Here is a 56,805-nt window from a genome sequence, read left to right as displayed (position 1 = left end):
CCGCCCGGCTGCATGCCGCCCGCGTCCGGCCCTACCTGGCGACCGCCCTGTTCGCCCTGCACACCGTGGAGTCACGGTCGGTGCCGACGATGGCGGTCGACCGGTACTGGCGATGTTATGTCTCACCGGCGTTCGTGGACCGCACTCCGGTGGAGGAACTCGCCGGGGTGTGGGTGCACGAGGTGTCGCATCTGCTGCGCGACCATCACGGGCGTAGTGACCGGTTCGCCGGGGAGCACGGGCTCACCGGCCCCGGAGAACGGCTGCGGATGAACATCGCCGCGGACTGCGAGATCAACGACGACGTCTACGGCGACGGGCTCGCCCGGCCCAAGGGCGCGGTAGTGCCCGGGACGTTGGGGCTGACCGAGGGCCGGCTCATGGAGGAGTACCTGCGCCGGTTCCGGCTCGGGCCGCACACACAGAGCATGGCCTGGCTGGACTGCGGCAGTGGCGCCGACGGACTGGAACGGGAATGGGATCTGGGACCGGACGGCGCGGAAGGACTCAGCGACCAGGAACGGGACCTGGTCAGGTTCCGGGTGGCGCAGGGCATCACCGCCCGGCCGGGCAACACCCCCAAGGGATGGCGGCGTTGGGCGGAGGAAGCCTTCCACCCACCGCAGCCTTGGCGCGAGCTGCTGGGCGCGGCGATCCGTTCGGCGACCTCCGGCGCGGGTGCGGGCGAGGACTACTCGTACGGCCGGCCGTCGCGCCGCTCGCCGGCTGTGGCCGGCGCGGTTCTGCCGAGCCTGCGCCGCAGGCCGCCCCGGGTCTGCGTGGTCATCGACACCTCCGGGTCGGTCAGTGACACCGAGCTGGGCAGCGCGCTCCTGGAGGTGGCCGCCATCTCCCGTGCCGTGGGCGGCCGTCGGGACCTGGTCACCGTGGTGTCGTGCGATGCGGCGGCGCGTGTCGCGCACCCACTGTGCAGTGCCGAGGGGATACCGCTGGTGGGGGGTGGAGGCACGGACCTTCGCTCGGGCTTCACCAAGGCGCTCCGGGCACAGCCCCCACCGGATGTCGTCGTGGTCCTCACCGACGGCCAGACGCCTTGGCCGGACACCAGGCCGCCGTGCCGTACGGTCGTCGGCCTCTTCGCCGGGCGGCAGGTGTCCTCCTGGAACGAGGACGATCCCGACTACGTGCCGGACACACCACCCGACTGGGCCCGGGTGGTGGTCATCGGCTCGGCCGGCGGTTCTTGGTGACCCGGCTCGGGACTTCAACCCGACTCGGGGCTTCACCGGGGAAGTGGCACGGATCCCCCGTCAGCCGGGGGACGGCCGGCCTACGACGGTGTGAATGCCGCGAACCAGCCGCCGAGGGCGGCAGCCACCGGCCATTCGAGGGTCCGAGCCGCGCGTCCCATGTGCCGGGGCGGTCTCAGGGGTACCGGAGCGGTGCACGCACACGAAAGGGCAGTGACGAGATGCAGATCGATCTGACGGGCCGTACGGCGTTGGTCACCGGCTCCACACAGGGAATCGGCGCGGCGATCGCCGTGGAACTGGCCCGTGCCGGGGCCCGCGTGGGAGTCAACGGACGTGACGCGGGGCGCGTGGAGGACAGCGTCGCCCGCATGGCGCGGGAGGTGCCCCGTGCCGATGTGGTGCCGGTCGCCGCGGACGTGAGCACCGAAGAGGGCGCGCGGCGAGTCGTCGAACTCCTGCCGCGAGTGGACGTTCTCGTCAACAACCTCGGTGTCTTCGAAGCGAGGGCTCCCCTGGAGATCACCGATGCCGAATGGCGGCGCTATTTCGAGGTGAACGTCCTGGCCGCGGTGCGGCTGACCCGGTTGTATCTGCCGGGCATGACGGAACGCGGCTGGGGGCGCGTCCAGTACATCGCCAGCGACTCCGCCGTCGTCATCCCCGCCGAGATGATTCACTACGGCATGTCCAAGACGGCCCTGTTGGCCGTGAGCCGGGGGTTCGCGAAGCAGGCGGCGGGCACCGGCGTCACCGTGAACTCGGTCATCGCGGGTCCGACGCACACGGGAGGCGTCGAGGACTTCGTCTACGAACTGGTCGACCGTGAGCTGCCCTGGGACGAGGCCCAGCGAGCCTTCATGCGCGAGCACCGGCCCCAGTCCCTGCTCCAGCGGCTGATCGAGCCGGAGGAGATCGCCCATATGGTCGTCTACCTCAGCTCCGAGCAGGCCTCGGCCACCACCGGGGGCGCACTGCGTGTCGACGGAGGTTATGTGGACTCCATCCTGCCGTGACGGCTCCCCCCGTCCGCGGCGCGTCCGCCCGCGAGGGCCGACGCGCCGCCGGGTGTGGGCCGATGCGACGCCGCGGCGGTCTCCGACATGCCGTCGCTAGCGGACCTGGTGGTGGAGGTGGTGACCGCCTTCGCGGTGGCGCTCACCGTTCCAGGTGACGGCGTCGATGTACCGGCCGTGGTCGTTGCGCAGAACGGCGATGCCGGAGCGGCCCGCCCACACCGCGCGCCGGCGGTCCTGGTAGAGGTCGGTCCGGCTGTCCCGGCCGAAGCCTGTGTGGACACGGACGGCCGCGTGGCTCCTCAGGCGGTAGTGGTGGAAGGTGTAGGTGCGTCCGTCCTCGTCGGACAGCGTCCAGCCGTCCAGGTTCGCCGACCGGCTGCCGGTGTTGGTGATCTCGACCCACTCCCTGTTCAGGGAGCGGCCGAAGCGGTCTCCCCGGCCGCGGGCGTCGAACTGCACATCACTGATCTCGACGCGCGGTGCGTACGAACGCGGGCCGTGGTCGGCCGCGGATGCCGGCGGCACGACCGCCCCGGCGACGGCCACCGCCGCGACAGCGGCAGCGGCCAGATGACGAGCGGTCACAGTGGAAACGGACACGGGCTCTCCTGTGGGATGCGAGCACGCCCGTTGCACGGCCCTCGGGCCGCGCAACGGAGTCGTGCAAGGTGTTGAGGTGCGACCGGTCGGCCGCACAACGCACACCTTGATCGCATATGCAGGGGATGCGGTGAACCCATAAGCTGTGTTACGAATCATGCATATTTCTGTGACTCTCGGATGCATGGTTCACATACACGGCAGAAGTTCCGACTTGACGGCATTTCACCGGCAACCACTCCCGGCCACACAGCATCCTGCGGCGCCTGGGTGCCGCAGGACACCGCCCCTGTACCGTCGCGGCCATCACCCGAAAGTGAGTAACAGCCTGGGTCTCGGACTCTTCGTGGAGTACCTCACTCGGGAGCCGACTGTTCAGGGACAGTGGCATCCGGTGAGCGTGGCTCGGGCGGTGGGAACAAGGCGTTCTCCAGTGCATCCAGCCCGAACATCATCAACAGAAGCACCACCGGGACGAGCAGGGCTATCACGATCATGGTGCCTCCCGACGGAGCAGCGCTCACAGCTGCGGTGCATCGGCTACGGCTTCACACTCAGCGTGCGTCCGAACGGGGGACATCGCACGCCAGGGCCGAAGAGCGTGTAGGCCGAACGGGTGGCCCCCCTTTGGCCACAAGCCCGTCCGGGCAGGTGGTGCCGTGATGACGACGACCTCCCGCGCTGAACAGGGCCGGACCAGGGACGGCGCGTACTACGGAGCGTCCATCACAACGGCTCGATCGTCACTGAGCGCAACCCTCGACGTCGGCATTCCGCCGAGCACAGGCAAGCCGGGACCGCACTACGGATGTTGCGAACGCCGCTACACGGATCTTCCCGAACCGCGTCCGGAGAAGTTTGGTGTGACCCGTCTTCGACTACGGGTCCGTGGTCCGGCGGCGGCTGTGGCGGACCTGCCGGCGCCTCGGTTTCCCGGCCCTGCAATTCCCGGTTGCCGACCCTGACGCCTTACAGCAGGATGCGGGGATGCGCTTCTCGGTCAACATGCCCAACTTCGGTGACTTCGCCGATCCCAGAACCGTGGCGAAGGTGGCCGTGGCGGCTGAACAGGCAGGGTGGGACGGGCTGTTCGTGTGGGACCACGTGGTGCATCGCAGGCACGGGGGCAGGCCCTTCGGGGATCCGTGGATGCTGCTGACCGCCGCGGCGCTGGCCACCTCCCGGATCAAACTGGGAACACTGGTCACCCCGGTGGCCCGCCGACACCCACAGGAACTCGCCCGCCAGGTGGCGACACTGGACGCCGTGAGCGGCGGCCGGGTCGTCTTCGCCGCGGGGCTGGGCGGGCCCATCGAGGACGAGTACGCGAGTTTCGGCGGCACCACGGACCCGAAGGTGCTGGCGGAGCGGCTGGACGAGGGCCTGGGCCTGCTGGAGCGCTACTGGTCGGGCGAGACGGTGAACCACGACGGACGTCATTACCGGGTCCGGGATGTGACACTGCTGCCCGCCGCGGTACAGCGGCCCCGGCCGCCGGTGTGGATCGCGGGCTTCTGGCCGAACCGCGCGCCGATGCGCCGGGCCGCTCGCTGGGACGGCGCGGTCCCACTGTTCACCGACGCCAGGCACGGCCAGATCCCACCTCTCGATCAGGTCCGCGAGCTGGTCGCGTACGTCCACAAGGAGCGTGAGAGCCGGCCCGGCGCTCCTTTCGACATCGTGCTCGGAGGCGCCACGCCCGGCGGGGACGCCGCCAGGACCCGCGATGTCGTCGGCCCGTTGGCCGAGGCGGGGGCCACTTGGTGGGACGAACGGCAGATCCAGACCAGCGACGCCCTCGACCGGCTCACACCCGTGCTGCGCCGGGTCGAGCAGGGCCCACCCGTCCTGTGATGCAGGCGGGTCGCACAAACGAGGACCCTCCACGGCCAGGCGTCTCGCCACAGCTCGATGTGCACTTCATTTTTACAAGCTGGATGGCGGATCGGACGCATGGACCATATTCACAAGCTCGCTACAATCAAGACATGAAACGTCGGTACTTCGGGCAATACTGTGGCCTCGCTCGTGCTCTGGAGCTCGTGGGCGAACGGTGGGGGCTGTTGATCATCCGCGATCTCACGGTTCGACCGCAGCGGTACACCGACCTGTTCGACGGGTTGCCGGGCATTCCCACGAACGTCCTCTCCACACGCCTCAAGGAGCTCGAGGAGGCGGGCATCGTCGAGCGCCGCATCGCGCCCGCGCCGCAGCGTGGCGTCCTCTACGCCCTGACACCCGCGGGACACGATCTCGAACCGGCCGTCAGCGCCCTCGGGCGCTGGGGGACCGCCCAGCTCGGCGAGCCCCGGCCCGGTGAGATCGTGACGCCCTCGGCCGTGGTCATGGCGCTGCGAGCCGCCTTCGACCCGCACGCGGCGGCCGGGCTGACCGCGTCCTGGGAGATCCACGCCGGCGACATCGAGGTGCACGCCGCCGTCACCGAAGGGCGGCTCACCGCCGGCATCGGACCGGCCGTGGGCAAGCCGGACCTCGTCATCGACTTCGAGCCGGACGATCTGCCCTCCTTCCTGGCGCTGATGCAGGCCGCCGAGTGCGGGCTGGTCAAGCTGGACGGGCCGCGTGAACTCCTGGACACGTTCATCCGGGTGTTCGGTCCCTCGAAGGCAACGCCGCCCGACGCGCCCGCCGATCGATCGGCCGCCCTCGACGAGTGAGACCGCGCGAACGGGCCGGAAAGCAGCACCCCGCCGACGCGGCGTCGGCGGGGTGCCGCGTCGTCGCCCGGTCGCGCGTCGAAACGGACCGTGAGTGAGTCGACCGGCCACGGCCGGCCGATGGGTGCCTGTCGAAGAACGGGCGGCTTCTCCCCCGTCCGACCCGCGCACGGTGAACGCAATCCGGCTGCGGAGGACCCCTCTCAGGGGCAGACGCCGTTGAGAAGGCCGACGTGCGCGCGGGCGAGCTCACGGACGTGCATGGACCGTCGGCCGGTCAGCTTTTGATGGTCCGTCCACACCTGCCGGACGGCCCTTCTGGTAGTGGCGTCGGACCGTGGCCCGATGAGGTCGCCCGCGAGCTGCGACCCCATCGGACGACGGCCGACATATGGGCTATTCCGAGGCGAGCGCCGGGTAGAGGGCGGTGACGGGCTGGGACAGGGCCCCGTGCACACGCCTGGTGATCTCGTCCGGGAGCAGTTCGAACTCGCCCGTTTCGAGCGCGTCGAACGTGGCGGCGGCGATGTCGGACGGCTTGCTCATGCCCGCACGATCGTCACCCGGCTGCATGGGCGTGTCGATCGGCCCGGGATACACCCCGAGGACGTGCACACCCTGCGGCGCGAGTTCGAGCCGGAAGGCGTTCGTCGCCATCCACAGTCCCGCCTTGAAAACGCTGTGGGCCTTGCCCACCGCCAACCAGCTGGGCACCGAACCGACGTTGACGACGGCCCCTTTGACCGAGCGCAGCACGGGTGCGAAGGCGCGTGTGGTGAGGATCGGGCCCAGCAGATTGGCGTCGATGGTCGCCCGAACGTCGTCGATCGGAGCGTCCAGCAGATCGCCGCGCGGGAAGAGGGCGGCGTTGTTCACCAGGATCGTGGTGTCACAGGCCCGAGCGGGGGCCCTCGACGGAGGCCGGATCGGCCGCATCCAACTCCAGGGGCTCGACCTTCCATTCATCTTATGCAGCACACACCTCTCAGTAGAGCGGGGTTCCGGCCAGAAACTGCCGTCCTCGGCGTATCGCTCATGAGTGCGACCGTGCCGCACCAGCGGCACGGGAAAGCGCAGGAACGGTGGGCAACGTGACGATCGGGCCGGGCTTGCGGCCAGTCGGGCGTAGGAGAGCCCGATGGTCGCCATACTTCTCTTATGGAGACGCAAGCCGTCGAAAGGGCGCGGCGATGGCTCGGCGAGCGGGGCATCGTCGAGACGGGTCAGGGATGGATCGACGCCGAGGAACCGGACCGACCGCGCACCGCCGGCGAGATCGCACACACCTGGGCCGGCCAGGCGTTCACGGACGGACCCCTGGACGTGGCCGAGCAGGTGCGGCTGGCCTTCGGACTGCTGGATCTCCTCGACGACTACTGGGTGACGTGCGAGATCAGGTTCGCGGACCGGGGCACGGAGGGGCCCCTCCCCGCCGACGTCCTGTGGGACGGCTATCGCCGCAGGCTCGAAGCCGAGCGCGACGCCGAGGCCGTCACCTACTCGCTCTGGGTCGACTGGTTCGAGGACCACGACACCGCGGCGACGGCTTTCGCCGCGGTGCTCGGGGACGACATCGACGACGTCGTCGTAGAGGGGTCGGCCGACCTGCTCCGACGGGCCGGCCGTGTTCTGACCTGCTCAGGCCCCGTGCCCTGGGCCGCGAAGGAGCGGACGTACGAAACCGCCGCCCGACTCCCCCAGTTGCACACGCCGCTGTACATGGGCCTGCTCGCCGGCTACCACGACGTCTACGGCCAACTGGAGCCCGAGGCGGCACTCCAACTCCTGGCACGGCTGCGACTCCCGGCGGACACCCCGTATCTCGCCGGGCTCAAGACCGTGCTCGCCGCAGGCCACAGGAACCACGGCCGCAGTCCGCACGCCTGGGACGAGGCGGTACGAGCCTCGACAGGGTGAGCGGCGGCACGGGGCCGCGCCTGCAGGCCCGCCGGCCCCGGCAGACCGCGTCTCCGGCTCAGGCCGGGCTGCCGGCGCTGCGCAGCCGCGCGAAGGACGCGTTCAGCCCCTTCTTCATCAGGCGGGCCAGTGGCCGCTCCACAAAGCGGTGGACCAGATAGCTGAGCACCAGGAAGCCGGAGAGGACGACGACGATCAGAAGCCGGGCGTCCATGGTGTCGTGCAGGCGGTTGATCACCGTCGTGCCGGCCGCGTAGTGCATCAGATAGAGCGGATACGTCATCGTTCCGGCCGTGACCAGCCACCGCCAACGAACGCGATCCGTCAGACCAAGCGCGACGGCAACCATGACCAGCAGGAACACGGTGAAGACCAGCACACTGCCCCGCCAACTGGACACGTGCTCGACCTCGTCGATCCGCTGGCCCAACTCCAGTTGCCCCATCAGCCAGGCCATGCCGAGGATGCCCCACAGCAGCAGGTCCGGACCGAACCGGTGCATGAGGTAGAGCGCGAGTCCGGCGATGAAGTACCAGGCCCCGTCCGGGTTCGCGACCAGTTCCAGCAGCGGGAATCCGGACACCGGTGCCAGCATCGCGACCGCGCCCCACGCACAGCAGAACAGGACGACCTTCCGATACGTCAGCCCGGTGGCGACGACGGCCAGGAAGAGCAGGTAGAAACGAAGCTCCGACCAGAGTGTCCAGTACACGCCGTCGACGTTGGCCACGCCCGAACCCGACTGCAGCATCGTGAAGTTGAGCAGGATCTCGCGAGGCCGCAGACGGTCCCAGACACCCGGCAGCGCGATCAGCACACCAGTGGTGAACAGGATGGCAAACCAGTACGCGGGGTAGAGCCGGATCACCCGGGAGACGAAGAACTGCCGCGAACTGCGCCCCCAGCAGGACATGCAGATCACGAACCCGCTGATGACGAAGAAGATCTCGACACCGATCCACCCATAGGAGGCGAACCGGAAGACGGTGGGCATGATCTCCGACACCGGCCGGCCCCAGTACCGGTTGCCCTCGTGGTTCATCCGGTTCGTGCCCGCGTAGTGGTGCACTGCCACCATCAGCGCCGCGACCAGACGGATCCCGTCGATGGCGTAAAGGCGGCTGCCGGCGCCCGAGGAACGGGCGGTGCGCTTGGGCTCCGATGTCGTCAGCCGCTGCGGTGCGGCTTCGGTTGCGGAGAGCGGAGGCAATGGCTGCTGCAACCCGCTCCCGGTCCTTGGCCTGGGTATGAACGAGCCCCCACGAGCCGTCGACATCTTCTCGTCCCCATCCCGCATCGACACCTACTCATCCTCACAAGCCAGTCTTGGCCGGTCGGCAAGCATGCGGTTTACGGACGACTGCCTGACGGTGAACAGACTTGAACATTCCTCAGGAGGTCGACATGCATTCACCGTGCCCACCGCGGCCCGTCGCATGCCGTTTCCCCTGCGACGCGGCCTGCCGCGCGGCAGGCGAACCCGGACCGACCGCCCTCCGCCACCGCGCCGACCGGGGCCGCGCCAGTCGAACATCCGGCGGACCGAACCTATCGACGATCAACCACCGGTGACAACATTCAACGTTCAAGGGGCCGGGTGGCAGCCGACGGGTCGAACAAACCGGGCCCCGGCGATCCCGTTGACCCCGATCCGCACCCGCGAGCGGGCGACACCGCGTAAAGCAATCGCAAAAACAACACGACTGGGCACAAATGGGCATGAAACGGTTAATAATGGACACCACCCGCTGCAGGTGCCCACCCCGGGCACCGCTTCACCACCAGGAGAGTCACATGATCCACGGAGCGACCCCCGCTCCCGATCCAACCCCCCGCGCCGACGCGGCACTGGCCGCCGAGTGCGCCATGTGCAACGGCTGGGGCAGCGTGGTCACCTCTCAGGGGCTGCATGAACTGTGCCCGATCTGCCAGCACACGACCGACGCCGTACACCATGAAGGAGACCGCACGCCCCGGGCGGACTGAGCAGGTCAGGCCCGACCCTTGCGGCGCAGCTCTTCCAGCCGGCCGGCCGCACTGTGGAGCAGCATGTCCAGCGCCGTGGGATAGGCGCTGGTGACCATGCGGGTGGCGAGGAGCGGGGCGGCCTCGGCGATGCGCGGGTGGGTCGCCGCCGGCAGTCGGGCGTATGTGGAACCCCACATCTCCTCGTCCGCGCGCAGTGCCGCGCTGGGCAGGGCCAGTGAGGCCGCGTCGAGCGCCGCGAAGGCGAGCGTCTGGTCGATGAAGGCGTGGTAGATCCGTACCGTGTCGGGAACCGGGAAGCCCGCCGTGCGCAATATCTCCAGGACGGCCTCGTCCGCCGCCAGTTCGTGTGCACGGCCGGTGACACGGCCCGCGGTCAGCTGGGCCGCTTGCGGATGGGCGACGTAGGCGGTGTGGATGCGCAGACCGACCGCCCGTAGATCGGCCTGCCACTCCCCCGTCGGCTCCCAGCCCTCCAGCGCCTGGCCGATCAGGGCGTCACCGATCGCAAGGGTGAGGTCGTCCATGCCGCGGAAGTAGCGGTACAGCGTGCTCGGATCGCAGTCGAGCGCCGTACCCAGGCGTCGCGCGGTCAGCCCGGTGCTGCCGTGCTCCCGCAGCATCCGTAGCGCGGTGTGCACGATCAGACTCTCGGACAGCACGGTGCCGCTCTTAGTGGGACGGCGCCGTCGCCGCCGTTCCTCGGACACCACCTGTTTCGCCATCACGACCTCCCCGGCCCGCCTTACGCCAACACCATTGACCTTACGACGGCACCCGACGTTGTATCTGCGGTCAAGGGCGCGCCTCGTCTTGTTCCGACAGACCGAGAGACCGACAGGGAGTTCTTGCCATGCGTGTACTGCTCGTGGGTGCCGGCGGAGTGGGTACAGCGATCACCAGGATCGCGGCCCGGCGTGCGTTCTTCGAAGCGATGGTGGTGGCCGACTACGACCCGGCCCGGGCCCGGACCGCGGTGGCGGCCCTCGGCGACGACGACCGCTTCGCCGCCGAGGCTGTGGACGCGGGCGACGAGGCGGCGGTGACCACTCTGCTGGAACGACATCGCTGCGACGTGCTGCTGAACGCCACCGATCCGCGGTTCGTCATGCCCTTGTTCCGGGCGGCCCGCGCCGCAGGGGCCACCTACCTCGACATGGCGATGTCGTTGTCCCGCCCGCACCGGGACCGGCCGCACGAGGAATGCGGGGTCAAACTCGGCGACGAGCAGTTCGCCCAGGCCGGCGAATGGCAGAGCGAGGGCATGCTGGCGCTCGTCGGCATGGGCGTGGAGCCGGGTCTGTCCGATGTGTTCGCCCGGTACGCGGCGGACGAACTCTTCGACGAGATCGAGGAGATCGGTGTACGCGACGGGGCGAACCTCACCGTGGACGGCTACGACTTCGCACCGTCCTTCAGCATCTGGACGACCATCGAGGAATGCCTCAACCCGCCCGTCGTCTACGAGGCCGGGCGCGGCTGGTTCACCACGGCTCCCTTCAGCGAACCCGAGGTGTTCGACTTCCCGGAGGGCATCGGGGAGGTCGAGTGCGTGAACGTGGAGCACGAGGAGGTGCTGCTCGTTCCGCGCTGGATCGACGCCCGCCGCGTCACTTTCAAGTACGGTCTCGGGCGGGAGTTCGTCGAGACACTGAAGACGCTCCACCTCCTGGGACTGGACCGCACGGAGCCGGTGACCGTGCCGAGTGCCGGCGGTCCGGTCGCCGTCTCGCCCCGCGACGTCCTCGCCGCCTGCCTGCCGGATCCCGCGACGCTGGGTGAGCGCATGCACGGCAAGACCTGTGCGGGTACATGGGTACGGGGAAGCAAGAACGGGGCGCCGCGCGAGGTGTACCTCTACCACGTGGTGGACAACCAGTGGTCCATGACGGAGTACGGCTGCCAGGCCGTGGTGTGGCAGACGGCCGTCAATCCTGTTGTGGCCCTCGAACTCCTGGCCGCGGGCACCTGGTCCGGAGCGGGCGTCGTCGGCCCGGAGGCCTTCCCGGCACAGCCCTTCCTGGATCTGCTGACCGCCTACGGCTCCCCCTGGGGCATGCGCGAGCAGTGACCCATGTGCCGTCCCGGCCAAGGGTGCAGGCCGGGATGCGATCCTCCGGTACGGGGGCCGAGCGGATCACCGCCTCGGGGAACGGCGTACGGGACGGGTGTGTTCGGTCGCGCGGCGACGTCGTGCCGCTCGGGGCCGGCCCTGACACGCGGTTTGCCGGGCCCCACCGGGGTCGGCGTCCTCGGCCCTCGGGCATGAGGGCGCCGATCCCGTCCCGGCGCGCCCCTCACCCATCGCTGGTCTGGAAGTAGTGCCCCTTCTCCAGGTCCTCGATCAGCGCGGGGTGGGTGGGTCGCCATCCCATGAGCTCGCGGGTCAGGGCACTCGAGGCCGGGATGTCGGCTCCGATGAAGCCGGCCAGCCAGCCGAAGTGTCCGGCCGCGTCCTCGGGTTCCACCGCGGCGACGGGGAGATCAAGATGGCGGCCGATCACCTCTGCGACGGTGCGGATGGGGACACCTTCGTCGGCGACGGCGTGCAGGACCGATCCGGCCGGAGCCTTCTCGACCGCCAGGCGGAACAGGTGCGCCGCATCGAGTCGGTGCGCTGCGGGCCAGCGGTTGGCCCCGTCACCGACATGGCCGGAGACACCGTGGGCGCGCGCCATGCCGACCAGCGCCGCCATGAAGCCGGGGTCCCCCTCTCCGTGCACGGTCGGGGGAAGTCGGACCACCGAGGACCGGACGTTGTCCGTGGCGAAAGAGAGCGCCAGCTGCGCGGTGGCCGACCGAGTCCGCTCTGCGCCGTCCGGACGCGGCCCGGCCGGGTCCGGACGGCCGTCCTCCTCGGTGGCGACCTGCCCCGATGCGATTCCGAGCGTCCCGGAGGCGATGACGAAGGGACGGCCGGAACCGGCGAGTGCCTCGCCCATCGTCTCCACCGCGCGGCGGTCCGCGTCGGTGGCGCCCTGGAAATCCCCCGAGAAGGCGATGTCGTGCTTGAACGCAAGGTGGATCACGCCATCCGCCTCGGCAGCCGCACTGCGCAGGATGTCGAGATCGTCGAGGGTGCCGCGATGCGCCTCGGCGCCCGCAGCGGTGAGGGCGGCGGCCGAGACCTCGGAGCGGGCGAGCCCGACGACCTGGTGGCCGGCGCCGATGAGTTCGGGAACGACGGCGGAGCCGATCCAGCCGGATGCGCCGGTGACGAAGACACGCACTGAAAGACCTCCGGATACAAATCGACCGCCCTCAGGCCGAGCACGACAGAGGGGCAGATCGATGTCAGTCACTGTCATCGAAAGTAGCACCAATGTCAGGGACTGTCATCACGTAGGATCACGGCCATGGGTCGATGGGAGCCGAACGCGCGCGAGCGACTCCAGCAGGCAGCACTGGAGCTCTACAGCGAGCGCGGGTTCGAGCAGACGACGGTGGCCGAGATCGCCAAGCGGGCGGGGCTCACCGAGCGCACGTTCTTCAGGCACTTCGCCGACAAGCGGGAGGTGCTGTTCGCGGGCTCCGAGACGTTGCAGGCGCTCTTCGTGAGCACCGCCGCGGCCGCACCGGAGTCGGCGGCGCCGATCGAGGCGATCGCCGCGGCCCTCGATGCCGTGGCTTCGGTGTTCCAGGACCGGCACGCCCACTCCCGCCGGCGCCAGACGGTCATCGTCGCCAACGCGGAACTGCGGGAGCGCGAACTGATCAAGCTTGCGTCGCTGTCCGCGGCGCTCGCCGACACCCTGCGTCAGCGCGGCGTTCCGGAACCGGCAGCGAGCCTGACCGCCGAGGCGGGGATCGCCGTCTTCAAGGTCGCGTTCGAGCGCTGGGTCGGCGAAACCGATGGACGCGGCCTGGGGTTCTTCATTCGGGAGTCGCTCGACGAACTCAAGGTCGTGACCTCCGGCAACTGATCACCGGCTGTGGGCCGCAGGGATCACGCGAGGTTCACGCGGAGTCCCGCCGGCAGTGCAGGAACAGATGGGGCTCGGGGACGGCCTCGGGGTGGGCGGGGGTGAACATCAGTGCCTGCCGAGTGACGACACCGAGTCCCGCCCCGGTGACCATGTCGGCGAACTGCTGGGCGGCGAAACTGGTCACGCGCACGGCCTGTCCCATGAAGACGCCTTCGACGCCCTCCAGATCGAGCGGCACCGTGGCCAGGACCACACTCCCACCCAGCTTCACCGCCCCCGCGAGCCGCCGTACGACGGCGGTCTGCTCGGCGCGGGACATCTGCAGCAGGGCGAAGTAGACACACACCGCATCGAACGAGGCTTCCTCGAGCCGCATTTCACGGATGTCCGCGCACCGAAAGGTCGCGTCCGGCACCTGGCGGGTCGCCAGGTCGACCATCACCGGGGAGACATCAACACCGAGCACGTCGTGGCCCGCCGCGGCGAGGACGGCTGCGGTGGGTCGGCCCGTGCCACTACCCACGTCCAACACCCGGCTGCGCGGCTTGAGTTGCCGCAGCAACCAGGTCAGCGACGCCCGGTGGGCCTCGGAGTCGGCGAACGCCTTTTCGTACTCGGCACCCAAGGCGTCGAAGACCGCGGCCGCCGCCGGCTCGTCGTACCGGTCACCCACAGCGTCTCTCCCCCTTCGTCGCGGCGAAGTCGTGGAGGCATCGTCGCATCGCTCGCGGCGGCTCACAACGGGGCCGCAGAGTCGCGCACCCGGGTGCCATGGACTCGTCGCGGCGAGCCGTGAGCCCGGACCGGCAGGGAACCCGGATGCCGGTCGGCGAAGTGGACATCACTCCAGCGGAACACCGCCGGACCTTCCTCCGGCGCACCCCACCGGACCAGTGCCGCACATGAACGAACTCACATCGAGGATAATAGGTAAAAGGCGTATGGTTCTGTTGGAAGCTGTGCCATTACGTCGACCAGGGGAAGTGATCCGGATGAGCCGGTCGGCCACGGTTCGCTATGCCATCGACCCGGGCCCGGACGGGCTTGCCTTCGTACAGGACCTCATGAACACGGTCTCCGCCGGCAAGCCGCGCACACGCGACCTCCTCACGGACCCGGGTGAGGCCCGGACCTGGGTCGATCAGGCGCCGGCACAGTGGAGCAAGGCCACAGGGGAACGCATGGCGCATGTCGAACTCGGCCCCAGGACCTGGAGGAGCTGCGTTCCTTCCGCGACGATCTGCGCCGGACGGCGCATCACGGCCGCGACGACACACTCCCCCCGCGACGCTCCGTCGCCGTCGCGATGCGTCTCGACGGCAGCGGAGAGGTCCGGCCGGAACCGCGCGGCACCGGATGGCGGCGTGTGGCGGCGCCGGCCCTGGTCGAGGTCCTCCAGGCCCAGCGGGCGGGGACCTGGCAGCGGCTGAAGCCGTGCCGCAACGACCGGTGCGGGACGGCGTTCTTCGACCGGTCCCGCAACAACAGCGGGGTCTGGCACGACGTCAGGGTCTGCGGCAACGCGGCGAACCTGCGGGCCTGTCGGGCGAGACGGCGCGCCGAGAACGCGTCGTAGACACCGCGATCCTCCGACGGCGCGGACGGCGGCGATACATTCGACCTGTATTCGCGAAATGTGAGATACGCCCTGCCGGTTTTGTTGTTCGACGTACGCAAAATACATACGCTTATTTCGTTCGCCGGGCGGCGAACACCCGGATGTCACGGTGCTCCACCACCGCGGCCCTCATCGACGAGCCGGGACGTGACTCGCGCCCGGCATCCCCCCACCGCATGCACGCAAGGAACCCACGTGGACGAGTTGCTCACGCAGGCTGTCGAAGCCCACGGCGGTATCGCCCGCTGGCAGGAGCTGACCGAGGGTCGGGCCACGCTCGTCAGCGGCGGCGACCTCTTCTCCGTCAAAGGGCTGCCTCAGGATCCCGCACCCCGCGAGATGAGCGTCCGGCTGCACGAGGAGCACGCTTCGGTCACGCCCTTCGGCGCACCCGACCAGAGGACCGACTTCACGCCCGGACGTGTGAGCATCGAGAAACTCGACGGGCGGGTGGTGGCAGAGCGCGAGAACCCGCGGACGTCGTTCTCCGGACACACTCTTCAGTCCCCGTGGGACCCGCTGGACCGCGCCTACTTCAACGGCTACGCGCTGTGGACCTACCTCACCACCCCCTTCCTGCTCACCATGCCGGGCTTCACGGTCACCGAGATCGAGCCGTGGCGGGAGGGAAACGAGATCTGGCGGGGTCTGCGTGCCACCTTCCCGCCCGAGATCGCCAGCCACAGCACCGAGCAGGACTTCTACTTCGGCTCCGACCACCTCCTGCGCCGGCACGACTACTACGTCGACGTGGCCGGTGGGTTCGCCGCCGCGCAGTACGTCCACGACTTCGTGGAAGCGGACGGCATCCTGCTCCCGACCAGACGCCGGGCCTACCGCCGCGACGACGACGACCGGCCGCTGGTGCATCAGGTCATGGTCTCGATCGACCTGAGCGACGTCCGCTTCCGCTGACCGGAGCACCGTCCGACGCCGACGCCCCCCGCCGGCCGCCCCCTTCCGTCCTGCCGCGCGGACCCCGGTCCGCCAATGATCATGGAGAGATCCAGAGTGCACCCCCAGCTCCCCCAGGCCTCGCATGCCAGACGCCGACCGCCCGTCCGCGTCTGGCTGCAGCCGTTTCTCATAGGCCTGGTCATCGTCTCCGCGTTCGTCAGCTGCTACATCGGCCTCCAGCGGGACCCCCAACCCCACCGGCTGCCGGTGGCGGTCGCCGGGCCCCGGCTGGCGAGCCAGGTCCAGGCGGCCCTGGGGGACGCGATCGACGTACGGCCCACCGACTCCGCCGATCAGGCACGCGACGCGGTCCGTCATCGCGACGTGGTGGCCGCGCTCGGCGCGGAGCGTCACGGCAAGGATCTGAGCCTCGATGTCGCGAGCGCCAACGGTGTGTCGACGACGACGGCGGTCAAGGCGATCGTCACGGCCTACGCGCACGGTGCCGGTCGACATGTCACCGTGTCCGACGTCGTGCCCCTCGACCGCTACGACTCACGTGGACTGGCGGGGTTCTACGTCTCCTTCGGAGTGACGCTCTCCGGGTTCGTCCTCGCACAGAACGTGCTCGGGCTGAGCAAGCTGCTGCATCTGCGGCATCGCTTCACCCTGGTGACCGTCTTCTCCGCCGCCTCGGGCCTGGTCGCCGCCGCGATCGCCGGACCCGTGCTCGGTGCCGTTCCCGCGCCGTACCTGCCCCTCGCCTTCGTCCTGGCCCTCCTGGCGGCGGCCGCGGCGTTCACCACGAAGTTGCTCGGTACGTACTTCGGTCCGGTGGGCGTCCCTATGGCCACCCTGCTGCTGTTGACCGTGGGCAACTCCACCAGCGGCGCGACCGTCGGTCCCGACCTGCTGCCCGGTGTCGCACGGTCCGTCTCAGCACTGCTCCCACCCGGCGCCGCCGTGCGTGCCGTCGCCGACGTCAGCTACTTCGACGGCGCACATGTGCTCGCCCCTCTGGCGACACTCACCCTGTGGGCCGTGGGGGCCGCACTTCTCCTGGCGGCCCGTACCCACCGCGCGACGCAGGACGCCCTGCCGACGGCGGGAGCGGCCGTCTCCTCAGCCTGAGCGGACCCGCAGGACAGCGCCCTGCGCCGTGGTAGCGTCCGCCTGGAAGCGCTCCCTCCCTGCCCCCGGCACGAGATGTGCGCCGTGGTCCAGCTCCGGGCGGTTCCGCAAGGACGACGCACCGGAGGATTCCCCATGGACGCAGGCGACGCCCTGACCGATTTCGGCGGGGGGACTCCCCGGCCGCGCGCACTCGACGTCCGATGGATCCACGGCTCTCCGTCGGCCAAGCACAACACCGATCCGGACATCCAGGTCCACGGCTACGACGAGCACACGTTCATCCTGCGGCAGAACATGGCCGTCAACTACGAAGCGCCGTTCCTGTTCCTGCTGTTCGGCAACGCCCGCGCCGTGTTGATCGACACGGGCGCCACCGAGTCCGAGGAGTTCTTCCCCCTGCGCCGTACGGTCGACGAACTCATGGCGGACTGGCTCGAACGGCATCACCGCGACGGGTACCGCCTGCTCGTCCTGCACACCCATCCGCACGGCGATCACACCGCGGGCGACGCCCAGTTCGCCGATCGTCCCGACACGACGGTGGTGGGGGCGCAAGGAGCCGAAGCCTGGGACCACTTCGGGTTCAGGGAGGAGCCCGACGCCGTCGCGCATGTCGACCTGGGCGGCCGGGTGCTGGAGTGCCTGGCCACGCCCGGCCATCACACGGCGGCGGTGACGTTCTACGACCCCTGGACCGGGATTCTGTTCACCGGCGACACGGTCTATCCCGGCCGTCTCTACATCGAGGACTGGCCGGCCTTCGCCAGTACCGTGGAGCGACTGATCGAGTTCTCCGACCGCCGCCCGGTGACACATGTGCTCGGCTGCCACATCGAGATGACCCGGCAGCCCGGCGTGGACTATCCGATCCGGACCACCTACCAGCCCGACGAGCCCCCGCTGCAGATGACCACGCGCCACCTGCACGACATCCGCGCGGCGATCGAGGAGATCGGCGACCGACCCGTACGGCGTGCCTTCCCCGACTTCATCCTCTGGCCGAACGATTGAGCAGCGGCCCGCCGGATCCGCGGACGCAGGGTACCCCCGTCAGGTGAGTGCCTCGTCGGCCGCAAAAGGCCGGGAGAAGCACGGATCCGCCACCGCATCCGGAGTACGCCCCCAGCGCACTGCCACCATCGCGAGGTCGTCGTCGAGATAACCGCCCGTGTAGGTGTCCAGATCCCGGCTGATGTGCCGCAGGAGGCGATCGGGGCTCTCCCAGGTCCAGGCAGCGGCCCGGTCGAGGATCGGATAGAAGCCGCCGTCGGCGTCCCTGGCCTCGATGACGCCGTCGGTGTACAGCAGCAGGGTGTCCCCGGGGGCGAACGGAACGGACTCCAGGTGGTACGCGCCCGGTTCGGTGTGGGCCAGACCCAGCGGTGGTGCCGGGCGGAGAGCCTCCAGCACCCGCACACGCCCGTCGTGCCTCAGCAGCGGCGGGGGATGCCCGCAACTGACAACACGCGCGACTCCGCCCCGATCCGGGATCTCGACCACAAGCGCCGTGATGAACCGCTCGCCGGCCTCGGGGTCGCAGGCGGCGAGTTCGGCCAGATGCCTGCGCACACTGCGCTCCAGCGACGCGACCAGTTCGGGGAGGGTGGCGTGCTCGGGTGCGGCCTCGCGAAACGCACCGAGGACGGCGGAGGTGTCCTCGATGGCCGCGAGCCCCTTGCCGCGCACGTCGCCGATGAGGATGCGGGTCGCCGTGCCGGTACGAGCGGCGGCGTAGAGGTCGCCGCCCACCATGGCGTGCTCGGCGGCCGCACGGTACTCGCAGGCGATGGACACCGGGCCGAGTCGGCTCGGGATCGGTCGCAGGAGAACCTGCTGCGCGGCCTGGGACACCGCCCGCACCTGGGTCAGCTCTCTCAGATCGCGGTCGTGCAGGGCTCGTGCGGCGACCACGAAGCTGGAGACCGCCAGCAGGGCGCCGATGTGGACGGCCAGGATCGGTGATCTCAGCAGGGTGTCGTGCGTATCGATGACGACGGTCGCCGCACAGGCCAGCAGTGCGATGCCGACCGTGAATCGGACGCGCGCGAATGCCGCGGTGAACGTGGGGGCCGCCACCAGCAGGGGCGAGAGATGGACGACCATGGGCACGAAGGAGGCGGCCAGCGTGATCGCCACGATCAGTGAGACCGCCGTTCCGCCTATGTACAGTCGACCGGCTGTCGACGTCGGGCCGCGGGCGCGGAGTCTGCGTCGAAGATGCCGTCCTTGAATACCGGGAATCCCGGCCCGGTGCGCTATGAGTCCGGCGTCTGTGCCGTGCGGCGTCCGGTGAAAGGTCGAGTCGAGGTCCATGGGCGGTCCTGCGGGTCGTACGGCCCCCCGTGCATGGTGAAGGGGCAGGACCCGCTGCCGTACGAGGCAACGCGGCTCGGTGTACCGCTGCGCGCCGGCCGCAGCCCCACCGCCTCTTTACCGAATCGTGGAATTCACCTCCCACTATGCGGTCCACTCTGCGACTCGGATCCGGCTGCGTCAAGAACGGGAACGATCGTTCTCGATCGCCGGGTCACCGAACGTGAATCCCTGGTCGCCCCGGGCGAGACGGTGCCCTCGGCGGGGCACTCACGACCCTTCGGATACGTCACTCCTCGCGCCGCGAGGCGCGGGGTCACGTATCGAAGAGCGGCGGAGCAGTCCCACCAAGGGGCCTAGGACGACGAGGATCCCGAGGGCCATGTACCCGTATGTGAGGGTGGCGAGCGTCGCGACCCCCGCAACCAGCAGTGGGCCGCCCGCGTCCCCCAGCTCGCGCCCGAGCTCGGCCGCGCCCATGGTCTGCCCCAGGCGCTCCTCGGGAGTCGACGAGGACAGGGCGGCGAAGCCGAGCGGGGTGATCACACCGGTACCCGCACCGATCAGTGCGGCTCCGACGAGGACACCGAAGAGGCCGGGCAGCATGGCACCGGCCAGTCCGGCGGCGGTGAGCAGCAGACCGGCGGTCATTCCCCCGCCGGTCGTGATCCGGCCTTCGTCCCGGGCGCGGCCGGCGAGCGGCTGGACGACGGCGGCGCAGGCGGCCAGTACCGAGACAGCGGCGCCGGTGACGACCGTGCCCAGCCCGACCGCCCGGCCGGAGACCGGCAGGAAGCCCACACCGGCCGAGAGAGCGGCGGTGGCCGCGGCGAGTGCGGCCGTCGGGGCGAGGAAGGCGGGGTCGGTCATCCGGCGCACGAGTGCGAGCACCGTCTGCCGGTCCTTGGGCAGGGGCGGCACGACGGGCACCGCGACCGCGGCCCATACGGCGACCGCTGCACCGAGCACTGCCAGCACCGCGAACAGCAGCCGCAGTCCCCCTGCCCAGACCAGTACTCCGCCGAGCAGCGGACCGAGGGTGTAGCCGATCGACTTGTAGAAGCCGTAGCTGCCGAAGGCGCGACCGCGTCCGGAGTCGGGATTGAGCCGGGCGACGAGGGCGGAGGCCGAGGGTGAGAAGGCGGAGGCCGCGGCGCCCTGCCCCAGACGGGCGGCCCAGAGCCAGCCCGGGCTCGGCGCGACGAGGTACAGGGCGGACGCCGCGGCGAAGGCCAGGAGACCGCCGAGGAGTACCGGCCGCGCGCCGATCCGGTCGGCGAGTGTGCCGAAGACCGGCTTGAGGACGACCTCGGCGCCGTCGTACAGGGCGAGCAGTCCGCCGAGCACGAGCAGGGAGGTCACACCGTCCTCGGAGAAGCCTCCGAGGTTGGCCGCGATGCCATGGGCTCCGAAGGCCGTGGTGAACCCGGCCGCGTGGAGTGGCCACATCCGGCGGGGCGGTGCCGATCGCGCCACGGCGCCCCGGCTCATGGCCCCTCGTCCATCGCCAGGTGCAGCACGCGGAACACGCGCTCCGCGTAGTCCTCACATGCGGCCGTGCACTCCTTGAGCCGCTTCGAGGCCGCTGCCGACTCCGGTGCGCCGAAGACATCGCGCGCCATGAGGTCCCGGTGCCAGCGGCGCAGTCGTTCCAACGACTGCTCTTCCTCCTCCAACTCGGCGAGAGTGAACTTGGCGATGCGGATCTCCTTGGCCAGTTCCTCCTCGAACTTGCCGCAGTCGGCCAGGAATTCGCGCCAGTCGTCGGACCGGGCGGCGGTGAACATCGCCTGGAAGCGGGCCGCGTCCTCGGGACCGCGGCCCGATGCGCTGAGGGTCAGGGCGTGCCCTTCCGCCTGCTCGGTCAGTGCGATCGCGCGAGCGATGCCGTCGGCGAAGGCCGGTACATCGGGCACGGCCCACACCCCCTGGCCGAGGGAGAGGGCACCGATCCGGCGCAGCTCGCGCCACACCGCCACCCGGTGGCGGCTGGGCTCCGCGGGGACCTTGATCACGAGGACGATCCACCGGTTCGCCGGCTCGGTACTGGTCACGTATTCGAATGTAGCAGCAGTTACATCAGGGGACGTGCTCGCTGTTCGGTCAGGCGCTGAGCACACCGGTGGCGAGCAGCGCCACCCCGACGACGATCCGGTTGACCCTGACGGGAGATGATTCCCGCATGCGCATGCGCCGGGAGATCCGTCGGTGGCTGTGGGGGTTGTGGTTCGCCTGCCTGGCCTTCTCCATCTGGTTCCTGGTGGAGGTGGTCATGCTGTTCCTGCAGGCCGAATCCTGGTGACCGGCGCCCGAGCCACGTGCCGTTCTCCCTGACACAGGGAGAACGGCACGGTCGGTTCTCGCTGATGGTGGCCGGCCTTCCGGCAGGGCCACGTCACCGACCGGTCTTGGCCGTTGGTCTCCGGAAGGGACCGGACAACCGGGGGGACGCGCGAGAACACCTCGGTCGACCATGCGGTCCCGGCGACGGCATCGGCCCGTCGTATCGGGTCAGACCCAGGTGTCCAGCCACATGCGGTCACGCCATGAGTCGGTCGGGATCATGTTCCCCGAATAGATCGGGAAGAAGTAGACGAAGTTCCACAGGATCAGCAGCGTGAGCGCGCCGACGCCCGCCACCCCCCACAACCGGCGCCGCTCGGTGGCTCCCGCCGGCCCGAGAAGAGCCCCGGCCGTCATCGCCACGGCCAGGCACAGGTACGGCAGGAAGACGACCGCGTAGAAGGAGAAGATGGTGCGGTCCTGATACATGAACCACGGGAGCCAGCCCGCCGCAACCGCGCACAGGACGGCGCCGGCGCGCCAGTCCCGCCTCAACGCCCACCGGTACAGCAGATACGCGAGGGCGAAACACGCGGACCACCACAGCAGCGGCGTGCCGAGAGCAATGATCTCGCGAGCGCAGCCGCCCGCTTCCTTGCAGCCGTCCTGCCCATAGGACGAGGACTGGAAGTGGAACGGCACGGGGCGCCCGAGCACCGTCCAACTCCAAGGATTCGACTGGTACTTGTGCGGCGTGTGCAGTCCGATGTTGAACTGGTAGACCTGGTACTCGTAGTGCCACAGGCTGCGCAGCGGCGCCGGGACCCACGCCCAGGAGCCGCCCCGGCCGTCGGCCCAGTGCCGGCCGTATCCGTCGGACGACATAAACCAGCCCGACCAGGTCGCCAGATACGTCACCACGGCGACAGGCACCAGGGAGGCGACGGACCAGCCGAGGTCCTTTCCGAGCACCGCGCGGTAGGGCTGACGCGCGCCCGCCACGCGTCGCGCGGCGACGTCCCACAGCAGGGTCATCGCGCCGAAGAACACCAGGAAATACAGGCCGTTCCACTTGGTCCCGGCCGCCAGGCCCAGAAGGACGCCAGCGGCGAGCCGCCAGGGCCGCCATCCCATGCCGCCCCGGGCCCCGACGTCCTCGTCGGGCCGTACCTCACCGGTGTCGCTCCTCGGCAGCAGCCGGACCAGCCGCTCCCTGGACCGGTCACGGTCGATCAGGAGGCAGCCGAAGGCGCACAGGACGAAGAACATCACGACGAGGTCCAGCAGCGCGCTGCGGCTCAGCACATAGTGCAGTCCGTCCACGGCCATCAGCAGTCCGGCCAGGCACCCGAGGAAGGTCGAGCGGAACAGCCGTCGTCCGATACGGCAGAGCAGCAGAACCGACAGCGTGCCGAGGACGGCGGTCATGAAGCGCCAGCCGAACGGATCCAGGCCGAACAACCACTCGCCGACGGATATGACCCACTTGCCCATGGGCGGATGGGCCACGAACGCCCCCCGGTCCGAAAGGGGGATGACCTGGGGATCGGCGAGTACCTGGGGGTCGGCGATCTTGCGGTCCGGCCACACACCTTCGTAACCGAGGTGAAGTTGGGCCCAGGCGTCCTTGGCGTAGTACGTCTCGTCGAACATGAGGTCGTGCGGCCGGCCGAGACGCCAGAAGCGGATCACCCCCGCCAGAACGGCCACGAGCACCGGGCCCAGCCACCCGGTCGCCCCGGCGGCGCGGTGGGCAAGACCCGGCGGACAGCCGAGGACACGCCACAGATGGGTGGGCGGCGCGGGGAAGCCGGGGACCAGCCGTTCCGCCGTACCGGTACGCGCCGTCGGCACATAACGGAAGCGGAGTCGCAGACGGTCGAGCCATCGCGCATCCGCGTCCGCCGGGCCCCGTGCACCCGAACTGCGGCCGTACGTCGGGGCGCTCGGGCCCACACGGTCACTGCCGCCCCGCAACGTGGCCGCGAGACCCGTGGCACGGCCCGAGTCGAGCGATCCATGAGGCGCCCCGCGGTCCCCCACCTGCCACACCTCTCATCGACGGCCCGGAAAACGAGACGCCGGATTCATTCGACGGGCCGATGCGAACGCCGTCCCCGATCCGGCGAGATCCTAGCGTCAACCGACGGCGGCTGAAGCGACGGGCCCGCACAGCGCAGGCTCACTCGGCTTCACCGGCGTCCGACTCGGCGACCCGAGGACCGCACGGTGCAGGGGCCGCTCAGAAGGCGGCCGTAGCCGGTCCCCGAAGCACCTTTTCGTGCTGCATGCGGGTCAGCCGCAGCACCACGAGGATCGCGAGCACGGCGGCCACGGCGTCGACGACATCCGCGACCAGCACCTGACGCACGGCGCCGCGGATCTCCTCGGCCGTGTCGGAGCTGCGGTAGGCGAAGGAACCCGCGCGGTTCGTCAGCACGGAGAGGAGCCACAGCGTCCACCAGGCGTCCACCAGCCCGTGCGACCGCGGCGTGTCCCACGGGCTGCTGGCGTCCCAGATGTCCAGTGCGATGCGGCGCGGGAACCAGAGGTTCACGATCGGCACGAACCACGCCCCGATCGCCCAACCACGCTTCTTGGCGTGCCCGAACGGACTGAACACCTCTGCGTTGACCCGTACTCGATGGAACCAGCACAGGAACACGACGACGCACGTGAGCAGCACGGACGTCCGGAGGAGACCGACCGAGGAGTACAGCGAGTCCGCGCGTTCCGCCCGCTCGCCCACGCCGCTGACGCCGCCGACGAGGTCGCCCGCCACGTCGTACACGGCCATGGCAGCCCCGATCGCGAACAGGTCGACGACGACGACAACTCCCAGCACTGCGGCCGCCGTCCGCCCGAGACCCACAGGCGAGCGCACCCAGGCGACCGGCGCAGCGGTGAACTGCGGGGCCTCCGGCTCCGGCGCGACGGCGCACTGGGTGCACAGAGTGCCGCCCGGTGCCGCTTCGAAGTGCTGGCAGCGAGCACAGATCATCGTGCATTCCCCATACATGCCGTCGGATCCCGGGACGCCGCTCCGGCCAAGACCGACGTGCGGACACGCAACATAGGATCCGCACGGTCCCCGCGTCCACTCGAGCGCGCCTCGGCCGGGCGAGGCGTACTCCGGGTGCCGTCGGCGGCTTACGCCGCTACCGGCCCGGTCAGGCCGAGGCTGCCTGAAGGGCACTCGCCGTCGTGTGTGTACGCTCGGCCACTCCGATGGCCCACGCGCCGTCGGCGCTCGAAGCCGGCTGAGCCGGGTGGTACGACCGTGACCGCGCAAGCCCGGACCGTCGAGGCGGCGGACGGCGGTCCGTACGCGCACGGGACGGTCAGCTGTGCCGTCTCCGCGCTCCCGGCGCAGCCTGCAGGGTCGCGGGTGTTGAGCGCCGTCGCCGACGGCCGGGACACAGAGAGCGGCCGCCGGTGTGCCGGCCCTTCGTCCGCGCGCCCCTGCCGCCGGCGACGACGGCTCACGACGTCCCCGCCGTGTATCGCTCGGCGACAGCCAGGGCGGCCGCCATGATGCTCAGCTGCGGATTCACCTCCGGGCAGCTGGGGAGCACGGAACCGTCGCCGATCAGCACCCCGTGCACACCGCGCAGGCGACCGTCCGGGTCGGCCGGCGACCGCTCGGGGTCGGCTCCGCCGGCCGCCGTTCCGGTGGGGTGGAACGCGGAGACATGCAGATGCCGCGCGGTCACCGTGTCCAGCACCGCCTCCAGCTGAGCCGGGGTGCGGGCGCGCGGTGCCTGCGGCACTCCGGTGAGCACCTCCTCGGCGCCCGCCGCGAACAGCAGGCGTCCCATGGCCCGTTGGGCACGGAGCAGGCGGTCGGCGTCGCACGGCGCCAGGTCGTAGCGCAGCAGGGTGCGGTTCTGCCCGAGGACGCGGCCCGAGGGACGGTCGGCGATCATGGCCCCGAGCGTCGCCAGGTGTTCCGTCTCCTCCAGTTCGCGGCGGAGTTCGCGTCCGACGCCCGGCAGCACGAACGAGCTCATGCCGGGGGGCGCCGCGGTCGCCTCGATCAGGATGCCGTCCTCGCGCAGATGCTCCACCCCGACGCTCTGCAGGACGCCCTTCCAGCTCGTGACGTGGCGGCTGAACCGACCCGCCACACTGGTCGCCGGATGCACGCTGAGGTTGCGGCCCAGCCGCGGGTGTCCACCAAGGCCGGAGCGGCGCAGCAGTGGCGGCGTATGAAGGGCCCCGGCGGCGACCACGACCAGCGGGCTGAGGATCTCCAGCTCGCTGCCGTCCGGGCGGCGCACCACCACCCCGGCGGCCCGTGGGCCGCCCGGCCGGTCGCCGTCGACAAGGATGCGCCGGACGTGGGCGCCTGTCACGATACGGGCGCCAGCCGCGCAGGCCTCGGGGAGCACGGAAAGCTGGACGCTCTGTTTTGCGCCGGTGGGACAGCCGACGACACACTGGCACGAGCCCTTGCAGCCGGGGGCGTTGCGGCGCAGGGGCGCTGCTGTCCAGCCGAGCTCCTTCGCTCCGGAGAGTGCGAGCAGCCCGTTGTCGCCGAGCACCTCCAGCGGCTGGGGCGCCACCCGCAGGGTACGTTCGACGTCGTCGAGGTGGGCCTCGAGGTCCTCGGCCGCGGCGAATCCGTGACGGTCCAGCCAGCGGGTGCGGACGTGGGCCGGAGTGCGGTAGCACGTACCGGAGTTGACGAGGGTGGTGCCACCGACGGCGCGGCCCACGGGGAGGACCAGTGGGGGGGTGCCGAGGGCGATCGTCGCACCGCCGTCGCGGTACAGGTCGGTGAAGCGGTCGAGCGGAGCCCGTCGCCCGAACGACGCGGTGGTGTGGTGCTCACCCTCCTCGAGGACGACGACACGGAGGCCGGCCCGGGCGAGTGTGCGGGCCGCCATGGCGCCGCCGGCCCCGGATCCCACGACGACGGCGTCGGCACTCGAGCGTGTGGGCCACTCGCGGGAAGGTGTGCAGTCCAGCGGCGGGTCGTCGGGCGCGGGCGCCTCGGGCGTGGGGCTGTGGTGCAGCGACCGTTCGGTACCGGCCGCCAGCAGCAGCGGTACCTTGACCGCCTCCAGGAGCGGCAGCAGGGCCCGGCGGGAAGCCAGCGACGCCACGACCCGCTCCCGCTCGGCGGGTCCGAGTGCGGACAGCCGCCTGCCCGTCCGGACGACGGCGTAGGCGTCGACGGCGGCCGCCGCACCGCGCACCGCGGTGCGAGCCGGCGCGGGCATGGTGTCGAGCAGCGTTTCCACCCTGCGTGGCACGGACCGGGTCCACGCGGTGGTGCCGTCGTCGGCCAGCAGCGCGGCGACAAGTCCCTTCAGGGCGGCGGTGCTTCGCAAGGTCATCGGTCACCGACCTCCGCATGCGCGGTGCCCGACAGCCGCCATCCGGCCTCCCGCCGCCAGGTGCCCCACCAGCGCTCCAGGGTGACCACCGCGTCCGCTCTCTCGGTGTTGCGGCAGACCGCGGCAGAGCCGTCGGGGTCGGTGTAGTCCAACGTCAGTGTCTGCTCCGGCGGCTGGGTCACCGTCACCGCGATGCGGCTCAGGCCCGCCCTGCCCTTGACCCGCCACTCGGGCAGACCGATGTCCGCGCGGAACCGGCCGATTCCCGCCCAGCCCACGGCGGAGCGTTCCGCGCGCCGTGGCCAGGTCCTGCCGTTTCGGTACAGGCGCAGGAAGACCAGGGGCTGCAGCCTGTCGAGACCCCGCCGCATGGACACCGCTGCGACGATCTCCAGTACGTCGCCGCCGCCCAGGTCGGCGTGGAGCCAGGCCCAGCGGCGGGCGTTGCCGTGGCCGTAGATGCGCGCGCCGGCTCCGGGAGCACCGTCGAGCCGCAGCTCGTCGGTGCCGTGGCGCACCGTCCCGCTGTAGCGGGCGCGGACGGCGGGGAGCATGTGGGAGGCCGGCAGCCAGGGTCGCCGCCAGGACCAGCCGGGGAAGGTGTGGAGCGGTGGACCCTCGCCCCGCTCGGTGAGCGCCCAGGTGAACGATCCGGCGGAACCGGCGAGTCGGCCGGAGCCTGCGCTGATGTCCCCGGCGGAGAAGCCCTCCGGATGCCCCGCCCACGGAACGGGGCCGAAGCGTGCGTGTTCGGCCGGGCCGTCCTTGGGGAAGACGGCGGCCCAGCCGTGCGCATAGGCGGGGGAACCGTCGGAGGGCGCCACCACTTCGTGGTGCAGCCAGATCCCGCTGTCCGTCACGGGATCGGTCACAGTCGTGTACCAGACCTCGGTCCGCCCCGGTGCGCCGTCCCAGCGCGACGCCAGGTGCCGGTCGGCGCGGGATTCCGCGGCGCGGGGGAACCGGAAACTCGCGAGGAAGGGCAACAGGCCGGTGGTCAGCGGGAAGCGCAGGGTGCCCTCGCCGACACGGTGGCCGTCCTCGTAGAGGGTGTACGGGAGTACGGTCATCGATGTGAGCGGACGCCTGGGCGACACCGACTTCCAGCCGTCCAGGGTGAGGCGCCGGCCTTCCATGGTGAAAGCGATCCGGTAGTGGATCCTGCGGCGCGCCAGGGGCGAGATCTCCAACTCGCCGACGGCTTCGGCGTCGTCCGCCCGTCCCGCTATCCGTATCCGCCCGGTCAGCTGTGCCGCAGTCGTCCGGTGAGGCAGCAGTACCGCGTCGGCGCGGGCCAGCAGATCGAGCCGCACTGGTCGGTCGCCGTCCTCGTCGGCCATGCGTACCCGGCCGAGCATCGTCTCCTTGAACACCGTTCCGCGTGAGGTCATCGGGCACCGCCACGATGTCCCCTCGAGCGGGCGAGGCCCTCGAGCATGATGCGTTCGGTGGCGGACAGATAGTCGCCCGCGGCCGTGTGCGCCGCCCGCTGGTCCCCGGTCGCCACGGCCTCGACGACGGGTGCCAGCCGGTCGTGGGCTGCCCGCGGATCCTCGAAAGGCCCGGCCAGGCTTGCGCGCACGGGGAGGTACGCGTTGAAGAGGGTGTTGGTCAGCAGTACGTACACCCGGTTGCCGGTGGCCCGGGCGAGCGCCCGGTGCACCTCCACGTCCGCCAGCTGTACGGGCTCTCCGCCCTCCGCGTCCCTGACGGCCGCCAGCAAGTGGCGGAGTTCGGCGATCTGCGCCGCCGTGGCACCGGACGCCGCGCGCTCCGCGATCAACGCGCCGATGCTGCGGCGCACTTCGAAGATCTCGCCGATCCAGTCGGGGCTGTGACGCACGAGCATCGGCAGCAGGTCCGCGCCGCCCAGCCGCAGGAAATCCCGTACCCGGGTACCCACTCCGTGCCGCGTCTCCAGCAGTCCCGCGTGCACCAGACGGCCGAAAGCGTGCTTGAGGGTGGTGCGGGTCACCCCGAATCCGTCAGCGAGTTCACGCTCGGGAGGCAGATAGCTCCCGGCCGGATGACGCCCGGCGAGGATGTCCTCGCGCAGCCGTTTCTCCAGGACGTCGACGATCGTCTCGCGTGGCAGTGCTTCCACCCCGGCCCCCAACGACTCAGTGGTTCAGTGGATGAGCCACTGAACCACCGTCTTTGACACGGCGTCAATAGAGCGGCAACCAGGAGAAGGAGACATCCCCCATCACACGCGACCCGCTCAACCCCCCCGGCCTGCCGGGCCTCGACGAGGGCGGAACCGGCGGCCGCTCGATCGGTGGCGCGCGCTGCGGAGGACGGGCGGCGTTCTCGGCCTGCCCGCTCCTAGAGTCGTCAGGGGCTCACCGCAACGCCGTAGGGGCTGTTGCCGACGGGGACCCTGGCGATGACCTTGCGGGTCCGGGGGTCGATGACGGTGAGCGCGTCCGCTCCCGGCTGTGTGACGTACACCGCGTGGTCGGTGACCTCGATATCGAAGGGATCGGTGCCCGCGGTGCCCACGGCGACGGTCGCCTCGACACGGTGGCCTCCGATGTCGACGACGGAGATGCTGCCCGGGCCGATATCGGCCGTGTAGGCGGTCCGGCCGTCCGGGGCGACCGCCACGTCGAAGGGGGCACCGCCCACCCGCACCGTGGTCATCTCCTCCGTCCGGATGTTGATCGCGAGCACCTTCGCCGCCGTCTCGTCGGCGACATAGGCCGACTCACCGTCAGGGGTGAGGGCGACCCCTGCCGGTGTACGGCCCGCGGGGACGTTGCGGGTGACCCGGAGCGTACGGGCGTCGATGACCGACAGGTTCCCCGAACCGAGGTTCGCCACATAGGCAGTTGCTCCGTCCCGGCTGAGGGCCACACTCGCGGGGGAACGGCCGACCGGGACGGTCGCCGTCACCTGGTCGGTCCGGGTGTCCAGCACGGAGACGCTGTTCGAGCCGCCGTTGGCGACATAGACGAATCTGCCGTCGGGGCTCACGGCGACGTCGGTCGGGTTGTTTCCGACCGGAACGGTGCCGGTCAGTTTGTTGGTACGGGTGTCGAGTATCGAGATCCGCGCCGCACCGTTGTCGGCGACGTACACCCGTGAACCGTCGGGGCTGACCGCGACACCTTCGGGCGCCACCCCCGCGTCCACGGTGGCGACGACCTTGTTGCTGCGGGCGTCGATCACAGACAGCGTGTTGTCGAAATGGTTGGTGACGTACACGCGCCCGCCTGCCGCCCGGTCCGCGGCCGCATGTGGCCCGGATTCCGATACCGCACCACCGGATGCGGCCGATGTGCAGGAGGTGAGCAGGAGGGCCGCGCCGACCGCGAGGGCCGGCCGGCGTCTTCCGCGGCCGCGTCCGGCGGCGCGGCGGGCTCCGGTCCGCGGGGCAGGGAACATCGCGCCTCCTGTGCGTGTCGCTGGTGGTTCGGCCGTGCCCGTACCGGGCGGTCCCGCCGGGGCCGTGCTGTGCCGGCCGTCAGGTCAGCAGACCGCTGGCGAAGTAGTCGTGTGCGTCGCGCACGCCCGGTACCGCAAAGAAGTAGCCGCCGCCGCGAGGACTGATGTAGGGCACCAGTGCCTCCGCCTCCAGCCGGGTCTGCATGGCGATGTAGGTGTTGAGTTCGCGTTGGAAGGAGACGAATGCATGACCCAGGTCGAGCTCCCGCGCATCGAGGCTGTGGTCGTAGTCGTAGCCCCGGCGCAGGACGGCGCTCGTGGCCGCGGTCTCGGGCGTCTGCGGATTGGCCAGCCTGATATGGGAGTTGATCGGCGTGAGCAGCCCCTGCGGATCATTGGTGTAGACGGGAACCATGCGGTCCGAGGCGTCGTCGGACGTGGCGTACACGGGCGCACCGCTCACCTTGCGCCGACCGAAGATCCGCTCCTGCTGGGCGACCGGCACCTTCTGCCACGCGTCGATGAAGAAGTGGACGATGCGCACGACGTGGTAGGTGCCGCCCGCCGCCCAGTCCGGTTCGGCCGACTTCGGTTGTGTCCAGACCACTTGGTCCATCCGGCCGGTGTCCGCGGTGTCCGGATTGGTGATGCCGTGCTTGAAACCGAACCAGTCCCGGCGGACCCGGTCGTGGCGCGGCGGATTGCGCAGGCCGTCGAGACGCCAACGCAGCTTCATGGCGCCCTTGGTGCTGTTGAGGATGTCGACCAGCGCGTGCACGGTCGTGTCGCGGTGATCGGCGCAAATCTGGATCAGCAGGTCGCCGTGGCAGATCGAGGGGTTCAGTTCGTCGTGGAGGAAGGGCTGCATGGTGACGAGCTGGACCGGCTTGCGCGAGGCGAGCCCATAGCGGTCGTCGAAGAGCGAAGCGCCCAGTGACAAGGTGAGAGTGAGGTTGTCCGCCTCGACCGTCGGTCCCACGATCCCGTTGTCCGAGGGCACCGAGTTGGGCGGCACCTTCGGCGGCGTCCCGCCGGCCGTGAGGAAGCGGGCCCGGTCGGTCAGCGTGCGAAACAGCTCGGTGAGCCCGTCGCTGTCGTCGGCCGTCACGTCGCAGGAGAGGAATATCGCGTCCTGCTGGGGTGGGGTGGCTATGCCTGCCTGGTACTGACCCTGGAAGGGAACCGCACCTGCCCGCGCCGCGACCGCGCCCGGCATGTCCGCCTGTCCCTCCCGGTCACCCAGGACGGTGCCCGCCGTCGCCCCCGCAAGACCTGCCGCGGCTGCATGGAGGAACGACCGTCGGGCGAAGGGGCCCACCGGGCACCCGCCGTCGCTCCACTCCCGCTCAAGGGCCGGGGAACTTTCCTCAGTCATGGTTGTCCTCATGGATAGGGGCAGACGGCGGACCGCGCCGATGACGATGGATGTCGCGCAGTCGGCCGGACAGCGGCGCAACAGTTCACAGTTGCACCAATCAGGTCCTGACCTGCGGATTCGGTCACGCAGGTGCTCGCTAGTCGAAACATATCCGCGCCACGCACCCGGGCCACTCGGGAGGCGCCCATGCGGGTGAGGGCGCCGAACTGCCCCGGAGAGCACGCCGGCTCCCCGGCCCGTCCCGGTGTCGTCCGCCGTCTGCCTCGTGCCGTGCGCCCTGCCGAGGACGACGCGAGCGGGTGTGCCCGGTGAGCTGCGCGGCGACGGGGACGGGCGGGTCCGGAGTCCGTGGACGATGATGATGCGGGATCGTCTCCCGCGGTGTGGGCGGCGGACATCGTGCACGCCGCGCACTCGGCACCTCGGGACCCGCGGGCGAGTGTCGTAGATGCTTCGGCGGTGCGGCCGCCCGGGTGGAGGCCCCGTGGCACGGGGGTCGCTCTCCGACAGGGTCGGCGCCTCGGCGACGGCGTGGTGCCGGACGGGGCGCGGAGCACCCCTGCCGGACGACGCCGCCCGTGGCCACTCACGACGGAGGAGGATCATGCCCTCTCAGGTGCCGAAGGCCGGTCGCCCACGCAGCGAACCGGCGCGGCGGGCCGTCCTCACCGCGTGCGGCGAACTGCTGCAGCAAGGGGGACTGCGCGCGGCGACGACCGACCGGATCGCCGCCCTGAGCGGAGTCAGCAAAGCGACGATCTACAAGTGGTGGCCGAACAAGTACGCGGTCGCCCTCGAGGCCTTCCTGTCGCAGATGAATGCCCAGTCACCTGACCCGGACACCGGCTCGGCGGCCGAGGACTTCCGTCTCACGGTGCGCGGCATGGCACGGTTCTATGCGAGCCCGATCGGGCGGATCTTCGCGCAGCTGCTGGCGGGGGCTCAGAGTGATCCGACGGAGGACTCGGATCTGCTCGGGCAGCTCGTCACCTCCCGGCGGGGCGTGGTGCGGGCCATCTGGGACCGCGGTGTCCTGCGGGGCGAACTGCGCGACGACGTCGACCCGGACGTCGCTCTCGATCTCTTCTTCGGGCCGTTGGTGTACCGGATGCTGGCCGGCCACGCACCCCTGGACGAACGGGCGGCGGACGAGGTCGTCCGCGTCGCACTGAGCGGCCTGAATCGGGCGAATCACAACGAACCGACATAAAAATTAAATTAGGTGTCCTAACGGGAATTGCGCCCGCCTCCCGAACGTTGAGTGGGGTGGAAAACGAAACGTTCAGTTTCAAGGAGGGCAGACAACCCACACCGGAGGTCTCCCGCGTGATCCGCCGAGGACGGAACCACGCGAGCGAGGACGCCTCGCCCCTGCTCGACCGGGCCCACGCCGCGGGGCGGCACCGCCGCTCGCCAAGGCGCCCGGACGAAGTGACCACAGCAGGCCACGGCAAGGACGACGGCGCCGTGGCCGTCGTCGTCACCGCAGGACGCGGGGTCCATCGCGCGCCACCCGTTCCGGTCGCGGCCGGACGACCGCGGCGAGCCTGCCGGTACCACCACCACGAAAGGAGACCGACGTCATGACCCTGGCGGTCTACGAGGTCGACGTCCCGACGACGAACGGCGACGGACTCCGCGGAGTGCACGTCTTCACAGGCCGAGCCGAAAGCCCCGCGAGCGCGCTGCGCCTCGCGCAGGAGGTCTACGCCGCCGCCGTCGCCGCACGGCAGGCCGGACTCGAGATCCCCCGCATGCGGCCGGACGGCTGGGTGGCACGCGGGATACGTCCTGGCTGGGAGCCCGACTGGTCGGCCGCGACCGCCGGGCGCTGGAGCGACCCGCACAGCTTCGTCCGCACCTACGACCTGGATCCGTGATTTCGCCGTGCGAGACGGCCGTGCGTGCGGGTTTCCCGTCACGCGCACGCACCGCGGTACCGGGCCGGGACCGGGCGGCAGGCCGCATGGCGGCGCGCCGGGCGTTCGGCCCTCGGCCCGTACCCCTCGCGGACGAACAGGTCGAGGGCCCTCCGACCGTCACCGGCCGCCGACGGCCGCCTCAGAGTGCGAGGGCGACGGCGGAGGCGGCGCCGCCGATCCCGAGGGCGAAGGCGGCCGCGGCCCAGCCACCCTCCCCCCACCGGAAGAACCGGTCGAGGGCCAGTCGGCCGGGACCGGTGGCGGCGACAGCGAGGGCGACAACGGCGATGCAGACGTTGTACTCGACCCCGCCGTCCCGGTCCCACAGCCCATGAGCCGCGGTGACGGACACCATCGCGTTGATCATCACGCCGATGAGGGCCGCGGCCGCGAGCGGGGTGAACAGCCCCAGAGCGAACCCCAGGCCGCCGAGGAACTCGGAAAGGCCGGCGATCGCCGCATAGACCTCTCCCGGGTGATAACCGAGGGTTGCGAATCCCCTGCCGACGCCCTTCAGACCCTGGCCGCCGAACAGGCCGAAGAGCTTCTGGGCACCGTGCCCGGCCAGGAGCAGGCCGAAGGTCAGCCGGATGAGCAGCAGGCCCCAGTCGCCGGCGAGCCTCGCCGATCCAGCGCTGTGCCGTGCGGCCGGCTCAGTCGGAGCCGGCGGCCGGTCCGAACCCTGCTTCTCCATATCGGTGCTCCGCCCACGACGCGGAGACGTGACCGAAACCTGTGCGAAAAGGCACGGATTCATGGTCGCCGGTGAACGTCTGTATGTCTCGGCAGAACGCCGGCCACCTCTGTTCAGCCTTCCCCGAAAGCATCGCCTTCGCACGCCTCCGCTTCCGAGAACGAGATTTCGAAGACACCGTCGGGGTGCGGAATTCCCGAAGGTCTCCAAGTCTGGGTGCAGTCCAGATCCGGTGGCATTCCATCCACACTGGGAAAATCGGCATCACACCGCGGTGCGACCGCCGTCGACGGGAAGCACGGCGCCGTGCACAAAACCGGCCGCGTCACTCGCGAGGTAGACGATGCCTGCCGCGATCTCCTCGGGGGAAGCCGGCCTGCCGGCCGGGGCCTGCGCGGCGAGGCCCGCCAGGTCGTCCCCCATGGGCGCGGTTCCCTCGGTCCTCGTCGGGCCGACGAGGACAGCGTTGACACGTACTCCGCTGGGCCCGTACTCGGCCGCCCACGACTTCGTCAGAAGGTTCACCGCGGCCTTACTGGAGCCGTACAGCGCCATCCCGGGCACACCGTACTCGGACACCATGGTGCTCACGTTGACGATCGCGCCCCTGGCGCGCTCGGCCATGCGCGGTGCGAGCTCGGCGACCAGGAAGAACTTCGCCTTGACGTTCAGCGAGTAGACGGCGTCGAACTCCTCCTCGGTGAACCGGTCGGTGGGCCCGAAGGGGTAGATCCCCGCATTGTTCACCAGGATGTCCACCCGGCCCCCACCCAGTTCGGTGGCGCGGCGGGCCAGTTGCCGTGCCGACTCGGCACCGCGGAGGTCGGCCGCGACGAAGTCCGCCTTGCCGCCCCGCCCCCGGACGGTCTCCACGACGGCGTCACCGCGCTGCTGGTCGCGGCCCGCGACCAGCACATGGGCTCCCCGCTCGGCCAGGGCAAGCGCGGTCGCGGCCCCGATGCCACTGGTCGCGCCGGTCACCAGCGCGACGTTTTCCGCGAGGGACAGCGAATTCATGATGACGCCTTTCGTTATTCCGAATCCCCGGGCTCTGATTCCCGAGCCCGGCGAAACCGCCTGATTGCGATGGACCCATGCCATCACACAGCGCAGATTTCCGACCACTCGCGGCCACAGGGATCGGTTATGGCGACCAAAGATAAATATTCTGCCCTCGCGGAATCTGCGATTTCCCCGGGAAGGTCCCCGGTATTCGCTGGACCCGATCCGCACGGTGGAGACGGCCCCATGCCGGCACTGCGGCGATTGGACTGCGCCGTCGGCAGGCGTCAGCCAGGCGACGGCTGCTCGAACGCGGCGATCAGGCGCCCCAGATCCTGACGACGGGAGGCGGCCGGCCACACGGCCCATGTCCGGCGGACGATGGGATGCCCGGCCAGCGGCGACCACGCCACATTGCCGGGAATCGGGTGCGGCCAGTCCGGCGGAGCGAGCGCGAAGGCCCGTCCCGCACTGACGGCCGCGAGTTTCACCTCCGCGATGAGCCGCTGCCCTTGTGGCGCCTGCGCCCCCGGGTCCAGGCCGTGGCTGCGCAGAATCGCGGTCAGCTCGTCGTACCAGGCGGGGCTGTCCGCCCGGGGAAAGGCCAGCCACTCCAGACCGGCCAGCGCATCGAGCGCGATCCCTTCCGGTCCGGACAGTTCAGCCGCCTGCGGCGCGGCCAGCAACACCCCGAGTTCTTCTCTGTTGACCAGCATCGCGTCGAACTCCTGCCCGATCGGCCGCTCCCGCAGCAGACCCACATCGAGCTCGCCGTCGTGCAACGCGGACAACTGCTCCGTCGTGGACAGATGCCGCGCCTGCACACGGGTGTCAGGGCAGGCCTCGGCCAGCTCACCGAGCGCGGGGGTCAGCAGTCGCGAAGGAAACTCCAGTGGAATGCCGATCCGCAGCACACCGCCGCCCCCGCCGGCGAACCGGGCCATCCTCCGCAGCGCCTGATCGTGCCGGGCCAGCACCGCACGCGCCTCCCCCAGCAAGGCGGCCCCCGCGTCGGTGGCACGTACGCCGGTACTACTGCGCACGAGCAACTTCACCCGGAGCTGCCGCTCCAGACCACCGACCGTCTGGGACAGTGCCGGCTGGCTGACATGCAACCGCCGGGCCGCGGCCGAGAAGCCGCCTTCCTCGACCACGGCCACGAAGGCGTGCAACTCCCGCAACTCCATGCACCCATCGCACCATGGGAGCGGTCGCTCCAGCCACCACGGCCAGAAGCTGGCCTTATATCCCATATCGCCACAATGAATGACCCTCTGGCCATGAATTTTCGGATTAGAGAGGTTATACGGAGCACCAGGCGGGGTACCGGGTGCCCTGCAGTGGCCACTCGCGGTCCGTCGGAGTCGGCGGGCCGCCTCGCGGGGCAAGTCCGCCCGTCGGGTGCACCCACGAAGGAGCAGGATGCAGCGCTGGCTGCCGTTGGCGACGAACACTCCCCCCACCCTCTGGCGGGGGTACAGGTGGGTTGTCCTGTGGTCCGTCCCCATCGTGGCCGTTCCCGTGGCAGACCTGTTCCTACCGCCGGACATCCATCTCGCGTACCTTCTCGTGGTCCCGCTCGCGCTCTCCACGGCCTTCGCGGACACGCGCCGCACGGCCGCCCTCTCCGGACTCGCCGTGGCGGCGCTCATCGCCGCGGGTGCCGAGCGGCATGCACTGACCACCGAGAACGTTCTGGTGCAGTTGCTGTCCCTGGTTCTGTTCTCGCTCCTGCTCCTGATCGTCACCCGGGTGAGGGAGCAGCAGCAGCGCCAGCTGGCCGGAGTCCGCCGGGTCTCGGAGGCCACACAGGCCGTTCTGATGCGCCCGCTGCCGCGGCGTTCAGGACCGGTGTATCTGGCCTCCACGTATGTGGCCGCGGAGGCCGAGGCCCGTATCGGAGGCGACCTCTACGCATTGGTCCGCACGGCCGGGGCGACCAGATTGATCATCGGGGACGCCCGCGGTAAAGGGCTCGACGCCATCGGCGACATCCAGGCCGTCCTCGGCGCGTTCCGCTTCGGTGCGAACCAGTACTCCACACTCTCCGACCTGGCCGCCGCCCTGGACCGCAGTGTGCGGTGGGACCTGGCGCAGACGTCCGGCCCGGAGACGGCCGAGTGGCCCGGGGAGCGCTTCGTGACGGCCGCCGTCCTGGAGATCCCGGACTATGAGCCCCGTGCGCGCCTGTTCAGTTTCGGCCATGTGCCTCCGCTCCTGCTGCACGACGGCGCCGTCCTGCCCATCGACGTCCGTGACCCCGCGCCCCCGCTGGGGCTCGGAGCTCTGGCCGAGTCCACCCACACGCCCGTCACCTTCCGCTTCGCCCCGGGCGACCGGCTGCTTCTGTACACCGACGGAGTCAGCGAGACCCGGAACGAACAGGGCGCCTTCTACCCGCTGGTGGAGCGACTGACCGCCTGGACCGAGCAGCGCCCGGAGACGCTCGTGCGGACCATCCGCGAGGACCTCCGGGAGTTCTCGGGCGGGTGCCACGCGGACGACATGGCCCTCATCGTGCTGGAGCGGGACGAGTCGCCGGTGCGACCCTGCGTGCTTCCGACGGCACGGCGCCTGTGACGTCCGCCGAACACCTCGGACGTCCGCACCGCCACAGGCCGGTGCAGTGAGCAGGGCAGCGGCCTGCCCGGGATCGGCCCGCCGTGCGTGAACGACCCGGAAACCCGACCTTGCGGGACCGGTCAGTCCTGGGCGCGCTGGTAGGCGGCGAGCAGGAACAGCCAGATCTCACTGACGGTCGGGAAGCACGCCACCGCGTGCCGCAGCCTCTTGAGCGGGACCTCCCCGGCCACCGCGACGGTCGCCGAGTGCAGCAGCTCGCTGACTCCCGGACCGACGAACGTCACCCCGAGCAGGATCTCCCGGTCGACATCGACCACCATCCGGGCATGCCCCTGGTAGCCGTCGGCGTAGAGGTTGGCTCCCTGGGCGGCGTTGAAGTCGAGATCGATGGTTTTGATGCGGTGTCCGGCGGCGGCCGCCTGCTCGGCGGTCACACCCACCGCGGCCGCCTCCGGGTCGGTGAAGAACACCTGGGGAACGGCGTGCTGGTCGGCCGTGGTCGCATGATCGCCCCACGGTGAGTCGTCCACCGCGAGGCCACCCGCCCTGGCCCCGATGACATCACCCGCGGTCCGGGCCTGGTACTTGCCCTGGTGGGTCAGCAGAGCCCGGTGATTGACGTCCCCGAGCGCGTACAGCCAATGCCCGTCCACCCCGCGGACCAGGCACGTCGTGTCCACGTCCAGCCACGCCCCCGGGGTAAGCCCCACCGTCTCAAGGCCGATGTCCTCGGTCGCGGGGATGCGTCCCGTGGCGAACATGACCTCGTCCGCCTCCAGTTCACTGCCGTCGTCCAGGGTGACCGTGACCGGCCCGCCTGCGTCCGAGCGCCGCAGCGCGGTGACCTGCACCCCGATCCGTACGTCCACACCCGCCTCGGTCAGACCGCGCTCCAGCAGTTTCCCCGCGAAGGACTCCATCCGGGGCAGCAGCCCGCGGCGGGCGAGAAGAGTGACCTGCGAGCCCAGTCCCTGCCACAGGGTCGCCATCTCGACCCCGACTCCGCCGCCGCCCACGATCGCGAGCCGGCCGGGCACCGTGCTGGAGTCGGTCCCGTGCCGGTTCGTCCAGGGCCTTGCCTCCCGGATGCCGGGGATCTCCGGCAGGAGAGGCAGGCTGCCGGTGGCGACGGCCACCGCATGCCGCGCGGTGAGGGTGTGCCGGGCGCCGTCGTCCCGGGTCACCGTGACCCGGCGCGGGCCGTCGATGCGCGCATGCCCCCGGAACAGGTCGGCGCCGAGGGACTTGACCCTCTCCGCCTGCTTGGAGTCGTCCCAGTCCGAGACGTAGTGATTGCGGCGGGCGAACACCTGAACAGTGTCCAGATCACCTGTGACCGCCTGCCGGGCACCGTCCACACGGCGGGCATCGGCGACCGCGATGACCGGCCTCAGCAGTGCCTTGCTCGGCACACACGCCCAGTACGAGCACTCGCCGCCCACGAGTTCCCGCTCAGCGACGGCCACGGTGAGCCCGGCCGCGCGGGCCCGGTCGGCGACGTTCTGACCGACCGGACCGGCACCCAGCACGATGACGTCATAGGTGTCGCTTGCCTGGTTCTCCGCTGTTTCACTCATCGTGTTCCCTCGCATCGTGATCGCGGCGGAGCAACTGCGGTCCATGGACCCGGGGCGGCTGGTCTGACGGGTCGTTCCGGGCGTGGAAGTGCGTCGTTCCGCTTTCGGCCCATGTAACCGCGCGGAGTCCGGCGGTCACCACAGCCGGGCCATGGGTCTCACGAACAGCGGCCACAAGCGCCCCTTTTGGACGCACAGGGGAAAACGGGCCGCCTGGCGTGAGCGCCGATCCACCGTCACGGACGGCGCGACCGGCCCGTGTGCGAGCCACTCGCCTGCCGCACACATTCGTGCGGCAGGATGGGGCCATGAGCGTAGTCAAGATCAACGTACTGACCGTCCCGGCCGAGCAGCGGGAGACGCTGGAGAAGCGCTTCGCCTCACGTGCCCACGCGGTCGAGAGCTCCGACGGGTTCGAGTGGTTCGAACTCCTCCGGCCGGTCGAGGGCACCGACGACTACCTCGTCTACACACGGTGGCGTGACGAGGAGTCCTTCCAGGCGTGGTTGGAAGGACCTATGAAGGCAGCCCACCAGGGCGCCGGCGGGGAAGGTGGCGAGCGGCCGAAGCCGGCGGCCAGTGGGTCGACGTTGTGGTCCTTCGAGGTCGTCCAGCAGGCGGCGCCGAAGAACGCGTAGGCGGGCCGCCGCCGCATCTGGACCACGGCCTTCGGGGCACATACGGGACCGCGGGCACCGGCCCCTTATCGCAGCTTCGCGCGGCTGCGCGCCCACCCCGTACCGCGTGACACGCGGCATGGAACCCGGCCGATGCGACCTGAGCCGGTGGAGCCGATGTGCTTCACCGGCTCCATGGCACCGGCAGCCGGAAAGCACCGACGCAATCACCCGGTTGGGCCAACCGCCCCAGACGGAACGACCCAACGCACGGCACGCACCGGGGAGCGTCGCCGGTCCGGCCGTTTCACCACGTCGGACGGACCCTCGGGCGACGGGGGCGACGTGTGTCCTCCCCTGGACCACGCCGCCCCGCTCCCGCCCTCGCGGCGTGGCGTCTACCCACGCCGAGCCCCATCACTCCGTGCCCGTCGCTCGACGAGTATCTGGGGGATGCCGGCTCCGCGAAGCGGCGGCGCCACAGTGGGACTGCGCTGCTCGCACTGGGCATACACAGAGCGGCGAAGAGCGGGCAGACGGCAGAAGAAGGGCCGCTGCGGCGGGTGACCCTCATGGGTCCGGGCAGGCCGTGCCGGGCCGTCGCTGCAAGGGTGGGAAGACCGAGGGGTGGGAGCGTGGATGTCTCAGTCGAGGCGGGGGATTCCGTCGCGTCGTGGTGCGGCGGGATACGGCTGGAGGTGTATCCGCTGATGGGGCGCCCCGGCGTGCGCGCGATCGGGGAGATCGGCCTCGACACCCGAACCGCCTGGCGGGAGGCGCTCGCCCGGCTGGTGCGGAGCAGTGCGGACCGCCTTCATGTGGACCTGTCCCGGGTGACCTTCATCGACGTGGCGGGAGTGACGGATCTGGCGGTGGCCGCGCAGTCTCTGTCCGGGGGGCGGAGGATTGTGGTTCACCGACCGCCGCCGCAGTTGGCGCGCGTACTCGCAGTCTGCTGGCCCGAGCTGGGTGGGATCGAGGTGACACCGTGACCAACGCTGTGACCACGGATGAGATGTTCGTGCATCCGGCGCTGTTCTATCGCGGCGAGCAGGAGTTCCTGGCAGGCACGGTTCCCTTCGTCCTGGCCGGTCTGGCCGCGGCGGAGCCGGTCGCCGTCGCCACCCCGCCCGAGCACCTCCAACTGATCAGACACCATCTCGCTGATCGCGCCGACGAGGTGCACTTCGTGGACATGACCCGGGCCGGCCGCAACCCGGGGTGGATCATTCCGGGGGTGCTGCGCAGGTTCGCCGACGCCCATGACGCCGGCCGTGTGCGCATCATCGGTGAGCCCGTCTGGGCCGGCCGCAGCCATCTGGAGTACCCGGCGTGCGCGCAGCACGAGGCGCTGATCAACGCCGCGTTCGTCGAGCGTGAGGTGACGATTCTGTGCCCCTACGACACCGACGGACTCGACCCGCGTGTGCTCGACGACGCCCTTGCCACACATCCGCTGGTGATCGACGGCGCCGGTGAGACCGCCTCGGCCGCCTACAGCCCCGAACTCGTCGTCGCACGCTACAACGAGGTCCTTCCCGTTCCGCCGGACGCCGAGACGTACCACTTCGAGAGCAGCAGTCAGCTCGCCGGGGCACGCGAGTTCGCCGTCCGGTACGGCGGACGGACGGGCCTCGACGGACGGCTGCTGAACGATCTGGCCCTCGCGGTGGCCGAGTTGACCACGAACAGCGTCATCCACGGTGCCGGCTCCGGAACTCTGCGGATCTGGACGGAAGGCGAACGGATCGTCTGCGAAGTGCACGACGCGGGGCGCCTCGTCGATCCACTGGCCGGCCGGCGCCCTCAGGTACCCAGCGAGCCCGGCGGTCGAGGGCTGCTCCTCGTCAATCACATCGCCGACCTGGTGCGTGTCCACACCGGCGAAACCGGGACCACCATCCGGTTCTACCTCGGCTCTTGACCACCCTCGGCCGGCGACCGGGCGACGACATGCCTAACCCCGGTGCCCCGCTTAGGCTGGCCAGGTCCGCCACCGAGACCCTGTCCGGGTCACTCGAGTCGATTCGGGACCTACGGGAGCGATCATGGTCGACAACCCCCTGATTCTCGTGACCGGGGCGGCCGGAAGCGTGGGGGCGGTGGGACACCGTGTGGTGAAGAACCTGCGGCGACGGGATCTGAGGGTGCGCGCCCTCGTCCACCGGGAGGACGAACGCGCGGACGCCCTGCGCTCCACGGGGGCCGAGGTGGTGGTGGGCGATCTCGCACGCGCGGAGGACGTCGTCCGGGCCCTGGAGAACTGCGACCGCATGTATTTCGGCATGGGGGTCTCTTCGCAGTACCTCGAGGCCGCACTCGTCACCGCCGCCGCCGCACGTGCCCAGGGACAGCTGAGGATGTTCGTGAACATGTCGCAGATGACCGTCTCCCAGATGGACCTCACCAGCACGGCCGAATCGACGCAGCAGCGTGAGCACTGGCTCATCGAGCAGGTCCTCGACTGGTCCGGCCTTCCGGTCACCCACATCCGCCCGACGGTCTTCATGGAGAACCCGATGTTCTCCCTGTTCTGCTTCGCCACGATCGCGCAGGACGACACCATCCGGCTTCCCTTCGGGACGGGACGCACCTCACCTGTGGCGGCCGGCGACGTCGCCGATGCCGTGGCCGCCGTCCTCGCGGACCCGGCTCCGCACGTCGGGCGCGTCTACGAACTGACCGGGCCGGTGTCGCAGGACATGTCGGCCATGGCACAGGAGTTCGGCTCGGTCCTCGGGCGCCCCGTGAGCTACATCGACACTCCCTACGACCAGTTCGTCGACGAGCTTCGGCGCCGCGGCCTGCCCGACCACGTCGTCGATCATCTGTCGACCATGGCGCGCCTGCATGCGCAGAACCGCTACGACCGCCTGACCCACGACGTCGAGAAGATCACCGGCCACCCCGCGACGGGCGTAAGGGCCTACGTCGAGGACAACCCGGAGCTCTTCCGCCCGGCGACGTGACGTGGGGCAGGGGACTCCCGATCTCGGCCCCGTACGGACTCGGGCGAGTTCTCCGGGGTTCTGTCCCTCCGGAATGGCGCGAACTGCCGCTCGTCGAGGCGCCCTTGCGCCTCGAGTCCTCGTCACGACGGCGGCCCGTCGCCTCTCACCCGGCGTCGTCGACCTCGCGCACCAGCTCGATCGCCCTGGCCAGGGTGTTCAGCCGCTCCTGTACCGTCCGCCCCGCCGGATACAGACGGACGGTGTCCACACCGGCGTCGCGCCACACCCCGAGCCGCTCACGCACCATGGGCTCGGTGCCGATCAGCGTCGTGCCGAGGACCATGTCGTCGGTCACCAGACGGGCGGCACCGTCCCGGTCGCCCGCCTGCCACCGCTCACGCACTTCGGCGGCCACCGCCGCCCAACCCTGGCGGCTGTAGGCGTTGTTGTAGAAGTTGGTGGAGGCGGTGCCCATACCGCCGAGGCTGAAGGCGAGTTCCTTCTTCCGCTCCGCGGTCATCGCACCGAGTGCGTCCTCATCGGAGGCGAAGGCAACCTCGGCGCCCTGGCAGACGTCCAGTTCGGAGCGCGTGCGCCCGGTGCGGGCCAAGCCGTTGTCGAGGTGGGCGAAGTAGGCGTCGGCCGCGCCTTCCGGTACGAAGCTCGTCCCGAGCCAGCCGTCGGCGACCTCCCCCGTCAGTTCCAGCATGGCCGGTGACAGCGAGGCGAGGTAGACGGGGATCTCGTGCTCGGCCCGCATCGACAGCCGCATCGGCACGCCCTCACCGCCGGGCAGTGGGATGCTGAACGCCGCGCCGGAGTAGGAGAGTTTGCCACCGGCGAACACCTGGCGCACGATGTCCACGGTCTCCCGCACACGCCTCAGCGGCCGGGCGAAGGGCACTCCGTGCAAGCCCTCGATCACCTGAGGGCCGGAGGCACCGAGGCCGAGCAGGAAGCGCCCGCCGGACAGGTTGGAGAGCGTGATGGCGGTCTGCGCGACGGCCGTGGGGGTGCGCGTACCCACCTGCATGATGCCCGAGCCCAGCAGCATCCGGTCGGTGAGCGCGGCGTAGTAGCCGAGTGCGGAGGGGCCGTCGGACCCCCAGGCCTCGGCCACCCAGCACACGTCCAGGCCGAGTTTCTCTGCTTCCACGACGAAGTCCGTCTGCTCCGACCAGTTTTGGCCCCCGGAGGCCTCGACGGTGGTGGCGGTGCGCATCAGTGTTCGGCCCGCTTCTTGATGGCCCCCAGGGTGGCGGTGATGTTGCGTTCGAACTCGCGCAGCCGCACGAACACGATCTTCTGCTCCTTCTCCGGCATGCGGTCGATGGCCAGGGAGAGGCCGGAGCGGCCCGGCCCCAACTGCATCCATTCCGACAGCTCGGTTCCGGCGTCCTTGGCCCGGAGACGGAAGCGCCAGACCGCGGAGGGCCGTTCCGGGTCCTCCACCGCCCAGGCCAGCGACCGACCCGGTTCGCACTCGATGACATGTGAGGTGGTCTGCCACTCCCCCAGGGCGTCGTGCCTGCTGCGGCCGACGAACCGGGCGCCCACCGCTGGACCGGCGGCGCCGTCGAGCCACTCGACCGACTGGAGTTCCTCACTCATGTCCGGCATGAGCTCGATGTCGCTCACCAGTGACCAGACCCGCTCCGGCGGAGCGTCGATCCAGGTCCGCACCTCGAGGGTGGGTTTGTCCGCGTAGCGTGCGCCCGTCCACTCCAAGTCGGCCGGCCTCCTCGTCATCAAGGGGTTGACCACCAGAGTTGCTTCACAAGACTCTAGGTGTCAAGGGGAGCGCACCTGCCCCGACGCGCTCAAGCGGCGCCGAACCTGCGCCGGACGTCCGGCCGGCGCCTGAGCCGTTCCGGGTATCCCGGCCCCATCCGCATCGACGTGTCCTGCGCCTCCAACGGCCGGCGGCAGACGGCGCACACGACCTCCGCCGCGGTGTCATGGCCGCAGGTGTCGTGATGGAACACGACGGGCACGCCCTCCTCGCCCGCCAGCCAGCGGTCACCCCACCGCGACATCGCGGCGAGTACGGCGAACAGTTCGCGGCCCTTCTCCGTCAGCACGTAGTCGTAGCGCCGCGGCTCGCCCTGGTAGAGCCGCCTGTCCAGGACACCCTCGTCCACCAGCCGACGCAACCGGTCGGTCAGGGTGTTGCGGGCGATCCCCAGTCCCTGCCTGAAGTCGTCGAAGCGGCTGACCCCGTAGAAGGCCTCCCGCAACACCAGCGGCGTCCAGCAGTCACCCAGCAGATCCATGGACCGTGCGATGGAGCACGGCCAGTTCTCGAACGACGTCCGGTTCATGCTCCGTACGATATCGAGTCTCGCCATGAAACCAGGCTGGTGAGCGCCCGAGGACGTCCGGTCCGGTCCGTCCGCGGCCACCGGCCATGCCCATTGCCGGATGCGGCCGCCACGGGGTGCGGGCGCACGTCCTGGACGCGGATCGGACGCGGCCAGGGGAGTGACCGCCGCGCGGGTGATGTCCGGGCGAGCGGCACGCCGTCGTCGTCCTGCTCTCTCCCGCGCAAGTCCTCTGCCGCACGCGGCGCTTCGGCGGCGGCACGCGCGCAGGGCCTCTTCAACACGACCGGCCGTGTGCTCACCGCCCTCGCCTCCGGGGTGCACGGAGCGTGCTAAGGCAGGAGATTATGAGACAGTCCCGATTCGCGGTACGCGTGTCCTCCCTCATTCTCGCCGCCGCCTGCACCTTCACCGGAGCCACGACGGCACAGGCGGCTCCGCAGACAGTGGCCACGGGCTACGCGGCCCTCGGCGACTCCTACTCGTCCGGGGTCGGAGCCGGCACCTACATCGCCTCCAGCGGCAACTGCCTGCGCAGCAACCACGCCTACCCCGCCCTGTGGGCCTCGACCCACGCGGTGTCGTCCTTCGCCTTCGCCGCGTGCAACGGTGCTCGCACAAGTGATGTCATGAACCGTCAGCTCGGCTCGCTCACCCGTCGCACCGGTCTGGTCAGCCTGACCGTCGGCGGAAGTGACTCGGGGTTCTCCGACGTCATGATGACCTGTGTGCTGCGGGGAACCACCGCGTGTGTGTCCGCCAACGCCGACGCGCGCACGTACATGGACACCACCCTTCCGGGCGATCTGGACCGTCTTTACGCCGCCATCAGCAGAAGGGCTCCGGCCGCCCGCGTCGTCGTCCTCGGGTATCCGCACCTGTACAAGCTCAGCGGCAGCTGCATGGCCGGTCTCTCGGACACCGCACGGGCTGCCGTCAACCGCTCCGTCGACCGTCTCAACACCGTGATCGCCAAGCGCGTTGCCGACCACGGGTTCACCTACGCCGACGTCGCGGGCGCCTTCTCCGGTCACGAGATCTGCTCCGCCAGTCCCTGGCTGCGCAGTGTGAGCCTGCTCGCCGTCGTGGAGTCGTACCACCCCACCTCCACGGGGCAGTCCCACGGCTACCTCCCCGTCTTCGCCAAATCGGCCTGAGCCCGGGCGCCGGACGGTGGGCCGTCGGCCCGCTGTCCGGCGCCGTGACCGACCGGGGCAGGCCCGGTTCGACGGGAGGTCGGCTGCCGGAGCCAGGGGGCGTGTGTCATGCGCCCGGGGGCCTCGCCGCAGGTGTGCGCCGCGGCGGCAGACGGATTGCTACGGGGCGGGGAGGTTTCGTGCCATGGTGGTTCGGGAAACGGGGGACGCATGACGGGTTCCTCAGGCCCGCCCCGGGACGAGCGACCCCAGCACCACGGACTGCGTTCACGCTGGCACAACTCGGCTGCCGGACGGCTGTGGCAGCACGGCAGCGAGATGGAACTGCTGCACCGCTCCATGGGCCTCGCCGCGCTGGCTCTGGTCACGCTCGCCCCACTGCTCATCGTCATCGCTGCCGCCTCCCCCTTCCAGCACCGTGGCTTCGCCTACTGGGTCATCGACGGCATGAGTCTTTCGGGGCATCCCGCGGACGCCGTGAGCCATCTGTTCGCCACGCCCCGCAGGGTGCTCAGCGCCACCAGCGTCTTCAGTGTCCTCGCCGTCGCGCTGTTCGGCCTCACCTTCGCCTCGAGCGTGCAGACCGGCTACGAGCGGGTCTGGAGCCTGCCCGCGGGTCGCTGGCACACCGTCTGGCGCCGTGCCGTGTGGCTCACGGCCCTGACGGCGTATCTCTTCGCCGAGGTGCAGAGCGGTGCCGTGCTGGACAGCTCGGTGCCCCAGTCCTCCGTCCGCATCACGCTGACCGTCCTGTTCGGTGCGCTGTTCTTCTGGTGGGGGCAGCACTTCCTCCTCGGGAGCCGGGTGTCCTGGCGGGCACTCCTGCCCGGGGCGGTCTCCACCATGTTGGGCCTGGTCGGGCTGCGTTGGTTCTCCTACCAGGTGTTCTCCCCGCTCATCGTGAACAACGCGGTCACCTACGGCGCCATGGGCACCGTCCTCGTCGTGCAGTCCTGGCTCATCGGGGTGGGCTTCGTGGTCTTCGGAGGTGCACTGCTCGGTCGTCACATCCACGAGGCACACAGACGGTGGAGGCCTCGACGAGCGTCTCGACCCGACCTGCGCTGAAACGCGCCGTAGCGACGGGGACTTCTCGACAAGGATGTGACCGTCGGGCACCGGGCCCATTGCGCCCGGCGCGATCCGGCCCTGGGGCGACAACGCGCGAACCCCGCCCCCTGGGCGGGGACGGGGTTCGTGATGGAGCGCCGGGCAGGCCTTGCACCTGCATCTCCCCGCAGGAAGCGGGACGTCTTTCCTTGGACCACCAACGCACTGCCGGGCGCCGCGAGTTCCAGCGACCTGCTGTGCGTCAATCCTAGCGCATGTCCCTCACTCCTTCGGAGCCGCCGATGCGGTGGCCCAGCGACAGGGAGACGGCCACGCTCAGCGCGGCCGCGGCTCCGGCGCACAGCACCGCCCAGGAGCCCGCGAACGTACAGGCCACAATCGCCAGCGCGGTGAGCGGCAGCACGGCCTGCTGACCGAGGGACCGCTTGAAGTGGCGCGCATGCAGCAGCCAGGTGAAGAAGACGAATCCGGCGGCGGGCACGGTGACCGATGCGGCGGCTGTCGCCGTGCCGATGTGCGCGTCGCCGGCCACGTGGGCGATCGCCACCTGGAGTCCCGCACCGATGGCGGCCGCCGTCGCGAAGACGAGGTAGTGACCGTATCCCCACAGGAAGGCGCTCCTGCCGCCACGGAGATGCTCGTGGATGGGTACGACGAAGTAGGTCCAGTAGGCGGAGAAGACGAGCAGCAGTCCCCCTGCCGCGATCGGCAGCAGCTCCGTCGAGCCGCCCCTGTCAAGAGCCCGCTGGACGGCCACGGTCGCGGCCGCGACCGTCTCGCCGAGGACGATCAGGGTGAACAGCCCGTAGCGTTCGGCGATGTGGTGGGGATGCCACGAGGTGGCGTTCGGGCGCTCGGCCACCACGGGAACGGCGAGCTCGGCGGCCGCGAGCAGGAGGAAGACCCACGCCTTCATGTGGTGGTGCAGCACGAACCCGAACGCCACCCAGCCGATCTGCACCAGGACGACTCCGAAGGCGTACCGCAGGGCCGTGGTTCGGGCAGCGCCCCGCTCAGCCCGTGCCGCCCTGAGCCACTGGGTGGTCAGGGCCAGCCGCATGACCACGTAGCCGACCACGACGATGGAGTAGTCCGAGCGGTCGAAGGCGCGGGGCACGCCTGCCGCCAGGACGAGGACGCCCGCGATCTGCAGCAGTGTGGTGAGCCGGTAGGGCACGTCGTCCGTGTCGTACGCCGACGCGAACCAGGTGAAGTTCATCCAGGCCCACCAGACGGCGAAGAAGATCATGGCGTAGCCGACGATGCCGTGAGCGGCGTGCCCCTCGACCAGGGCGTGTTCCAGCCTGGTACCGGCCTGTGCGACGGCCACGACGAAACAAAGGTCGAACAGGAGCTCGAGCGGAGTGGCGACGCGGTGCTCCTCCTCGGGGTCGCGCCTGATCATGCCCCGCAGCAGGGACCCCGTCGACCCTCCGCCGCCCTGCGACCCTTCGCCGCTTCCGGTCACGCTTCCTGCTCCTCTCCCGGCGCCCGCCCATGCGGAAGCCCCTCGGCACACGGCCACCACCGGTCACGACGAGCCGGACGGGTGCGGGATACGTCCGGTACCCGTCGCCGTCCACGGTCATGGTGATGCGCTTCGGGTCGATCACATCATCACCGTCGACGGGCCTGCTCAGCGGGTCGGGACGGCGACGCGCGTCCCGGCGCGCGTCAGTGCGCCGACAGACCGACCCCCCCGTGCGATCAGGAGAACGACCTTCACCGCTTCCAGAGCCGCATGGTGCAGATGCCCCCTCCACCGCGGCAGGTCCTCGCCGGCCAGAACCCGGTCGGACCGCCGGTTGAGCCGTGGGCGGACGGCGCCCAGCTGCACGACGAGCAGGGCGACCAGAACGCCCGTGAGCACGACCAGGGAGCGCGGTGGTCCGCTGACTCCCACGGTCACGGCGACCGCCGCCGCCAGGACGGTCTCGGCGATGTTCATTGCGCGGAAGACGAGCCTGCCGATGCCCAGCCCGACGGGGATCGTCACCCCGGGCGCGCGGAACTCAGCGGGGCTTCGAGGAAGGAGATCGCCAGGACCATCCCGAGCCATACGAAGACCACCGCACTCGCGATCGCGGCACCGGTCGTGTTCATCGTGTCCTTCGCCCTCTTGCCCATCGGCCACGGCACCCGGTCCTCCCGGGCCCGCGCCCATCATGGGTACCTGGCCGACAGGGCGAACGCCATCCGTCGAACTCCGGCGCCGTTCCGACGCACACCCGGCCCCGCGGTTCCGCATCGGGCCGCGTCCAGCTCCACGATCTCCTCGACCGCGAGCCGAGACCCACGAACAACACCGCCACCGGCGAACCGGACACCGTTCGCCGGCCCGCAGCGCCCCGACAACGCACGCGCGACCCCGACCGGCTACGGCCCGCCCCCCTCGCCGACCCCCGCGCCCCTCGGAGGCGTACTCGGTCCGGACGAGCGAGGGCCCGGCACCGAGGTGCCGGGCCCTCGCCGTGCCGCATCAGACCGCGTCCAACTCCGCGATCTCCTCGGACGTGAGCTTGAGGTCCGCGGCGGCGACCGAGTCGCGGATGGTCTCGGGACGGCTGGAGCCGGGGATCGGGACGACCACGGGAGACTTGGCGAGCATCCAGGCCAGGCAGACCTGCTGCGGGCTGACCCCGTGCGCCTCGGCGATCCGGGCGAACGGCGCATACGCCGAGCCCAGTTCGCTCGCCCGGGAGATACCGCCCAGAGGGCTCCACGGCAGGAACGCGATGCCCAGTTCGTCGCAGAGGCGGAGCTCCGGCTCGCTGGAGCGGAAGGCCGGCGAGAACTGGTTCTGGACGGAGACCAGGCGGCCGCCGAGGATCTCCCCTGCCAGACGGATCTGGTCCGGGTCGGCGTTGGAGACGCCCGCCATGCGGATCTTGCCCTCGTCGAGGAGATCGCGCACCGCTCCGACGGACTCCGCGTAGGGAACCTTGGGGTCGGGCCGGTGGAACTGGTAGAGACCGATGGCCTCCACGCCCAGCCGGCGCAGGGAGGCCTCGCAGGCCTCCTTGATGTGCCGGGGGGAGCCGTCGAGCGTCCAGCTGCCGTCGCCGGGGCGCAGGTGGCCGCCCTTCGTGGCGACCAGGACATCGGCGCCCCGCTCGTGGGAGGCGAGGGCCTTGGCGATCAAGGTCTCGTTGTGACCGACCTCGCCGGCTTTCAAGTGATAGGCGTCCGCGGTGTCGATGAGCGTGACGCCCGCGTCGAGCGCTGCGTGGATGGTGGCGAGGGAGCGCGCCTCCTCCGGCCGTCCCTCGATCGACATGGGCATGCCGCCCAGGCCGATCGCGCTGACCTCGACGTCACCGATACGGCGGGTATGCATGGGCTCGTGACCTCTTTCGGCTGTCGCAATCGGGTGGCCGGACCGGCCTCCCCCGGGGCGGTGCCCCGCAGCGGTGCCGGCGCGTCCTCCAGCCTGACCCTCCGCCGATCACAGGTCCAATAGAAGAATGCGAACGCATTCAGCAGTGCGCCGCATGAATGGGCGGCACGGTCGGGCGACACGGCCATGGAGCGTCGGGCCAGGGCTCCCACTCAGGCACGGCCCGCAAGCGGATCCCCGACGCGGAGGTGCGCGTCTCATGGAGCGGGGCACTAGAGCGAAGGCCGGTTCCATGATGCGGGCCACGCACAGGAGCCGGCCGACGCTTGGTGACGCAACGTGAGGCAACCATTCACTCGTTCGATTCGTATAACTCCGTGGAAGCACAGCGCCCCGGCGGGCGGCGGTGACGCCGGAGCGTCACCGTCCGCTTGACGGGGCAGCACCGAACAAGGAGAGACGATGCGACCCTTCGCACTCAACTACGCTCGCAGTGCCGAGGAGTTGGAGGTCAGCGCTCCGTATAGCTACGACTCCAGACTGCAGTTGAACGTGCTTCCCGACGGGCGAATCGCCGCACACGAACACGCAGTGTTGCGGGAATGGGGGGCCACGACCTCCACCGCGGGCTCGAAGACCCACTTCGACGACTGAACACGGAACGTCGACTATGACCGTGCTGATCCTCACCTGTGAACAGGACGTGACCGCGGACATGGTGGTGGCCGAGCTGAACGGGGCCGGAGTCCCCGTCGTCCGGCTGGACCCGGCCGACCTCCCCGGCGTCGTCGCGCTCTCGGGCGAGTACGTACACGGCTCCTTCCACGGGCACCTGTCCACGGCCGGCCGGCTGGTGAGCACCGACGGGCTGCGGTCGATCTGGGTACGCAGGCCGGGCGAGCCCGCCGCACACGTCGCCGAACCGTCCGCCTGGCTCACCGAGGAGACTTCACAGGCCCTCTACGGCATGCTGCACGCCACCGGCGCACGGTGGATGAACCGCCCCGAAGCGGCCCGGCGGGCCCGCAGGAAACCCTGGCAGCTCCATCTCGCCCAGCGCAGCGGGCTCCCCGTACCGGCCACGTTGATCACCACCTTTCCGCAGGCCGCCCGGGACTTCGCCGCGCGCTTCCCCGATCTTGTGGTCAAGCCCGTCTCCGGCACCCACCCCGAGGACCCGCCCAGGGCAGTGCCCACCAGCCGCATCGCCCCCGACGCCGACTTCGCCGCCGTCGCCTTCGGTCCGACCCTGCTCCAACGGCGGATACCGAAGCGCGCCGACGTCCGCCTCACCGCCGTCGGCGAGCGCCTTCTGGCCGCCCGCAAGCCGGCCGCTCCCGACCCGGATCACGTCGACGTCCGCTTCGCCCCGTCCGTCGGGCCATGGCAGCCCGTCGATGTCCCGGCGAGTATCGCGACGGGTGTGCACACCTATCTGCGCGAGGCCGAACTGGCCTACGGAGCCTTCGACTTCGTGGAGGACTCCGACGGGATCTGGTGGTTCCTGGAGTGCAACCAGTCGGGTCAGTTCGGTTTTGTGGAGTTGGACACGGGCCAGCCGATCGCGGCCACCGTGGCGAAATGGCTGGCAGGTCACGAGCCGGAACCCGGGCCCCATGCCACGCCGGCGGCACGTCCGACATGACGGCCACCGCTCTTCCACGACGTACCGGCCCCGTGCGCCGCGCCGCACACCGCGCTCTGCGCCGTCCGCGGCCCGCATTCCGCGCGCACACGCTGAACCGCCGCGGCCGATTCTGGTGCGGGACGACGTCCGGCTCCGCCTGACGGCGGGAATGCGGGAGTTCATCGAGGCGAACGCCGACTGGCTCACCGTGTTCGAGTTGCCTGCCCACCCGCAAGACGGCCTGCTACCGGGCTCACTCCCGACCTTTGAGCGAAGCCGGGTCACCTGGGCAGGTACTGGCCACGCCATGGCCAACGCCCACCCGGCGGTACGCGCAGTGGTGCCACGGCACACCGCATCGAACGAGGAGGACGGGGTGGCGAAGGTGCTGGAGAGCCTCTTCACGACCCGTCAGGCGTGAGCAGGCGGCCCTCTTGTGACACCCCTGTGACCGGAGGGGTGGCCTCCGTCACAGCACGGCGTCCGTTGTTCCTGATCGACTCGGCCCATGCGCCGCGTCCCCCTCGCCCTCGCCGGTCTGCTGCTCCTGACGGCGTGCGGAACACAGTCCGCCACATCCGGCAGTGTGCCCGGACCCGCGCACTCCTCCTGCGGGACGGAGCCCCCGTCGGCAAGCGGTTCGGGTACGGATGTCGACGGGGTCAGGATCCTCGGGGCGGGCACCGGCCCCACCGTGTGCACCGAGTTCGAGGTGACCAATCACGAGAAGGTGCCGACCGCCTTCACGATCACGTTCACCTTGCTCTCGGCATCCCGAGGCGCATTGGTCAACAGCACTCAGACGGTTCCGTCCGTAGCGCCCGGACGAACCGTGCGGCGCACCTTCGACCTGGACGGCCCGATCTCGGACACGGACACGACGCGGGTGCGGATCCTGAAGGTGCGAAGCGTTCCCGCCGACGAGGCGCCGTCCACGGGAGGTCCCTGCCCCGCTTCGGGCGCGCATGTGTACGCCGATGACGGCGATGCGGCCATGGGGCTACGCGTGGTGGGTGTCCGGCTGGTCAACTGCGGCTCGCGCACGATGCGACTCTACGGTTATCCGCAGGTCCAGCTGTTCGACGAGGGCCACCGCCCGGTCACGGGCGTGAAGATCCTGCACGGCGGCAGCGCCATCGCCACCGGCACCGGTGCGGACGGCCCGCCGAGGACGGTGCTCCTGAAGCCCGGCGAGCAGGCCTACTCCGTACTGGTCTGGCGCAACACGGTCGAGGCCGGTGATCCGGTCAATGCCCCCTATGTGAGAATCCGGGCGAAGACGGGAGCCGCCCCGGTGATGGTGACGCCGGAGCTCGACCTGGGCACAACGGGGAGACTGGGCGTCGGCCCCTGGAAGAAGGACACCGAACGCGGCGGCGTCACGAACCCGTCGGCCAGCACGTCGCCCTGATGCCCACCGTCGTACGGCACCGGGGGCATCAGGGCCGCGGGACTTGCGCTGTGACGTCACCGCCCGGGCAGGAGTCAGGCCGTGGCCAGCAGCACCTCCAGTGCCGCCGCCGTCTGCGGATGGCGGGCGAGCAGCGTCGCCCCCTCCGGTCCGGCGATCTCCGGCTGCCAGGCACCGTCCCAGCCCAGCAGCGTCGCCACCGCGTCGCACGTCGCCGGGTGGGCGGCCGGCAGTACGGCGCCACGGCGTCCACCGGCGCGCACGGTCCGATCGGCACGCGGTGCGTCCGTCGGCTCCCGCCACGGCGGCACCCACTCGTCCAGCGCGGCGAGTCGGCCCGGGAAGATCCGTCCCGCCTCGCGGATCAGCAAGGGGGCCAGATCGGCCCCGCCGGATCGCAGCGTGGTGACAAGGGTCGGCAGCCAGGGCAGCAGCACCGGGTCCGGCAACCGCCCGAAGGCGTTCGACACCGCTTCCACGACGAAGTCGGCAAGGGCCGGCACGGGCTCCAGCGCGTGCACGAATCCGCTCAGGTAGCGCGGATAGGCGGGCAGTACCAGGGGGCTGCCCAGCAGTTCGTCGCAGCGGGCCCGCAGATCCTCCCGGGACAGGCGCCCGAGCTGCACCTGCGCCGCCCACAACAGCGCCACCTTCGACGGCTCCTGCGGATGCGACTGCATGACCGCAAGCTCCAGCTGCGTCCGGTCGCAGCCCAGCGACAGGGCCAGGCCCTCCATGCTGAACAGGAAGCCGAGCATCGCCCCGACCTGGCGCACGGTCGCCTCCTCGTCGGCGAACGCGGTGGGGAGCAGCGTGCAGTAGTGCGCATAGCCGGCCTTGACGAAGGACTCGATCCAGGACGGCAGCACCGGCTCGCTGGTGCGGTAGTGGGCGAGCATCCGCCGTACCCGCCGGAGCACCTCAGGAGCGCCGTCGACGCTGCGTTCGCTCGCCAGAACGCCCAAAGCGTGCGTACCCAGTTCGTCGGCGAGGCGGCGGCGGCGCAGGTACAGCGTGGCGTCCTCCACGGCCTCCAGCACGACCGCCGCCGTTGCCTGCGGAGCGTACGCCGTGCGCCGAAGGCGCTGTTCAAGGACCTGCTCGATACCGACGCCCTCGTAGCCGAGTTCGATCAGGGCCCGTTGGTGGGTGCCGAGGGCGAGGTCCCATGACTCCTGGATCGGCCGCTCGCCGAGCCGTCGCTCACCCATGATGGGCCTCGCCGCGCCCTGCGGCATCAGGTACCGCAGCATCCACAGCACGTCGGAGCACGCCTCGAGCTCGGGCCGGCCGGCTATGTCCAGCAACGCCCGCTGCACACCGCGCTGTTGAAGCTTCAGGTTCAGCGGTGCGAGCCGGTCGTGCACGTCGCGGGCGAGTGGCGGCAGGGCGTCGTACCCGACCTGGCCGATCCGGTCGCCACCCATCATGATTTCCACGAGGCGGCGCACATCGCGCCTGCCGGGCACGGCGTCCTTCTCGATGCAGGTGACCGCCGCGTCCTGGAAGTCGTACGGCGTGGGCCTGGCCCGGTCACGCATCCCGGCGAGCAGGATCGACGTCTGGAACACCGCGATGGCGTCGGCGGTGGAGGCGAGATAGCCGTTGCGCCGGGCGGCGTGCACGATGTCCACGGACCAGCCGAGCAGTTCGGCCTCGTCCAGCTGGTCGAGTACGGGCGGGCGCCGGAGGAAACCGGTCAGCTGATCGGCCGTCGGTGCCTGCGGTGCGGGTTGCGGGGTCCTGCCGGGCGTGGTCCTGCCGGGCGTCGTCTTCTTCGTGCCCGCCTGGCCCGTCAGGCGGTACGGCTTCACGCGCGTCCGCTCGAGGTTCTTCGTCCAGAGCGTCGCGGCGATCGAGACCGAGCCGGAGGCGAGGCCGAACTGCGCCTCGATCGCCGTGTGGCTGGACGGGATGAGGCCGTGCAGCCACTTGGTGCCGCTGCGGAGACCGATCTCGAAGGTGTCGACGCCGTGCACGCCGAACTCCTCGACGTCGCTGGCGGCGTGGAAGGCACCGCAGACGTAGAGACAGTCCGCCGGGTCGGTGCCTGTGACGGCCAGGTGCTCGCGCATCCGGGTCCACATGTGGCGCTCCCGGTCCTCGTCCACCCGCACCCGGTGCGGATCACCGGGCGCGAGGCGCCGGAAGAGGCTGCCGATGAGGAACATGACCTGGCGGTATGTGTCGTGGTCGGCGTCCCCGAGCGGCAGCTCGACGTACTGGTGCCACCACTCCGACCAGTGGCGCACCCGACCGTGGCGCAGCAGATGCTCCTCGAGTTCCGCGAAGCGCGGCCGCAGGTCGCCGATCTCCACGCCGACCGCGTCGCCGTGCAGCGCGGCCTCCACCTCGGCGGATGGTGCCTCCGGGTCGTCCGGCGCGGCGGGCTGTTGGGCGCGGGCGTCCCACTGGAAGACGTGGTCGGAGGAGCGGTCGACCAGGACCAGCTCCACGCCAGGGGTGTCCAGCGCGTAGGCGATCGCCTGGTACTCCGCCGAGGCCTCGGTGATCGGGGCGACCACCGACAGCGGTGCCCAGTCGGCGGGAAAACCGTCGACCTCGGTCGCGTACGCCTGGACCGCGACCGGGAGCCTGCAGTTGCGCAGTTCGGTCAGCAGCGGGGCCATGTCCTCGCACAGCTCCAGATACACGACCTTCGGCTGCTTCTCACGCAGGCGGCGCGCCATGGCGACCGCCGAGGCGGGCGAGTGATGGCATACGGGGAAGACCTCCAGCGGCTCGCGCACGGCGCGGTCGACGTCGTCGACCATGCCGAGGAGGATGCCCTCCAAGGCGTCGGGCCCGTCGGCGAAGGTCGAGGCGGCCTCGCGCAGCTGCGTGCG

At 70.4% G+C, this 56,805-nt stretch carries 52 protein-coding genes and 2 pseudogenes (2 of these 54 running past the window's edge); 25 read left to right on the top strand and 29 right to left on the bottom strand.

The annotated features are described in order from the left end of the window. Together ADL25_RS14850 and ADL25_RS14845 are read left to right on the top strand one after the other, a co-directional pair. A protein-coding gene (locus ADL25_RS14850; protein ID WP_059128164.1) for a DUF2201 family putative metallopeptidase crosses the window boundary here: on the top strand, positions 1-1,211 show its 3' portion. 46 nt of this gene lie to the left of the window's left edge; 1,211 of the gene's 1,257 nt are visible here — the last part of the coding sequence; its start codon lies off the left edge, out of view; the stop codon is at positions 1,209-1,211. A 221-nt stretch (positions 1,212-1,432) separates the two neighbouring features. Further along, positions 1,433-2,227, top strand: coding sequence for an SDR family NAD(P)-dependent oxidoreductase (locus ADL25_RS14845; RefSeq protein WP_059128163.1), 795 nt, complete (start codon positions 1,433-1,435; stop codon positions 2,225-2,227). A gap of 96 nt (positions 2,228-2,323) precedes the next feature. On the opposite strand, the gene ADL25_RS14840 is transcribed toward ADL25_RS14845, so the two are convergent. Continuing rightward, a complete protein-coding gene (locus ADL25_RS14840) occupies positions 2,324-2,830 on the bottom strand; it encodes a lamin tail domain-containing protein (RefSeq protein ID WP_059128162.1) in 507 nt (168 codons plus the stop codon). A gap of 356 nt (positions 2,831-3,186) precedes the next feature. Beyond that, positions 3,187-3,327, bottom strand: a complete 141-nt coding sequence (locus tag ADL25_RS49745; RefSeq protein WP_181923236.1) for a hypothetical protein — start codon at positions 3,325-3,327, stop codon at positions 3,187-3,189. Between the two features lie 490 nt (positions 3,328-3,817). Here ADL25_RS49745 and ADL25_RS14835 point away from each other — a divergent pair, with 490 nt between their 5' ends. Together ADL25_RS14835 and ADL25_RS14830 are read left to right on the top strand one after the other, a co-directional pair. Then, the gene (locus ADL25_RS14835) at positions 3,818-4,684 is read left to right on the top strand and encodes an LLM class flavin-dependent oxidoreductase (protein WP_059128161.1); all 867 of its coding nucleotides are present in this window, start codon (positions 3,818-3,820) and stop codon (positions 4,682-4,684) included. Between the two features lie 134 nt (positions 4,685-4,818). After that, positions 4,819-5,508 carry a winged helix-turn-helix transcriptional regulator gene (locus ADL25_RS14830; protein ID WP_079050345.1) on the top strand — a complete coding sequence of 230 codons (690 nt, stop codon included), beginning with the start codon at positions 4,819-4,821 and terminating at the stop codon, positions 5,506-5,508. A 396-nt stretch (positions 5,509-5,904) separates the two neighbouring features. Here the strand turns inward: ADL25_RS14830 and ADL25_RS48970 are convergent, their stop codons facing one another. After that, positions 5,905-6,384 carry an SDR family NAD(P)-dependent oxidoreductase gene (locus tag ADL25_RS48970; RefSeq protein WP_059128160.1) on the bottom strand — a complete coding sequence of 160 codons (480 nt, stop codon included), beginning with the start codon at positions 6,382-6,384 and terminating at the stop codon, positions 5,905-5,907. A 282-nt stretch (positions 6,385-6,666) separates the two neighbouring features. Between ADL25_RS48970 and ADL25_RS14820 the strand changes: the two genes are divergently transcribed. After that, a complete protein-coding gene (locus ADL25_RS14820; RefSeq protein ID WP_059128159.1) occupies positions 6,667-7,425 on the top strand; it encodes a hypothetical protein in 759 nt (252 codons plus the stop codon). A 58-nt stretch (positions 7,426-7,483) separates the two neighbouring features. On the opposite strand, the gene ADL25_RS14815 is transcribed toward ADL25_RS14820, so the two are convergent. Continuing rightward, positions 7,484-8,701 carry an acyltransferase family protein gene (locus ADL25_RS14815; RefSeq protein WP_079050360.1) on the bottom strand — a complete coding sequence of 406 codons (1,218 nt, stop codon included), beginning with the start codon at positions 8,699-8,701 and terminating at the stop codon, positions 7,484-7,486. 518 nt (positions 8,702-9,219) lie between these two features. Between ADL25_RS14815 and ADL25_RS14810 the strand changes: the two genes are divergently transcribed. Next, a complete protein-coding gene (locus ADL25_RS14810; protein WP_059128157.1) occupies positions 9,220-9,411 on the top strand; it encodes a hypothetical protein in 192 nt (63 codons plus the stop codon). Positions 9,412-9,416: 5 nt separating this feature from the next. On the opposite strand, the gene ADL25_RS14805 is transcribed toward ADL25_RS14810, so the two are convergent. Continuing rightward, positions 9,417-10,136 (bottom strand): TetR/AcrR family transcriptional regulator, encoded by a 720-nt coding sequence (locus ADL25_RS14805; protein WP_059128156.1) that lies wholly within the window; start codon positions 10,134-10,136, stop codon positions 9,417-9,419. 128 nt (positions 10,137-10,264) lie between these two features. Between ADL25_RS14805 and ADL25_RS14800 the strand changes: the two genes are divergently transcribed. Then, positions 10,265-11,482, top strand: a complete 1,218-nt coding sequence (locus ADL25_RS14800; RefSeq protein WP_059128155.1) for a saccharopine dehydrogenase family protein — start codon at positions 10,265-10,267, stop codon at positions 11,480-11,482. A 226-nt stretch (positions 11,483-11,708) separates the two neighbouring features. Here ADL25_RS14800 and ADL25_RS14795 read toward each other — a convergent pair whose 3' ends face one another. Further along, positions 11,709-12,641, bottom strand: coding sequence for an SDR family oxidoreductase (locus tag ADL25_RS14795; protein WP_059128154.1), 933 nt, complete (start codon positions 12,639-12,641; stop codon positions 11,709-11,711). Between the two features lie 126 nt (positions 12,642-12,767). On the opposite strand from ADL25_RS14795, the gene ADL25_RS14790 reads away from it, so the two are divergent. Next, a complete protein-coding gene (locus ADL25_RS14790; protein ID WP_059128153.1) occupies positions 12,768-13,334 on the top strand; it encodes a TetR/AcrR family transcriptional regulator in 567 nt (188 codons plus the stop codon). Positions 13,335-13,368: 34 nt separating this feature from the next. On the opposite strand, the gene ADL25_RS14785 is transcribed toward ADL25_RS14790, so the two are convergent. Beyond that, a complete protein-coding gene (locus ADL25_RS14785) occupies positions 13,369-14,010 on the bottom strand; it encodes a class I SAM-dependent methyltransferase (protein ID WP_059128152.1) in 642 nt (213 codons plus the stop codon). 633 nt (positions 14,011-14,643) lie between these two features. Here ADL25_RS14785 and ADL25_RS50490 point away from each other — a divergent pair. The 4 genes from ADL25_RS50490 (at position 14,644) to ADL25_RS14765 (ending at position 17,997) form a co-directional block, all read left to right on the top strand. Beyond that, positions 14,644-14,913 (top strand): CGNR zinc finger domain-containing protein, encoded by a 270-nt coding sequence (locus ADL25_RS50490; RefSeq protein ID WP_079050343.1) that lies wholly within the window; start codon positions 14,644-14,646, stop codon positions 14,911-14,913. A 237-nt stretch (positions 14,914-15,150) separates the two neighbouring features. After that, positions 15,151-15,870, top strand: coding sequence for a hypothetical protein (locus ADL25_RS14775; protein ID WP_059128151.1), 720 nt, complete (start codon positions 15,151-15,153; stop codon positions 15,868-15,870). A gap of 81 nt (positions 15,871-15,951) precedes the next feature. After that, positions 15,952-16,983: a hypothetical protein gene (locus ADL25_RS14770; RefSeq protein ID WP_147318059.1), complete on the top strand. Its 1,032-nt coding sequence runs from the start codon at positions 15,952-15,954 to the stop codon at positions 16,981-16,983. A 135-nt stretch (positions 16,984-17,118) separates the two neighbouring features. Continuing rightward, positions 17,119-17,997: an MBL fold metallo-hydrolase gene (locus ADL25_RS14765; protein ID WP_059128149.1), complete on the top strand. Its 879-nt coding sequence runs from the start codon at positions 17,119-17,121 to the stop codon at positions 17,995-17,997. Between the two features lie 39 nt (positions 17,998-18,036). On the opposite strand, the gene ADL25_RS14760 is transcribed toward ADL25_RS14765, so the two are convergent. The 11 genes from ADL25_RS14760 to ADL25_RS14715 form a co-directional block, all read right to left on the bottom strand. Then, a complete protein-coding gene (locus ADL25_RS14760; RefSeq protein ID WP_234380912.1) occupies positions 18,037-19,122 on the bottom strand; it encodes a PP2C family protein-serine/threonine phosphatase in 1,086 nt (361 codons plus the stop codon). Positions 19,123-19,569: 447 nt separating this feature from the next. Beyond that, positions 19,570-20,748, bottom strand: coding sequence for an MFS transporter (locus tag ADL25_RS14755; protein WP_059128217.1), 1,179 nt, complete (start codon positions 20,746-20,748; stop codon positions 19,570-19,572). A gap of 38 nt (positions 20,749-20,786) precedes the next feature. Further along, positions 20,787-21,353: a Chromate resistance protein ChrB gene (locus ADL25_RS14750; protein WP_059128148.1), complete on the bottom strand. Its 567-nt coding sequence runs from the start codon at positions 21,351-21,353 to the stop codon at positions 20,787-20,789. A 49-nt stretch (positions 21,354-21,402) separates the two neighbouring features. Then, on the bottom strand, positions 21,403-21,573 hold the full coding sequence (locus ADL25_RS48965) for a hypothetical protein (protein WP_159044927.1): 171 nt from the start codon (positions 21,571-21,573) through the stop codon (positions 21,403-21,405). A gap of 237 nt (positions 21,574-21,810) precedes the next feature. Continuing rightward, positions 21,811-23,625 (bottom strand): dolichyl-phosphate-mannose--protein mannosyltransferase, encoded by a 1,815-nt coding sequence (locus ADL25_RS14745; protein ID WP_107116608.1) that lies wholly within the window; start codon positions 23,623-23,625, stop codon positions 21,811-21,813. Positions 23,626-23,824: 199 nt separating this feature from the next. After that, the gene (locus tag ADL25_RS14740) at positions 23,825-24,583 is read right to left on the bottom strand and encodes a DUF4328 domain-containing protein (RefSeq protein WP_059128147.1); all 759 of its coding nucleotides are present in this window, start codon (positions 24,581-24,583) and stop codon (positions 23,825-23,827) included. Positions 24,584-25,064: 481 nt separating this feature from the next. Continuing rightward, positions 25,065-26,924, bottom strand: a complete 1,860-nt coding sequence (locus ADL25_RS14735) for a GMC family oxidoreductase (RefSeq protein ID WP_059128146.1) — start codon at positions 26,922-26,924, stop codon at positions 25,065-25,067. Then, the gene (locus ADL25_RS14730; RefSeq protein ID WP_079050342.1) at positions 26,921-28,315 is read right to left on the bottom strand and encodes a hypothetical protein; all 1,395 of its coding nucleotides are present in this window, start codon (positions 28,313-28,315) and stop codon (positions 26,921-26,923) included. Before ADL25_RS14730 ends, ADL25_RS14735 begins: the two co-directional genes overlap by 4 nt. Continuing rightward, positions 28,312-29,028 (bottom strand): FadR/GntR family transcriptional regulator, encoded by a 717-nt coding sequence (locus ADL25_RS14725; protein ID WP_059128145.1) that lies wholly within the window; start codon positions 29,026-29,028, stop codon positions 28,312-28,314. The genes ADL25_RS14730 and ADL25_RS14725 overlap by 4 nt, the downstream gene beginning before the upstream one ends. Positions 29,029-29,258: 230 nt before the next feature. Next, positions 29,259-30,311: a cytochrome D1 domain-containing protein gene (locus ADL25_RS14720; RefSeq protein ID WP_059128144.1), complete on the bottom strand. Its 1,053-nt coding sequence runs from the start codon at positions 30,309-30,311 to the stop codon at positions 29,259-29,261. Between the two features lie 79 nt (positions 30,312-30,390). Further along, positions 30,391-31,686, bottom strand: a complete 1,296-nt coding sequence (locus tag ADL25_RS14715; protein ID WP_063805636.1) for a Dyp-type peroxidase — start codon at positions 31,684-31,686, stop codon at positions 30,391-30,393. Positions 31,687-32,293: 607 nt separating this feature from the next. On the opposite strand from ADL25_RS14715, the gene ADL25_RS14710 reads away from it, so the two are divergent. Continuing rightward, positions 32,294-32,899, top strand: a complete 606-nt coding sequence (locus tag ADL25_RS14710) for a TetR/AcrR family transcriptional regulator (protein WP_059128142.1) — start codon at positions 32,294-32,296, stop codon at positions 32,897-32,899. A 373-nt stretch (positions 32,900-33,272) separates the two neighbouring features. After that, positions 33,273-33,569, top strand: a complete 297-nt coding sequence (locus ADL25_RS14705) for a hypothetical protein (protein ID WP_059128141.1) — start codon at positions 33,273-33,275, stop codon at positions 33,567-33,569. A gap of 181 nt (positions 33,570-33,750) precedes the next feature. Here ADL25_RS14705 and ADL25_RS14700 read toward each other — a convergent pair whose 3' ends face one another. The 3 genes from ADL25_RS14700 to ADL25_RS14690 form a co-directional block, all read right to left on the bottom strand. Then, entirely contained in the window at positions 33,751-34,305 is a 555-nt protein-coding gene (locus tag ADL25_RS14700) for a DoxX family protein (protein WP_079050341.1), read from the bottom strand. Positions 34,306-34,569: 264 nt separating this feature from the next. Then, complete coding sequence (locus ADL25_RS14695; RefSeq protein WP_107116596.1) at positions 34,570-35,322, bottom strand: SDR family NAD(P)-dependent oxidoreductase; 753 nt, start codon at positions 35,320-35,322, stop codon at positions 34,570-34,572. 272 nt (positions 35,323-35,594) lie between these two features. Continuing rightward, positions 35,595-36,494: a LysR family transcriptional regulator gene (locus ADL25_RS14690; protein WP_059128140.1), complete on the bottom strand. Its 900-nt coding sequence runs from the start codon at positions 36,492-36,494 to the stop codon at positions 35,595-35,597. A 334-nt stretch (positions 36,495-36,828) separates the two neighbouring features. On the opposite strand from ADL25_RS14690, the gene ADL25_RS14685 reads away from it, so the two are divergent. Further along, positions 36,829-37,887, top strand: a complete 1,059-nt coding sequence (locus ADL25_RS14685) for a PP2C family protein-serine/threonine phosphatase (protein ID WP_234380910.1) — start codon at positions 36,829-36,831, stop codon at positions 37,885-37,887. A gap of 122 nt (positions 37,888-38,009) precedes the next feature. Here ADL25_RS14685 and ADL25_RS14680 read toward each other — a convergent pair whose 3' ends face one another. Further along, entirely contained in the window at positions 38,010-39,467 is a 1,458-nt protein-coding gene (locus tag ADL25_RS14680) for a dihydrolipoyl dehydrogenase family protein (RefSeq protein ID WP_059128211.1), read from the bottom strand. 308 nt (positions 39,468-39,775) lie between these two features. Between ADL25_RS14680 and ADL25_RS14675 the strand changes: the two genes are divergently transcribed. The 4 genes from ADL25_RS14675 to ADL25_RS14660 all read left to right on the top strand — a co-directional run bounded on the left by ADL25_RS14675 (position 39,776) and on the right by ADL25_RS14660 (position 43,053). After that, on the top strand, positions 39,776-40,105 hold the full coding sequence (locus ADL25_RS14675) for an antibiotic biosynthesis monooxygenase family protein (protein WP_059128139.1): 330 nt from the start codon (positions 39,776-39,778) through the stop codon (positions 40,103-40,105). A gap of 614 nt (positions 40,106-40,719) precedes the next feature. Further along, a complete protein-coding gene (locus ADL25_RS14670; RefSeq protein WP_059128138.1) occupies positions 40,720-41,076 on the top strand; it encodes an STAS domain-containing protein in 357 nt (118 codons plus the stop codon). A gap of 23 nt (positions 41,077-41,099) precedes the next feature. Beyond that, on the top strand, positions 41,100-42,008 hold the full coding sequence (locus ADL25_RS14665) for a sensor histidine kinase (RefSeq protein WP_181923391.1): 909 nt from the start codon (positions 41,100-41,102) through the stop codon (positions 42,006-42,008). A 124-nt stretch (positions 42,009-42,132) separates the two neighbouring features. After that, a complete protein-coding gene (locus ADL25_RS14660; protein ID WP_181923235.1) occupies positions 42,133-43,053 on the top strand; it encodes an NAD(P)H-binding protein in 921 nt (306 codons plus the stop codon). Positions 43,054-43,198: 145 nt separating this feature from the next. On the opposite strand, the gene ADL25_RS14655 is transcribed toward ADL25_RS14660, so the two are convergent. From ADL25_RS14655 to ADL25_RS14645, 3 genes are all read right to left on the bottom strand, one after another. Beyond that, entirely contained in the window at positions 43,199-44,257 is a 1,059-nt protein-coding gene (locus ADL25_RS14655) for an LLM class flavin-dependent oxidoreductase (RefSeq protein ID WP_059128136.1), read from the bottom strand. Continuing rightward, positions 44,257-44,763: an SRPBCC family protein gene (locus ADL25_RS14650; RefSeq protein ID WP_059128135.1), complete on the bottom strand. Its 507-nt coding sequence runs from the start codon at positions 44,761-44,763 to the stop codon at positions 44,257-44,259. The genes ADL25_RS14655 and ADL25_RS14650 overlap by 1 nt, the downstream gene beginning before the upstream one ends. A gap of 92 nt (positions 44,764-44,855) precedes the next feature. After that, the gene (locus ADL25_RS14645) at positions 44,856-45,356 is read right to left on the bottom strand and encodes a winged helix-turn-helix transcriptional regulator (protein ID WP_059128134.1); all 501 of its coding nucleotides are present in this window, start codon (positions 45,354-45,356) and stop codon (positions 44,856-44,858) included. Positions 45,357-45,703: 347 nt separating this feature from the next. Between ADL25_RS14645 and ADL25_RS14640 the strand changes: the two genes are divergently transcribed. Together ADL25_RS14640 and ADL25_RS14635 are read left to right on the top strand one after the other, a co-directional pair. Beyond that, entirely contained in the window at positions 45,704-46,513 is an 810-nt protein-coding gene (locus ADL25_RS14640; protein WP_059128133.1) for an SGNH/GDSL hydrolase family protein, read from the top strand. A 210-nt stretch (positions 46,514-46,723) separates the two neighbouring features. Next, on the top strand, positions 46,724-47,581 hold the full coding sequence (locus tag ADL25_RS14635; RefSeq protein WP_059128132.1) for a ribonuclease BN: 858 nt from the start codon (positions 46,724-46,726) through the stop codon (positions 47,579-47,581). A gap of 250 nt (positions 47,582-47,831) precedes the next feature. Here ADL25_RS14635 and ADL25_RS14625 read toward each other — a convergent pair whose 3' ends face one another. From ADL25_RS14625 to ADL25_RS14615, 3 genes and pseudogenes are all read right to left on the bottom strand, one after another. Beyond that, a complete protein-coding gene (locus tag ADL25_RS14625) occupies positions 47,832-48,989 on the bottom strand; it encodes a low temperature requirement protein A (protein ID WP_079050357.1) in 1,158 nt (385 codons plus the stop codon). A 231-nt stretch (positions 48,990-49,220) separates the two neighbouring features. Next, positions 49,221-49,687 (bottom strand): annotated as a pseudogene (locus ADL25_RS14620) (hypothetical protein). Positions 49,688-50,063: 376 nt separating this feature from the next. Next, on the bottom strand, positions 50,064-50,921 hold the full coding sequence (locus tag ADL25_RS14615) for an aldo/keto reductase (protein WP_059128130.1): 858 nt from the start codon (positions 50,919-50,921) through the stop codon (positions 50,064-50,066). 462 nt (positions 50,922-51,383) lie between these two features. Here ADL25_RS14615 and tgmA point away from each other — a divergent pair, with 462 nt between their 5' ends. The 4 genes and pseudogenes from tgmA to ADL25_RS14595 all read left to right on the top strand — a co-directional run bounded on the left by tgmA (position 51,384) and on the right by ADL25_RS14595 (position 53,959). Continuing rightward, positions 51,384-51,575: a putative ATP-grasp-modified RiPP gene (gene tgmA, locus ADL25_RS14610; RefSeq protein WP_059128129.1), complete on the top strand. Its 192-nt coding sequence runs from the start codon at positions 51,384-51,386 to the stop codon at positions 51,573-51,575. A 16-nt stretch (positions 51,576-51,591) separates the two neighbouring features. Then, positions 51,592-52,566, top strand: a complete 975-nt coding sequence (gene tgmB, locus ADL25_RS14605) for an ATP-grasp ribosomal peptide maturase (protein WP_059128128.1) — start codon at positions 51,592-51,594, stop codon at positions 52,564-52,566. 82 nt (positions 52,567-52,648) lie between these two features. Further along, positions 52,649-52,969: pseudogene (locus ADL25_RS50485) on the top strand (HAD family hydrolase); the annotation flags it as partial. Between the two features lie 87 nt (positions 52,970-53,056). Then, positions 53,057-53,959 (top strand): DUF4232 domain-containing protein, encoded by a 903-nt coding sequence (locus ADL25_RS14595; protein WP_059128126.1) that lies wholly within the window; start codon positions 53,057-53,059, stop codon positions 53,957-53,959. A 74-nt stretch (positions 53,960-54,033) separates the two neighbouring features. On the opposite strand, the gene ADL25_RS14590 is transcribed toward ADL25_RS14595, so the two are convergent. Further along, positions 54,034-56,805 carry the 3' portion of a DUF5682 family protein gene (locus ADL25_RS14590; RefSeq protein WP_059128125.1) on the bottom strand. Its footprint extends 36 nt past the window's final position, so the window shows 2,772 of its 2,808 coding nt (coding positions 37-2,808); its start codon lies off the right edge, out of view — the gene reads right to left on this strand; its stop codon occupies positions 54,034-54,036.

Origin of the sequence: Streptomyces sp. NRRL F-5122, assembly GCF_001507435.1 — a bacterium.
In the GTDB taxonomy this organism is placed as follows: Bacteria; Actinomycetota; Actinomycetes; order Streptomycetales; family Streptomycetaceae; genus Streptomyces; species Streptomyces lannensis.
Note: the sequence above shows the minus strand (reverse complement) of the source record. Positions and strands in the feature narration are given on the sequence as shown.

Coding starts and splice junctions, on each gene's coding strand:
- ADL25_RS14845 (WP_059128163.1), top strand. CDS start 1,433: ATGCAGATCGATCTGACGGGCCGTACGGCGTTGGTCACCGGCTCCACA.
- ADL25_RS49745 (WP_181923236.1), bottom strand. CDS start 3,327: ATGATCGTGATAGCCCTGCTCGTCCCGGTGGTGCTTCTGTTGATGATG.
- ADL25_RS14835 (WP_059128161.1), top strand. CDS start 3,818: ATGCGCTTCTCGGTCAACATGCCCAACTTCGGTGACTTCGCCGATCCC.
- ADL25_RS14830 (WP_079050345.1), top strand. CDS start 4,819: ATGAAACGTCGGTACTTCGGGCAATACTGTGGCCTCGCTCGTGCTCTG.
- ADL25_RS14820 (WP_059128159.1), top strand. CDS start 6,667: ATGGAGACGCAAGCCGTCGAAAGGGCGCGGCGATGGCTCGGCGAGCGG.
- ADL25_RS14815 (WP_079050360.1), bottom strand. CDS start 8,701: ATGTCGACGGCTCGTGGGGGCTCGTTCATACCCAGGCCAAGGACCGGG.
- ADL25_RS14810 (WP_059128157.1), top strand. CDS start 9,220: ATGATCCACGGAGCGACCCCCGCTCCCGATCCAACCCCCCGCGCCGAC.
- ADL25_RS14805 (WP_059128156.1), bottom strand. CDS start 10,136: ATGGCGAAACAGGTGGTGTCCGAGGAACGGCGGCGACGGCGCCGTCCC.
- ADL25_RS14800 (WP_059128155.1), top strand. CDS start 10,265: ATGCGTGTACTGCTCGTGGGTGCCGGCGGAGTGGGTACAGCGATCACC.
- ADL25_RS14790 (WP_059128153.1), top strand. CDS start 12,768: ATGGGTCGATGGGAGCCGAACGCGCGCGAGCGACTCCAGCAGGCAGCA.
- ADL25_RS50490 (WP_079050343.1), top strand. CDS start 14,644: ATGCGTCTCGACGGCAGCGGAGAGGTCCGGCCGGAACCGCGCGGCACC.
- ADL25_RS14770 (WP_147318059.1), top strand. CDS start 15,952: ATGGAGAGATCCAGAGTGCACCCCCAGCTCCCCCAGGCCTCGCATGCC.
- ADL25_RS14765 (WP_059128149.1), top strand. CDS start 17,119: ATGGACGCAGGCGACGCCCTGACCGATTTCGGCGGGGGGACTCCCCGG.
- ADL25_RS14755 (WP_059128217.1), bottom strand. CDS start 20,748: ATGTGGCCACTCCACGCGGCCGGGTTCACCACGGCCTTCGGAGCCCAT.
- ADL25_RS48965 (WP_159044927.1), bottom strand. CDS start 21,573: ATGACCACCTCCACCAGGAACCAGATGGAGAAGGCCAGGCAGGCGAAC.
- ADL25_RS14740 (WP_059128147.1), bottom strand. CDS start 24,583: ATGATCTGTGCTCGCTGCCAGCACTTCGAAGCGGCACCGGGCGGCACT.
- ADL25_RS14735 (WP_059128146.1), bottom strand. CDS start 26,924: ATGACCTTGCGAAGCACCGCCGCCCTGAAGGGACTTGTCGCCGCGCTG.
- ADL25_RS14730 (WP_079050342.1), bottom strand. CDS start 28,315: ATGACCTCACGCGGAACGGTGTTCAAGGAGACGATGCTCGGCCGGGTA.
- ADL25_RS14720 (WP_059128144.1), bottom strand. CDS start 30,311: ATGTTCCCTGCCCCGCGGACCGGAGCCCGCCGCGCCGCCGGACGCGGC.
- ADL25_RS14715 (WP_063805636.1), bottom strand. CDS start 31,686: ATGACTGAGGAAAGTTCCCCGGCCCTTGAGCGGGAGTGGAGCGACGGC.
- ADL25_RS14710 (WP_059128142.1), top strand. CDS start 32,294: ATGCCCTCTCAGGTGCCGAAGGCCGGTCGCCCACGCAGCGAACCGGCG.
- ADL25_RS14705 (WP_059128141.1), top strand. CDS start 33,273: ATGACCCTGGCGGTCTACGAGGTCGACGTCCCGACGACGAACGGCGAC.
- ADL25_RS14700 (WP_079050341.1), bottom strand. CDS start 34,305: ATGGAGAAGCAGGGTTCGGACCGGCCGCCGGCTCCGACTGAGCCGGCC.
- ADL25_RS14695 (WP_107116596.1), bottom strand. CDS start 35,322: ATGAATTCGCTGTCCCTCGCGGAAAACGTCGCGCTGGTGACCGGCGCG.
- ADL25_RS14690 (WP_059128140.1), bottom strand. CDS start 36,494: ATGGAGTTGCGGGAGTTGCACGCCTTCGTGGCCGTGGTCGAGGAAGGC.
- ADL25_RS14680 (WP_059128211.1), bottom strand. CDS start 39,467: ATGAGTGAAACAGCGGAGAACCAGGCAAGCGACACCTATGACGTCATC.
- ADL25_RS14675 (WP_059128139.1), top strand. CDS start 39,776: ATGAGCGTAGTCAAGATCAACGTACTGACCGTCCCGGCCGAGCAGCGG.
- ADL25_RS14665 (WP_181923391.1), top strand. CDS start 41,100: ATGTTCGTGCATCCGGCGCTGTTCTATCGCGGCGAGCAGGAGTTCCTG.
- ADL25_RS14660 (WP_181923235.1), top strand. CDS start 42,133: ATGGTCGACAACCCCCTGATTCTCGTGACCGGGGCGGCCGGAAGCGTG.
- ADL25_RS14655 (WP_059128136.1), bottom strand. CDS start 44,257: ATGCGCACCGCCACCACCGTCGAGGCCTCCGGGGGCCAAAACTGGTCG.
- ADL25_RS14645 (WP_059128134.1), bottom strand. CDS start 45,356: ATGAACCGGACGTCGTTCGAGAACTGGCCGTGCTCCATCGCACGGTCC.
- ADL25_RS14640 (WP_059128133.1), top strand. CDS start 45,704: ATGAGACAGTCCCGATTCGCGGTACGCGTGTCCTCCCTCATTCTCGCC.
- ADL25_RS14635 (WP_059128132.1), top strand. CDS start 46,724: ATGACGGGTTCCTCAGGCCCGCCCCGGGACGAGCGACCCCAGCACCAC.
- ADL25_RS14625 (WP_079050357.1), bottom strand. CDS start 48,989: ATGATCAGGCGCGACCCCGAGGAGGAGCACCGCGTCGCCACTCCGCTC.
- ADL25_RS14615 (WP_059128130.1), bottom strand. CDS start 50,921: ATGCATACCCGCCGTATCGGTGACGTCGAGGTCAGCGCGATCGGCCTG.
- tgmA (WP_059128129.1), top strand. CDS start 51,384: ATGCGACCCTTCGCACTCAACTACGCTCGCAGTGCCGAGGAGTTGGAG.
- tgmB (WP_059128128.1), top strand. CDS start 51,592: ATGACCGTGCTGATCCTCACCTGTGAACAGGACGTGACCGCGGACATG.
- ADL25_RS14595 (WP_059128126.1), top strand. CDS start 53,057: ATGCGCCGCGTCCCCCTCGCCCTCGCCGGTCTGCTGCTCCTGACGGCG.